This window comes from Streptomyces sp. NPDC034086, from assembly GCF_055575515.1.
This window is the reverse complement of record NZ_JBVISM010000001.1, coordinates 55386-110751: the sequence shown is the minus strand read 5'-3', so window position 1 is coordinate 110751 and position 55366 is coordinate 55386. Positions and strand designations below refer to the sequence as shown.

At 73.2% G+C, this 55366-nt stretch carries 54 protein-coding genes (2 of these 54 only partly in view); 17 read left to right on the top strand and 37 right to left on the bottom strand.

The window, feature by feature from the left end:
• Positions 1–771, bottom strand: the 5' portion of a protein-coding gene (locus ACZ514_RS00525; protein WP_469123720.1) for a DMT family transporter. Its footprint begins 246 nt before the window's first position; 771 of the gene's 1017 nt are visible here — the first part of the coding sequence; the start codon lies at positions 769–771; its stop codon lies off the left edge, out of view.
• Between the two features lie 155 nt (positions 772–926).
• On the opposite strand from ACZ514_RS00525, the gene ACZ514_RS00520 reads away from it, so the two are divergent.
• Complete coding sequence (locus ACZ514_RS00520) at positions 927–1403, top strand: Lrp/AsnC family transcriptional regulator (RefSeq protein WP_468172823.1); 477 nt, start codon at positions 927–929, stop codon at positions 1401–1403.
• A gap of 25 nt (positions 1404–1428) precedes the next feature.
• Here the strand turns inward: ACZ514_RS00520 and ACZ514_RS00515 are convergent, their stop codons facing one another.
• The 3 genes from ACZ514_RS00515 to ACZ514_RS00505 form a co-directional block, all read right to left on the bottom strand.
• Entirely contained in the window at positions 1429–1938 is a 510-nt protein-coding gene (locus tag ACZ514_RS00515; protein WP_469123719.1) for an O-acetyl-ADP-ribose deacetylase, read from the bottom strand.
• Positions 1938–3356 carry a phytoene desaturase family protein gene (locus ACZ514_RS00510; protein WP_468172817.1) on the bottom strand — a complete coding sequence of 473 codons (1419 nt, stop codon included), beginning with the start codon at positions 3354–3356 and terminating at the stop codon, positions 1938–1940. Before ACZ514_RS00510 ends, ACZ514_RS00515 begins: the two co-directional genes overlap by 1 nt.
• A gap of 119 nt (positions 3357–3475) precedes the next feature.
• Positions 3476–4300, bottom strand: coding sequence for an inositol monophosphatase family protein (locus tag ACZ514_RS00505; protein ID WP_469123718.1), 825 nt, complete (start codon positions 4298–4300; stop codon positions 3476–3478).
• Between the two features lie 288 nt (positions 4301–4588).
• Here ACZ514_RS00505 and ACZ514_RS00500 point away from each other — a divergent pair, with 288 nt between their 5' ends.
• Entirely contained in the window at positions 4589–5632 is a 1044-nt protein-coding gene (locus ACZ514_RS00500; protein ID WP_468698223.1) for a M4 family metallopeptidase, read from the top strand.
• A gap of 195 nt (positions 5633–5827) precedes the next feature.
• On the top strand, positions 5828–7402 hold the full coding sequence (locus tag ACZ514_RS00495; protein ID WP_469124169.1) for a M4 family metallopeptidase: 1575 nt from the start codon (positions 5828–5830) through the stop codon (positions 7400–7402).
• 107 nt (positions 7403–7509) lie between these two features.
• Here the strand turns inward: ACZ514_RS00495 and ACZ514_RS00490 are convergent, their stop codons facing one another.
• The 3 genes from ACZ514_RS00490 to wsfD form a co-directional block, all read right to left on the bottom strand.
• A complete protein-coding gene (locus ACZ514_RS00490) occupies positions 7510–8037 on the bottom strand; it encodes a hypothetical protein (RefSeq protein ID WP_468172808.1) in 528 nt (175 codons plus the stop codon).
• 171 nt (positions 8038–8208) lie between these two features.
• A complete protein-coding gene (locus ACZ514_RS00485; protein ID WP_469123717.1) occupies positions 8209–9183 on the bottom strand; it encodes an alpha/beta hydrolase in 975 nt (324 codons plus the stop codon).
• Between the two features lie 347 nt (positions 9184–9530).
• Entirely contained in the window at positions 9531–11102 is a 1572-nt protein-coding gene (wsfD, locus tag ACZ514_RS00480) for a glycan biosynthesis hexose transferase WsfD (protein ID WP_469123716.1), read from the bottom strand.
• A 383-nt stretch (positions 11103–11485) separates the two neighbouring features.
• On the opposite strand from wsfD, the gene ACZ514_RS00475 reads away from it, so the two are divergent.
• Entirely contained in the window at positions 11486–12004 is a 519-nt protein-coding gene (locus ACZ514_RS00475; RefSeq protein WP_468175834.1) for a hypothetical protein, read from the top strand.
• Positions 12005–12068: 64 nt separating this feature from the next.
• Here the strand turns inward: ACZ514_RS00475 and ACZ514_RS00470 are convergent, their stop codons facing one another.
• The 7 genes from ACZ514_RS00470 to ACZ514_RS00440 all read right to left on the bottom strand — a co-directional run bounded on the left by ACZ514_RS00470 (position 12069) and on the right by ACZ514_RS00440 (position 18911).
• Positions 12069–13070 carry a TIGR03842 family LLM class F420-dependent oxidoreductase gene (locus ACZ514_RS00470; protein ID WP_468698230.1) on the bottom strand — a complete coding sequence of 334 codons (1002 nt, stop codon included), beginning with the start codon at positions 13068–13070 and terminating at the stop codon, positions 12069–12071.
• Between the two features lie 11 nt (positions 13071–13081).
• Positions 13082–14482: a dihydropyrimidinase gene (gene hydA / locus ACZ514_RS00465; protein WP_469123715.1), complete on the bottom strand. Its 1401-nt coding sequence runs from the start codon at positions 14480–14482 to the stop codon at positions 13082–13084.
• 10 nt (positions 14483–14492) lie between these two features.
• On the bottom strand, positions 14493–15788 hold the full coding sequence (locus tag ACZ514_RS00460) for an aspartate aminotransferase family protein (protein WP_469123714.1): 1296 nt from the start codon (positions 15786–15788) through the stop codon (positions 14493–14495).
• On the bottom strand, positions 15785–16627 hold the full coding sequence (locus ACZ514_RS00455) for a nitrilase-related carbon-nitrogen hydrolase (RefSeq protein WP_468173898.1): 843 nt from the start codon (positions 16625–16627) through the stop codon (positions 15785–15787). Before ACZ514_RS00455 ends, ACZ514_RS00460 begins: the two co-directional genes overlap by 4 nt.
• 167 nt (positions 16628–16794) lie before the next feature.
• Positions 16795–18333 carry a hypothetical protein gene (locus ACZ514_RS00450; RefSeq protein ID WP_469123713.1) on the bottom strand — a complete coding sequence of 513 codons (1539 nt, stop codon included), beginning with the start codon at positions 18331–18333 and terminating at the stop codon, positions 16795–16797.
• A gap of 23 nt (positions 18334–18356) precedes the next feature.
• Positions 18357–18557: a hypothetical protein gene (locus tag ACZ514_RS00445; RefSeq protein WP_469123712.1), complete on the bottom strand. Its 201-nt coding sequence runs from the start codon at positions 18555–18557 to the stop codon at positions 18357–18359.
• A 102-nt stretch (positions 18558–18659) separates the two neighbouring features.
• Positions 18660–18911: a helix-turn-helix domain-containing protein gene (locus tag ACZ514_RS00440; RefSeq protein WP_361603255.1), complete on the bottom strand. Its 252-nt coding sequence runs from the start codon at positions 18909–18911 to the stop codon at positions 18660–18662.
• Between the two features lie 64 nt (positions 18912–18975).
• Here ACZ514_RS00440 and map point away from each other — a divergent pair, with 64 nt between their 5' ends.
• Positions 18976–19743, top strand: a complete 768-nt coding sequence (gene map, locus ACZ514_RS00435; protein WP_469123711.1) for a type I methionyl aminopeptidase — start codon at positions 18976–18978, stop codon at positions 19741–19743.
• Here map and ggt read toward each other — a convergent pair.
• A complete protein-coding gene (gene ggt, locus ACZ514_RS00430) occupies positions 19730–21577 on the bottom strand; it encodes a gamma-glutamyltransferase (protein WP_469123710.1) in 1848 nt (615 codons plus the stop codon). The genes map and ggt overlap by 14 nt on opposite strands.
• A 154-nt stretch (positions 21578–21731) precedes the next feature.
• On the opposite strand from ggt, the gene ACZ514_RS00425 reads away from it, so the two are divergent.
• The gene (locus ACZ514_RS00425) at positions 21732–22454 is read left to right on the top strand and encodes a hypothetical protein (protein ID WP_469123709.1); all 723 of its coding nucleotides are present in this window, start codon (positions 21732–21734) and stop codon (positions 22452–22454) included.
• Here the strand turns inward: ACZ514_RS00425 and ACZ514_RS00420 are convergent.
• The 3 genes from ACZ514_RS00420 to murJ form a co-directional block, all read right to left on the bottom strand.
• Entirely contained in the window at positions 22414–23682 is a 1269-nt protein-coding gene (locus tag ACZ514_RS00420; protein ID WP_469123708.1) for a cytochrome P450, read from the bottom strand. The genes ACZ514_RS00425 and ACZ514_RS00420 overlap by 41 nt on opposite strands.
• A 138-nt stretch (positions 23683–23820) precedes the next feature.
• A complete protein-coding gene (locus ACZ514_RS00415; protein ID WP_468173913.1) occupies positions 23821–24546 on the bottom strand; it encodes a response regulator in 726 nt (241 codons plus the stop codon).
• A 40-nt stretch (positions 24547–24586) separates the two neighbouring features.
• Positions 24587–26290 carry a murein biosynthesis integral membrane protein MurJ gene (gene murJ, locus ACZ514_RS00410; protein WP_469123707.1) on the bottom strand — a complete coding sequence of 568 codons (1704 nt, stop codon included), beginning with the start codon at positions 26288–26290 and terminating at the stop codon, positions 24587–24589.
• Positions 26291–26673: 383 nt separating this feature from the next.
• On the opposite strand from murJ, the gene ACZ514_RS00405 reads away from it, so the two are divergent.
• Complete coding sequence (locus ACZ514_RS00405; RefSeq protein WP_468698401.1) at positions 26674–27852, top strand: L,D-transpeptidase; 1179 nt, start codon at positions 26674–26676, stop codon at positions 27850–27852.
• 125 nt (positions 27853–27977) lie between these two features.
• On the top strand, positions 27978–29564 hold the full coding sequence (locus tag ACZ514_RS00400; protein ID WP_469123706.1) for a CocE/NonD family hydrolase: 1587 nt from the start codon (positions 27978–27980) through the stop codon (positions 29562–29564).
• A gap of 65 nt (positions 29565–29629) precedes the next feature.
• Here the strand turns inward: ACZ514_RS00400 and ACZ514_RS00395 are convergent, their stop codons facing one another.
• The 12 genes from ACZ514_RS00395 to ACZ514_RS00340 form a co-directional block, all read right to left on the bottom strand.
• Positions 29630–30508, bottom strand: coding sequence for an amino acid ABC transporter permease (locus tag ACZ514_RS00395; RefSeq protein WP_468173919.1), 879 nt, complete (start codon positions 30506–30508; stop codon positions 29630–29632).
• Positions 30505–31149, bottom strand: a complete 645-nt coding sequence (locus tag ACZ514_RS00390) for an amino acid ABC transporter permease (RefSeq protein WP_468173921.1) — start codon at positions 31147–31149, stop codon at positions 30505–30507. Before ACZ514_RS00390 ends, ACZ514_RS00395 begins: the two co-directional genes overlap by 4 nt.
• Positions 31150–31166: 17 nt before the next feature.
• A complete protein-coding gene (locus tag ACZ514_RS00385; protein WP_469123705.1) occupies positions 31167–32072 on the bottom strand; it encodes a glutamate ABC transporter substrate-binding protein in 906 nt (301 codons plus the stop codon).
• 11 nt (positions 32073–32083) lie between these two features.
• A complete protein-coding gene (locus tag ACZ514_RS00380) occupies positions 32084–32827 on the bottom strand; it encodes an amino acid ABC transporter ATP-binding protein (RefSeq protein ID WP_468173925.1) in 744 nt (247 codons plus the stop codon).
• 112 nt (positions 32828–32939) lie between these two features.
• Entirely contained in the window at positions 32940–33380 is a 441-nt protein-coding gene (locus tag ACZ514_RS00375) for a DUF6278 family protein (protein ID WP_468173927.1), read from the bottom strand.
• A gap of 89 nt (positions 33381–33469) precedes the next feature.
• Complete coding sequence (locus ACZ514_RS00370; RefSeq protein ID WP_468173929.1) at positions 33470–34249, bottom strand: exodeoxyribonuclease III; 780 nt, start codon at positions 34247–34249, stop codon at positions 33470–33472.
• Positions 34250–34279: 30 nt separating this feature from the next.
• On the bottom strand, positions 34280–34912 hold the full coding sequence (locus ACZ514_RS00365; RefSeq protein ID WP_469123704.1) for an MBL fold metallo-hydrolase: 633 nt from the start codon (positions 34910–34912) through the stop codon (positions 34280–34282).
• Positions 34913–34943: 31 nt separating this feature from the next.
• Positions 34944–35543: a hypothetical protein gene (locus ACZ514_RS00360; protein ID WP_469123703.1), complete on the bottom strand. Its 600-nt coding sequence runs from the start codon at positions 35541–35543 to the stop codon at positions 34944–34946.
• A complete protein-coding gene (locus ACZ514_RS00355; protein WP_469123702.1) occupies positions 35540–36709 on the bottom strand; it encodes an ROK family glucokinase in 1170 nt (389 codons plus the stop codon). Before ACZ514_RS00355 ends, ACZ514_RS00360 begins: the two co-directional genes overlap by 4 nt.
• Entirely contained in the window at positions 36706–37566 is an 861-nt protein-coding gene (locus ACZ514_RS00350) for an ATP-binding cassette domain-containing protein (RefSeq protein ID WP_468173936.1), read from the bottom strand. The genes ACZ514_RS00355 and ACZ514_RS00350 overlap by 4 nt, the downstream gene beginning before the upstream one ends.
• Positions 37536–38573 (bottom strand): ABC transporter permease, encoded by a 1038-nt coding sequence (locus ACZ514_RS00345; RefSeq protein ID WP_469123701.1) that lies wholly within the window; start codon positions 38571–38573, stop codon positions 37536–37538. Before ACZ514_RS00345 ends, ACZ514_RS00350 begins: the two co-directional genes overlap by 31 nt.
• Positions 38570–39589 carry a sugar ABC transporter substrate-binding protein gene (locus ACZ514_RS00340; RefSeq protein ID WP_469123700.1) on the bottom strand — a complete coding sequence of 340 codons (1020 nt, stop codon included), beginning with the start codon at positions 39587–39589 and terminating at the stop codon, positions 38570–38572. Before ACZ514_RS00340 ends, ACZ514_RS00345 begins: the two co-directional genes overlap by 4 nt.
• Positions 39590–39731: 142 nt before the next feature.
• Between ACZ514_RS00340 and ACZ514_RS00335 the strand changes: the two genes are divergently transcribed.
• On the top strand, positions 39732–40736 hold the full coding sequence (locus tag ACZ514_RS00335) for a Gfo/Idh/MocA family protein (protein WP_468698266.1): 1005 nt from the start codon (positions 39732–39734) through the stop codon (positions 40734–40736).
• Positions 40737–40845: 109 nt separating this feature from the next.
• On the opposite strand, the gene ACZ514_RS00330 is transcribed toward ACZ514_RS00335, so the two are convergent.
• Positions 40846–41784, bottom strand: a complete 939-nt coding sequence (locus ACZ514_RS00330; protein WP_469123699.1) for a DMT family transporter — start codon at positions 41782–41784, stop codon at positions 40846–40848.
• 136 nt (positions 41785–41920) lie between these two features.
• Positions 41921–42538, bottom strand: a complete 618-nt coding sequence (locus ACZ514_RS00325; RefSeq protein ID WP_468698272.1) for a dihydrofolate reductase family protein — start codon at positions 42536–42538, stop codon at positions 41921–41923.
• Positions 42539–42708: 170 nt separating this feature from the next.
• Between ACZ514_RS00325 and ACZ514_RS00320 the strand changes: the two genes are divergently transcribed.
• A complete protein-coding gene (locus ACZ514_RS00320) occupies positions 42709–43443 on the top strand; it encodes an SDR family oxidoreductase (RefSeq protein ID WP_468173948.1) in 735 nt (244 codons plus the stop codon).
• Positions 43444–43564: 121 nt separating this feature from the next.
• On the opposite strand, the gene alc is transcribed toward ACZ514_RS00320, so the two are convergent.
• Both alc and allB read right to left on the bottom strand, forming a co-directional pair.
• On the bottom strand, positions 43565–44692 hold the full coding sequence (gene alc / locus ACZ514_RS00315) for an allantoicase (RefSeq protein ID WP_468698276.1): 1128 nt from the start codon (positions 44690–44692) through the stop codon (positions 43565–43567).
• Positions 44693–44694: 2 nt separating this feature from the next.
• Positions 44695–46038: an allantoinase AllB gene (gene allB, locus ACZ514_RS00310; protein WP_468173952.1), complete on the bottom strand. Its 1344-nt coding sequence runs from the start codon at positions 46036–46038 to the stop codon at positions 44695–44697.
• Between the two features lie 326 nt (positions 46039–46364).
• Here allB and ACZ514_RS00305 point away from each other — a divergent pair, with 326 nt between their 5' ends.
• The gene (locus ACZ514_RS00305) at positions 46365–47168 is read left to right on the top strand and encodes an IclR family transcriptional regulator (protein WP_467887191.1); all 804 of its coding nucleotides are present in this window, start codon (positions 46365–46367) and stop codon (positions 47166–47168) included.
• A gap of 93 nt (positions 47169–47261) precedes the next feature.
• Here ACZ514_RS00305 and ACZ514_RS00300 read toward each other — a convergent pair whose 3' ends face one another.
• On the bottom strand, positions 47262–47972 hold the full coding sequence (locus ACZ514_RS00300; RefSeq protein ID WP_468698281.1) for an ABC transporter ATP-binding protein: 711 nt from the start codon (positions 47970–47972) through the stop codon (positions 47262–47264).
• Entirely contained in the window at positions 47969–49057 is a 1089-nt protein-coding gene (locus ACZ514_RS00295; RefSeq protein ID WP_469123698.1) for an ABC transporter permease, read from the bottom strand. The genes ACZ514_RS00300 and ACZ514_RS00295 overlap by 4 nt, the downstream gene beginning before the upstream one ends.
• A gap of 134 nt (positions 49058–49191) precedes the next feature.
• Here ACZ514_RS00295 and ACZ514_RS00290 point away from each other — a divergent pair, with 134 nt between their 5' ends.
• The 3 genes from ACZ514_RS00290 to ACZ514_RS00280 all read left to right on the top strand — a co-directional run bounded on the left by ACZ514_RS00290 (position 49192) and on the right by ACZ514_RS00280 (position 51469).
• Complete coding sequence (locus tag ACZ514_RS00290) at positions 49192–50376, top strand: sensor histidine kinase (RefSeq protein ID WP_468173958.1); 1185 nt, start codon at positions 49192–49194, stop codon at positions 50374–50376.
• 1 nt (position 50377) lies between these two features.
• Positions 50378–51007 carry a response regulator gene (locus ACZ514_RS00285; RefSeq protein ID WP_469123697.1) on the top strand — a complete coding sequence of 210 codons (630 nt, stop codon included), beginning with the start codon at positions 50378–50380 and terminating at the stop codon, positions 51005–51007.
• A 96-nt stretch (positions 51008–51103) separates the two neighbouring features.
• Entirely contained in the window at positions 51104–51469 is a 366-nt protein-coding gene (locus ACZ514_RS00280; RefSeq protein ID WP_468173962.1) for a peptidoglycan-binding domain-containing protein, read from the top strand.
• A gap of 10 nt (positions 51470–51479) precedes the next feature.
• Here ACZ514_RS00280 and yczR read toward each other — a convergent pair whose 3' ends face one another.
• Positions 51480–52967, bottom strand: a complete 1488-nt coding sequence (gene yczR / locus ACZ514_RS00275) for a MocR-like transcription factor YczR (RefSeq protein WP_469123696.1) — start codon at positions 52965–52967, stop codon at positions 51480–51482.
• Positions 52968–53056: 89 nt separating this feature from the next.
• On the opposite strand from yczR, the gene ACZ514_RS00270 reads away from it, so the two are divergent.
• The 3 genes from ACZ514_RS00270 to aceB form a co-directional block, all read left to right on the top strand.
• A complete protein-coding gene (locus tag ACZ514_RS00270; RefSeq protein WP_468173966.1) occupies positions 53057–53278 on the top strand; it encodes a hypothetical protein in 222 nt (73 codons plus the stop codon).
• Complete coding sequence (locus ACZ514_RS00265) at positions 53221–53922, top strand: nucleotidyltransferase family protein (RefSeq protein WP_468698294.1); 702 nt, start codon at positions 53221–53223, stop codon at positions 53920–53922. The genes ACZ514_RS00270 and ACZ514_RS00265 overlap by 58 nt, the downstream gene beginning before the upstream one ends.
• Positions 53923–54173: 251 nt before the next feature.
• Positions 54174–55366 carry the 5' portion of a malate synthase A gene (gene aceB / locus ACZ514_RS00260; RefSeq protein WP_468173970.1) on the top strand. 436 nt of this gene lie beyond the right edge of the window, so only the first 1193 of its 1629 coding nucleotides appear in the window; its start codon is at positions 54174–54176; its stop codon lies off the right edge, out of view.

The following is a 55366-nucleotide window of genomic DNA, read 5'->3' as shown; positions in this document are numbered from 1 at the left end:
GCCCGCGCACAGCCCGACCCCGAGCCCCTGCACGACGAGGAAGGTGAGGACGTCGCCGCCGGTGGCGTGCGCGAGGCCGGTCGGGAGGACTCCGGTCAGCACCAGCAGCCCGATCACGGCGAAGGAGGGCAGGCACAGCAGCCCGATCGACCCGACGGGGTCGAGGTCGACGTCGCGCAGCCCCACCGTGTACAGCGCCCACAGGCCGCTGGCCACCAGCAGCGTGCCCGCTCCCTCCAGGACGTCGGCGTCGACCGGGACGACGTACCGCCAGACGAGGGCGGCCACCCCGGCCGCGATCAGCGCGAGCCCGGCCACCTGCGTGCCCCGGGGCAGTCCGTGCCCCCGGGCGGCCATCAGCGCGGCGACGAAGAGGGGGACCATGCCGGGGACGATCGAGCCGACGAAGGCGGCCGAGGTCAGGGATCCGCCGTGCATGGCGGCGAGGAAGAACGGCACCCCCGCCCCGCAGACGATCTTGGCGGCGGCGGCCGGCTTCACGGCGGCGATGCGGCGCCTGCGCCGCCACAGGGCCGGCAGCAGGACGAGGAGCGGGACGCCGAAGCGCAGCAGGGCCGCGTCGGCGGGCTCGAGGGTGGAGGCGCTCAGGCCGCGCGCGCTGAGCGCGAAGGCCGCCCAGATCGCCACGGTCACCAGCAGCGCGGCCATCCCCCCGGCCTGCGGTGACGGTCCGCGCCGGCGGGGGTCGCCGGCCGGCGGGACCGCCGCGTCGTGAGGCGCGGCCGCGCCGGTGGTGGGGGTCGCGACCAAGGGATCTTCTCCAGCCTGTGAGAGCGGGCCGGTCCGGCCCGTTCCCGGGCAACGTTAGGGCTTGCGCCGGGGCAGCCGATTGCCAGTTCTGCCGCTCGGACATACGTTTGGGGCAGGATCTGCCAAGAAATGGCGGAGAGGCCCCAGGAGCAGCCGTGGACGCGGTCGATCTGCAGATCATCCGGGAGTTGCAGGCCGACGGCCGCCTCTCGAACCAGGACCTCGCGGACCGCGTCCGCCTCTCCCCCTCCCCCTGCCTGCGCCGGGTCCGCCGGCTGGAGGAGGCGGGCCTGATCCGGGGCTACACGGCGGTGGTGGACCAGGTGTCGTTCGGCCTCCCGATCACCGTCTTCGTACGCATCCGCCTGGAGCGGCACACGGCGGAGGCGGTCGCCCTGTTCGAGGAGCACGTCGCCGTCATCGAGCACATCCAGGACTGCTACCTGATGGCGGGCAGCAGCGACTACCTGCTCCGGGTGGTCATCGAGGACCTCGAGGCGTACGAGTCCCTGGTGCGCCACCGCATCCACGCCATCCCCGGCATCGCGTCGATCGAGTCGAGCTTCGCGTACGGCAGCGTGAAGCGGTCCCGGACCTACCCGCGCCCCACCCCGGGGGGCCGGGCGCGGTGACCCGCGGTTCGCCACCGGAGCCGGATCAGCCGAGCCGGCGCGCGAACACCGCGTAGGCCGCGGCGTCGAAGAGGACGAAGCGGACCTCCTCCACCGAGGTGCGGGCGGTCCGGACGGTGTCGACCGCGATGCGGGCGCCGTCGTCCATCGGCCAGCCGTAGACGCCGGTGGAGATCGCCGGGAAGGCGACCGTGCGGGCGCCCAGCTCGTCGGCGACGCGCAGCGATTCGCGGTAGCAGGAGGCCAGGAGTTCCGAGCGGTCCTCGTCGCGGGACCAGACCGGGCCGACGGTGTGGATGACGTGCCCGGCGGGCAGCCGGCCGGCGGTGGTGGCGACGGCCCGGCCGGCCGGCAGGCCCTTGTCGTAGCGGGACCGGCGCAGGTCCTGGCAGGCGGCCAGGATCTCGGGGCCGCCGCGCCGGTGGACGGCGCCGTCCACTCCCCCGCCGCCGAGCAGCGAGGAGTTGGCCGCGTTGACGATCGCGTCGGCCTCCTCGGCCGTGATGTCGCCCTGGACGAGGGTGATGCGTACCATCAGCCGGCCTTCCGCAGGTGCCGCCAGACCGCCTTGGCGGCGTTGTGGCCGGACATGCCGTGCACGCCCGGGCCCGGCGGGGTCGCCGAGGAGCACAGGAAGACGGCGGGGTGGGCGGTGGTGTAGGGGGACAGGGTGAGCTTGGGCCGGAGCAGGAGCTGGAGGCCCGAGGCGGCGCCGCAGGCGATGTCCCCGCCGACGTAGTTGGGGTTGCGGGCGGCGAGCTGCGGCGGCCCCGCCGTGGCGCGGGCCAGCACCAGGTCGCGGAAGCCGGGGGCGAAGCGCTCCAGTTGCCGTTCGACGGCCTCGGTGAGGTCTCCGTCCCAGCCCTGGGGGACGTGACCGTACGCCCAGAAGACGTGCTTGCCCTCCGGTGCCCGGCCGGGATCCACCAGGCTGGGCTGGGCGGTGATGAGGAAGGGGGCGCGCGGGGCGCGGCCGCCCGTGGCCAGCTGGAGGGCGGCGTCGATGTCGCGGCTGCCGGGGCCGATCTGGACGGTGCCGGCCCTGCGGGCGGCCCCGGCGGTCCAGGGCACGGGGCCGTCGAGGGCGTAGTCGAGCTTGAAGGCCGCCGCGCCGTAGCGGTAGCCGTCGTACGCCCGGCCGAGGCGGGCGATCCGGGCCAGCGCGGTCGGCGAGGTGTCGAAGACGTAGGCGCGGGCCGGGGGCAGGTCGTCGAGCCGCTTGACCTCGAAGCCGGTGTGCAGGGTGCCGCCGAGGTCCGTCAGGTAGCCGGCGAGTGCGTCGGAGAGGGACTGCGAGCCGCCGCGCGGCATCGGCCAGCCGCCGGCGTGCGCGGCGAGGGCGAAGACCAGGCCGACGGCGCTGGTGGCGACCCCGTTCAGCGGGGCCATGACGTGCGCGACGAGTCCGGCGAACAGGGCGCGGGCGCGGTCGTCGTGGAAGCGGCGCAGCAGCCAGGTGGAGGGCGGCAGTCCGGCGAGGCCGAAGCGGGCCAGGGTGAGGGGGTCGCGGGGCAGGGCGGTGCTGGGCAGGGACATGAAGTCCCGGGCGAGGGTGTCCCACCTGCCGAGGAACGGCTCCACCAGCCGCCGGTACGCGCCCGCGTCGCGCGGCCCGAGGGAGGCCGCCGTCTCCGCCACGGAACGGGCGAGCACGGCCGCCGTGCCGTCGTCGAAGGGGTGCGCCATGGGCAGCGGGGCGTGCAGCCACTCCAGCCCGTAGCGCGCCAGCGGCATGGTCGCGAACACCGGGGAGCCGGCGCCGAGCGGGTGCACGGCGGAGCAGGGGTCGTGCCGGAACCCCGGGAGGGTCAGTTCCTCGGTGCGGGCGCCGCCGCCGATCGTCCCGGCGGCCTCGAAGACGGCCACCGAGTGCCCCCGGCGGGCGAGTTCGACCGCGGCCGTCAGGCCGTTGGGCCCCGCCCCCACCACGACTGCGTCGAGAATCGACGGCACTGACAACAGCTCCTTCGTCCGGCGACGGCCACTGCCTCCAGCCTAGGCCCTGCCGTCGGAGCCCTTCCCGCGGCCGGGGCGGGGAGGTGCTCCGCGGACGTCGGCGCCCGGCGCGGCGGCTACGCGCCCCGCAGCAGTTCGCGGACGCGGACGGCGGTGGCCTCGTCACGGCCGACCGCGAACGGGAGGGCGTTGTCCCGGTCCACCCGGAAGGGGACCCCGTCGACGGTGCTCTGCGCACCGCCCGCCTCGGCGACCAGCAGCAGTCCGGCCGCGTGGTCCCAGGCGGAGGGCCAGGTGAAGGCCAGCGCGTCCATCTCCCCGCGCGCCACCTTCAGGTACTCCAGGCCCGCCGAACCGCACGGGCGGGCGGCGACCCCGGGCACGTCGAGCCGGGCCAGGTTCCGCCGGTCCTCCTCGGACGTGTACAGCGGGTGCGCCATCGCCACGCGCAGCTCGGCGCCGGGCTCGGGCGAACCGCTGTGGAGGCGCTCGCCGTTGACGTACGCGCCCTGCCCGCGTACGGCGGTGGCCATCTCGTCCAGGGCCGGGGCGAAGGTCCAGGAGGCCAGGATCTCGCCGCGCAGGGCGAGCGCCACCAGGGTGCAGAAGCCGGGGTCGCCGTTGACGAACTGCCGGGTGCCGTCGACCGGGTCGACGATCCACACGGGGGCGTCGGCGCGCAGTGCCCCGTAGACGTTCGGGTCGGCGTGCACGGCCTCCTCGCCGACCACGGCGGAGCCGGGGAGCAGCCGGGTCAGGGAGGCGGTGAGGTGTTCCTCGGCCTTCCGGTCGGCGACGGTCACGAGGTCGTGCGGGCCGCTCTTCTGGTCCACCTCGTGTGCGGCGAGCTGGCGGAACCGGGGCATGATCTCGACCGCCGCGGCCTTGCGGACGGCTTCGTCGACTGCGGACGGGTCAAGGGCCGGAAATTCATCGATCATGCCCCCAGCAAATCACGTGCGGCCGACGAACCCCCCGCCGTTCCGGGTCGGCGTTCCGTACACGGGGGTGCTGCCCGGTGAACGGCCGCGGACCGGACCGGGACCGCGCCCGTACGGTCCGCCGGTCCGCTCCGCCCGCCCGCTGCGCCGGTCCGCTCCACCGGTCCGCTGCGCCCGTGCGGTCCCGAGGCCTGGTCAAAGGAGCCGCACGTGCGCAAGGATGCCGCGTCCGCACCACGCGGACCGCTCCGTTCTCCGCCATCCCGTACCCCTCACAGGAGGATGTCCATGCCCCGCACACCCCGCGGGTTCGTCGCGACGGCCACCGCCGCCGTCGCACTGCTCGGTCTCGCCGTCCCCGCCTCGGCCACCGCGCCCCGGCCCGCGAACTCCCTGCCGCAGGGCCGCGTGTTCATGGTCAACCCCGTGCAGTCGTCCGGCGACCAGACGCTCGGCGACGCCAAGGACTCCGCCGACGCGATACCCGCCTCCGCGTACGCGACCGCCGCGCTGCGCAACCTCGACGGCAGCGGCGGTCTTTCGGGCAAGTGGGCCGCCGTCCGCTCGGAGACCGGCGCCCCGGCCTCGGTGGCCGACGCCGCGGGCTACGACCGCTCCGACGACCGGTTCGAGCAGGTCATGGCCTACTTCTGGGTCAACGAGGCGCAGGAATACCTCCAGAGCCTCGGCTTCGGCAGCGAGCTGCCCGGCGCCAACGACCGCGTCCAGCCGGTCCGCATCAACCAGTGGGGCGCCGACAACTCCTTCTTCACCGACAAGAAGGCCGAGATCCGCTTCGGCAAGGGCGGTGTGGACGACGCCGAGGACGCCGAGGTCATCGTCCACGAGTACGGGCACGCCGTGCACCACGCGCAGGTCCCCGGCTTCGGCAGTTCCCCGGAGGCGGGGGCGATCGGCGAGGCCTTCGGCGACTACCTGGCCGTGGAGGTCGGCGACCACGCGGCCGCCGCGTACGGCTGGCCGCGGGTGGCGGACCGGGCGTGCGTCGCCGACTGGGACTCGGTCCCGTACAGCGCCGCCCCGCACTGCCTGCGCCGCATCGACGGGACGAAGGTGTACGAGGACCGGGTGGGCGAGGTCCACGCCGACGGCGAGATCTGGTCCCGGGCCCTGTTCGACATCCGCGGGGCCCTCGGTGCCCGGACCGCCGACCGCATCATCGTGAACGCCCAGTTCCGGTTCGCTCCGGACACCGGCTTCCGGGAGGCGGCGCTGGCCACGATCGACACCGCCCGCAGCATGTACGGGCAGAGCGCGGCGGACGCCGTCCGGGCCGCGTTCAAGGACCGCCACATCCCCGGGGTCCAGTAGGACCGGCCGCCCGGCGCCCGCCGCACCGGGGGCGGGCGCCGGAATGCTCCGGTTTCGGTCGTTGAGCGGACATCGATCCCCGCTCTCCGGACAACAGCAGGTCAAATAATTGTTGCGTACCTGTCATTAGGTGGCTCCTCTCTGGCAATCTCCGTGGCGTCCCCCACGACACCAGGAGAGCGAGTGACCCACCCCATGTCCTCTTCCCCCACCTCCCGCACCCGCACCCGTACGCTGCGCACCGCCGCCGTCGTCGCCTCCGCCGCGATGGTCGCGGTCGCGGTCCAGAGCGGCACGGTCAGCGCGGCAGCCGAACGGGAGGCGGGCGCGACCGCCCTCACGCTGTCGTCCAGCGCCCGGGCCCAGGCGATATCCACCGCGCAGAGCGAGGCGGCGACCACCGCCCGCGCCATCGGCCTCTCCGACGAGGAACGCCTCGTGGCGCGGGACGTCATCAAGGACGCCGACGGCACGGTGCACACCCGCTACGAGCGCACGTACGCCGGACTGCCCGTCCTGGGCGGTGACCTGGTGGTCCACCAGAAGAAGGACGGCAGCCGCAAGACGACCAAGGGCACCGAGGCCCGCATCGCCCCGGCGGCCGCACGCGGCCTGAAGCCCGCTCCCGCCGGCGCCCGGCAGGTCGTGTGGGCCGCGACCGGCACACCGGTCTTCGCCTACGAGTCCGTCGTCAACGGCACCGAGGCCGACGGCACTCCCAGCGAGCGCCACGTCATCACGGACGCCGCGACGGGTGCCGAGCTCTACGCGTACGAGGCCATCCACACCGGGACCGGCACCAGCGGCTACTCCGGCACCGTGCCCCTCGGCACCACGCAGAGCGGCTCCGCGTACAGCCTGACCGACGCCGCGCGCGGCGGCCACAAGACCTACGACCTGAACGGCGCGTCCTCGACCGCGACCGGCACCCTCTTCACCGACGCGGACGACGCGTGGGGCGACGGCACCCCCGCCAACCGGCAGACCGCCGCCGTCGACGCCCACTACGGCGCGGCCGTCACCTGGGACTTCTACAAGTCGGAGCTCGGCCGCAACGGCATCGCCGGCGACGGCAAGGCGGCGTACTCCCGCGTCCACTACGGCAACGCCTACGTCAACGCGTTCTGGTCCGACAGCTGCTTCTGCATGACCTACGGCGACGGTGCGAACAACCAGAAGCCCCTCACGTCACTGGACGTCGCGGGCCACGAGATGAGCCACGGCCTGACGGCCGCCACGGCCAAGCTGAACTACAGCCGCGAGTCGGGCGGCCTCAACGAGGCGACCAGCGACATCCTCGGCACCTCGGTGGAGTTCTTCGCCAACAACTCCGCCGACACCGGCGACTACCTCATCGGCGAGAAGATCGACATCCGTGGCAACGGCACGCCGCTGCGCTACATGGACAAGCCGAGCAAGGACGGCGTCTCCGCCGACTACTGGTCCAAGACCGTCGGCCGGCTGGACGTCCACCACTCCTCGGGCGTCGGCAACCACTTCTTCTACCTGCTCTCCGAGGGCAGCGGCGCCACGACGGTCAACGGCGTGTCCTACGACTCCCCGACCTACGACGGTTCCACCGTCACGGGGATCGGCCGCACCAAGGCGTACAAGATCTGGTACAAGGCGCTCTCCACCTACATGACCTCGACCACCAACTACGCGGGCGCGCGCACCGCGACCCTCCAGGCGGCGGCCGACCTCTACGGCGCCTCCGGCCCGGAGTACCAGCAGGTGGCGGCCGCCTGGAAGGCCGTCAACGTCAACTGACCCGCTCGAGGCGCCGGAAGCATGCCCGCTCCCGGCGCCTCGCCCCGCCCTTGGGCCCGCCGGCCCCGGGCCGTGCGCCAGCGCTCCACGTCGGTCGGGGTGGCCCCTCAGCAGAATTCGGCGGCCGCCTTGGCCGCTCCCTCGTTCCAGGCCTTGTTGTAGGTCTCGGTGTGAGGGGCTATTCCCTGCGGCGGCTTGGCCTGGCAGTTCGCCTTGACCGCCTTGTAGCCGTCCGTGAAGCCCTTGGCCTTCTCCTCGGCCTTCTGCGACTGCTCGGTCTTGGCCCTGGCGCACTTGACGACGCTCTCGCCGTCGTCCACCGAGATGTGGTACTGACCGTCCTTGGCGTCGGGCACGACGAACGCACCGTCGGCGTCCACGGTGAAGCCAGATCCGGAATGGCTCGGTCCGATGAACGTGACCTTCTGCCCCTGCTTGAACCCCTCGCCCCGGAGGGAGAAGGTGGCCTGGCCTGCGGCGTCGGTGTTCCGCACCACCGCGCAGACCGCCGCCGGGGCGACCGTGGCGGCCTGGGGAGCCTGTGCACTCATCGCGTGCGCGCCGGCGGCCGTGCCGAGCGCGAGGGACGCGGCGAGGGGTGGTGTCAGGAGGGTGAGACACAGTCTGCGGTTCATGAGGTCCATCCCCTCGGATGGGCGGGCTGACCTTCACAGCCCTGGTACCACCATTGTCGGCGGAGCCCGTGGCCCCCGCACGACAAGCGGGGCGGCGACCCCGCCGACCGGGCGGCGCCCGCCCGACCAGGGCGCACCAGGGCGCACGTACCCCCGGGTAGCCGGGGAAGGTCAGTCGTGGGCGGGGCCCTCCAGGTTCCTGGTGAGCCACTGCAGGGTGTCCGGGATCATCTTCCTGAAGTCCGAGGTGAGGTGCTTGCCGCCGGGCTGCTCGTAGTACTCGATGGACACCGGCGGGACCGCCTTGGCCATCCAGCTCTTGACGACGTTCTTCTCGTAGGCGTCGGCACCGCCTGCCGTGACCAGCATCCTCACGTCGGCCTTGCCCTGGGTGACCAGCTGGTCGGGGCTGTTGGCCGCCTTCTCCGCGCCGTGCCCCTGCCACAGGCGCGAGTCCGGGGTGAAGTAGCCGTCGATCGGCACCGCGGCCTTGTAGACGTCCGGGTACTGCAGAGCGAGCTTGGCGCTGCAGAACCCTCCGGTGGACGCCCCCATGACGCCCCAGCTGTCGCGGCCCTTGAGGGTACGGAAGTTGGCGCGGATCCAGTCCGGGACGTCCTGGGCCATCCAGGTCGCCATCCTGGGCTGGCCGGGGATGTCGGAACAGTCCAGCGCCTTCTTCTCGTCGCCGCTGAAGTTCTGCACCGGCATGACCATGATGAAGGGATGGGCCTTGCCCTCCTTGGCCAGCCGCACGTCCTCCTCCTGGATCGGCAGCTCGCTGCCGGCCCAGGTGTTGTAGCCGTTGCTCTGCCCGCCCGCGTACAGCGTCAGTACCGGAAAGCCCGTCCTGGCGTATTTCGGGTCGTGGTACTCGGGAGGGAGCCAGACCCACACCTGGCCGGTGACACCGGACTTCGGGCCGGCCAGCCTGGTCGTCATGATCGGGCCGACGGCGGTGTCCCGGGCCTTGGTCAGGGCGGCGGCCGGACCGGCCGGCATCTGCACCTTTCCGGCCGCGGAGGGGGAAGGGACCACGGCGGCCGGCGCGCCCGCCACCGCCGAACCCTTCTTCCCCTTCTCCCCCTTGGTACCCCCGCAGCCCGCGAGCGCGACGGCCAGGGCCACGGCGGTGGCGCCGGTCACGACGGCACGGGAACGGGAAGGCTGACCGAACACGGCGAGAACTCTCCAAAGCGCTGGGCGAAACGCCCTGTACGGAAACGCACCGACAGCAGCTCTACGGCAGGGGGCCGCGACGGGCGCGCTGCGCTGCCGTGGAATCCTAACCTGGCCTGTTCGGGTTATCGGACAACCCCCGCAGCTGCTGGGACGCGGTGACCGCAGGAAGTCGCGCACCCAGGTGGCCAGTCGCGGGGGCGGCGACCAGCAGGGTGGTCACCGCCCCGACACCGGGCGGCGGCGCAGGCCGTCCTCCCACGACGGCGGCCCGGGCCCCCGCCGCCGCAGGAGGTGAGGCGCAGTCCTGTGGCTCAGGCCTTCACCAGCGCCGGGAGGGCCGCGCGCCCGCTCCCTGCGGTCGTGTCCTCCTCAGCCTCCTCCTCGGCCGCGGGTCGCACCGAGTCGGGGGTGCACAGCACCGTGGCGGCCGTCAGCACGAAGGCCAGGCCGGTGGCGAAGATGCCGTAGATCAGGTGCTTGGTGTTCTCGATGGCCTCGCCGTACATGGCGGTGACGAACTGGGTCAGCGTCGCTCCGCCCAGGCAGATCATCATGGCCAGGAAGGCACGGCGGCGCGGATGGTCCGGGCTGCGGCGCAGCCACCAGACGCCGGCGGCCGCGAACGCGAACTGGAGGCCGAGCACCCAGCCGCCGCCGAGGGTCCGCAGGAATCCGGTGTAGAGGGCGAGCCGGTGTTCCTGCGCACCGGCCGGCTTGCCCGCGCTGACGGGGTAGGAGCCGAGGTTGTCCGGCCGGGAGGCGGCGAAGTCGTCCAGCCCGCCGTCGGCGATCCGGAGGGCGACGCCCGGGTGCTTGGCCAGATAGGTACCGATGTTGGTGTAGGTGATGCGGTCCCGCACCTCGGGCCAGCGGGGATCCTTCTGGGGCGCCTTCTCCCCCCACCAGTTCAGCCCGGCGTACTGGCCGAAATCGGCGGGCAGCCCGAGCTCGACGGCGTCCTTGCCCGGATCGGGGCTCTTGCCCATGATGCCCACGAAGATCATCTCGGTTCGGTTGATCTCCTTGAACGCCTCCATCTGGAAGAGCAGCGTGTGCGTGCCCGCCGCGCCGATCACCACCGCGGCGGCGAGCGGGAGTACCCGGGCGGAGAACCGCCCGGCGAGCCGGCCCACCGGCACCTTGGACCAGAGCAGGAGCGCCAGGAGGGGTACGGCCATGGTGAGCGCCTGCATCTTGGAGCCCACCAGGGTGACCGACCCGACGGTGAACAGCACCAGCCCGCCGAGTCTCGCCCGGGGCGAACCGCCGAGGTGGACCGCACCCGCGGTGGCGAGCAGCAACCCGGTCAGCCCGGCCAGCTCACTGAAGGGCGAAGCGGCGTACCCCGCCACCACCGAGTCCCCGACCACCAGGAACAGTGCGGCACAGACCAGCAGGCGGACCAGGAGCCGGCCCCGCAGCGCGACGGCGAAGACCGCGAAGGCCACGCCCACCAGGGCGCACCAGAGCAGCGCCTGCGCCCGGAGGTCGATCGCCCCCGGATAGCCGAGCAGGTGACTCAGGGGCCGGGCCAGCATGGGCATCCACTTGCCGCTGCCCGGGTAGGTGTTCGCGGACGTGCACGCTTCCGGCCTGGCCTGGTCATACCGGAAATTGGCGTAGTGGAACCACCACGCGGACCCCTTGTCGAGGTGGACGGACGTATCGAGCGCGCACATCCGGGACGGACCGTCACCGTTGTCCGCCATCCCGATCGGGCCGTTGTGGAAGATCCGGACGGCCATCGCCACGGCGGCGGCCAGGCCGATCAGCGGGCCGAACACCCACCAGCGGCCGAAAAATCCCGCCAGGCGCGCGGAGACGCCCGCCGCACGGCGCTCCGACACCCCCGGTATTCGCATATGCGTACTCTGGTCACTCACCCGGGCATATTAGTCCACTTGTTCGACATGCCCTCCACGGCGGCAGCGATGCGAACCACCATGAGCGGGACGAGGCCCGGGGCGCTGGTCCAAGGGGGTCGCCGGCCGTCGGTCCGGCGGACCTGGGACAGCCGCCGCGCCACAGCCTACCTCCGCCGGCGCGAAGGCCTTGGGCCCGTAACGCGGCCCTCGAGGCGGGCGTCCCGCCGTGGACGAGCGCTTCGCGGCCCCCGGCCAGGTCCCGGATGACACCGATGGCCTCGCCGACGCGGGCCGGTACCCTTGCCGGAACCCGGGCCCGGGGCCCGGGTTCACGGTCTCCGGCCGGCCGGGGCCCTCGGCGAGCCGGGTCCGATCCGGCGAATCCTCAGAACGGGAAAGACGTGGAACCGACACCCCGCGACGAAGGATTCACCGCTTGGCTGCGCAGGCTCTCCGAAGGGCTCGACGTGGAGCTGGAAGCCGGGCTGCACTCGGCAGACACAGGCGCGTTCCTGTGGGATGTTTTCACCCGCAATGGCGCCATGCCCGCGTCGTACTTCGCCCCGCTGCTGGTCGAGCGGCGGCTCACGCTCGCACGGCGGGCCGTGGCCGCGCTGCTGGCGGATCTGGAGCGGGACACGGGGCGCGTGGTCGGCGTCGCCGTCGACTCCGAGCCGCCATCCCCGCTGGAACCGGCCGGCCGGGTGTCGGTGGGGGGCGAACCCGTGCAGGGGATCACGCCCGACGACATCCTGGTCGAGACGGCGGAGGGCCTCCAGTGTCTCCTGGCCGATCGGGACTGGCTGATCTGGCCGACATGCCCCGAACATCGCGTGGGGACCCGTGCGAGGCGCGCCGGGACCGGCGCGGTGTGGGTGTGCTCCGTCACGGCGCACGAGGTCGCGCCGATCACGGCGTGAGGGTGCGGATCCGGACGGGTCATGGCCCGCGTCCGGCCCCCTCGGGGGCCGGGCCGGCGAGGGGTCAGCCGGCCAGGGCCGGGATGACGTGCTGTCCGTACGCGTCGATGGTGGCCTCCCGCGCGTCGTGCATGTCGTACACGGCGAACTGGTCGACGCCGAGGTCGCGCAGGGCCCGTAGCTTCTCGATGTGCGCCTCCACCGGGCCCAGCAGGCAGAAGCGGTCGACGATCTCGTCGGGAACGAAGTCGGTGGACGGGTTTCCGGCGCGGCCGTGGTGGCTGTAGTCGTAGCCCTGGCGGGACTTGATGTACTCGGTGAGGGCGTCCGGGACCAGGCCCGAGTGCTCCCCGTAGCGGGAGACCAGGTCCGCGACGTGGTTGCCGACCATGCCGCCGAACCAGCGGCACTGGTCGCGGGCGTGTGCCAGGTCCGCGCTCACGTACGCCGGTGCCGCCACGCAGATGGTGAGGGCGGACGGGTCGCGGCCGGCCCCTGCCGCGGCGTCCCGCACCGACTTCACCATCCACTCGGTGAGGTAGGGGTCGGCGAGCTGGAGGATGAACCCGTCCGCCTTCTGCCCGGCCAGGGCCAGGGCCTTGGGCCCGTACGCGGCCATCCAGACGGGGAGTTCGCCGTCCCGGATCCACGGGATGCGGACCGGGTTCCCGTCGACGACGGCCTCGCGGCCCTCGGCCAGGTCACGGATGACGTCGATGGCCTCGCCGAGCCGGGCCAGGGTGTTGGGGGCGCGGCCGGCGACGCGCATCGCGGAGTCCCCGCGGCCGATCCCGCAGACCGTACGGTTGCCGTACATGTCGTTGAGGGTGGCGAAGGTGGAGGCGGTGACCTCCCAGGTGCGGGTGCCCGGGTTGGTGACCATGGGGCCGACGCGCAGCTTCCGCGTGTGGGCGAGGATCTGGCTGTAGATGACGAACGGTTCCTGCCAGAGCACGGCCGAGTCGAAGGTCCAGCCGTAGCGGAAGCCGTTGCGTTCGGCCCGCTTCATGAGGCTGATCACCTGGGAGGCCGGCGGGTCGGTCTGGAGGACGAGGCCGAAGTCCATGGGGACTCTCCTTACAGGTACTGGCAGGTGGAGCGGTGGACGAAGGTCCCGTGGCCGGCGCGGCCGGTGTACTCGCGCCCGTCGATGACCAGTTCGCCGCGGGAGAGGACCGTGTCGACGCGTCCGGTGATCCGCCTGCCCTCGTACGCCGAGTAGTCCACGTTCATGTGGTGGGTCTCGGCGGAGATGACCTGCTCGGCGTGCGGATCGTAGAGGACGATGTCGGCGTCGGAACCCGGCGCGATGGTGCCCTTCTGCGGGTAGAGGCCGAACATCCGGGCCGGGGTCGCGCAGGCGATCTCGATCCAGCGGCGGCGGCTGATGTGCCCGTCCAGGACCGCCTGGTGGAGGAGGTCCATGCGGTTCTCCACCCCCGGCAGCCCGTTCGGGATCTTGGAGAAGTCGCCCCGGCCCAGCTCCTTCTGGCCCCGGAAGCAGAACGGACAGTGGTCGGTGGAGACCACCTGGAGGTCGTTGGTGCGCAGCCCCCGCCACAGGGCCGCCTGGTGCCCGCGCGGGCGCAGCGGTGTGGAGCAGACGTACTTGGCGCCCTGGAAGTCGGGCTCGGCGAGGTTGTCGGTGGACAGGAACAGGTATTGCGGGCAGGTCTCGCCGAAGACCGGCAGGCCCTTGTCGCGGGCGGCGGCCAGCTCCGCGACCGCCTCCTCCGCCGAGACGTGGACCACGTACAGCGGGGCGCCCGCGACGCGGGCGAGCTGGATGGCGCGGTGGGTGGCCTCGGCCTCCAGCAGCACCTTGCGGACCTCGCCATGGTGGCGGGGGTCGGTCTCCCCGCGCGCCAGGGCCTGTTCGATGAGCACGTCGATCGCGATGCCGTTCTCGGCGTGCATCATGATCAGCCCGCCGTTGGCGGAAGCGCGCTGCATGGCCCGCAGGATCTGCCCGTCGTCCGAGTAGAAGACCCCCGGATACGCCATGAACAGTTTGAACGAACTCACGCCTTCCTCGACGAGTCCGTCCATTTCCTTCAGCGTGTGCTCGTTCACGTCCGACACGATCATGTGGAACGCGTAGTCGACCGCGCATTTCCCGTCGGCCTTCTCGTACCAGGTGTCGAGCCCCTCGCGCAGCGAGCGGCCCACGCTCTGCACGGCGAAGTCGACGATGGTGGTGGTGCCTCCCCAGGCGGCGGCGCGGGTGCCGGTCTCGAAGGTGTCCGAGGCCGCGGTGCCGCCGAAGGGGAGTTCCATGTGGGTGTGCGCGTCGACCCCGCCGGGGATGACGTACTTCCCGCTCGCGTCGATCGTACGGTCGGCCGTCCAGGCCGCGGCGGCCGCCGAGCCGTGTGCGGCGAGGGCCGCCACCCGGCCGTCCTCGACCAGGACGTCCGCGTGGAGCTCGTCGGCGGCGGTGACGACCAGGCCGCCGCTGATCAGCGTACGGATGCTCATGTGCGTCCCCCTACTGGATGCTGCGCAGCGCCTGTTCGAGGATCCCGGCGCCCTCTTCCGCCTCGGCGACGGTGAGGGAGAGCGGCGGCGCGACGCGCAGCACGCTGGTGTCGTGCCCGCCGCCCTTGCCGAGGAGCAGCCCGCCCGCGCGGGCGGCCTCCAGGACGGCGGCGGCGGCCTGCGGGTCGGCCCGGTCGGTGCCGGGCACGGTCAGTTCCACTCCGGCCATCAGGCCCCGGCCGCGGACCTCCCGTACGGCGGGTACGTGGGCGGCGATGGCGCGGAGCCGCTCCAGGAGCAGACCGCCGACGCGGCGGGCGTTGCCCTGGAGGTCGTGGTCCAGGAGGTACGCGAGGTTGGCGAGCCCGGCCGCCATGGTGACGGGGGAGCCGCCGAAGGTGGAGATGGAGTGGGAGTCGAGGCAGTTCATCACCTCGGCCCGTGCCACCACCCCGCCGATCGACATGCCGTTGCCGATGCCCTTGGCGAAGGTGAGGATGTCGGGCGGGCCGTTCTGGGCGTGGGCCTGCCAGCCCCAGAAGTGGTCGCCGGTGCGGCCCCATCCGGTCTGCACCTCGTCGCTGATCCACAGGATGCCGTGCCGGTCGAGGACCTCGCGGAAGGCTCCGTAGAGCCCGTCGGGCGGGGAGGTGAACCCGCCGACGCCCTGGACCGGCTCGGCGATCAGCGCGGCCACTCCCCCGCGCGCCTGGCCGAGTACGTCTTCCAGGTCGGCGACGGCCGCGGCGGTGAAGGCCCTGTCGTCGAGGCCGGCGAAGGGACCGCGGGTGCGGACCGCGCCGTGGACGTAGTAGGTCTGGAGCGGCGAGAGGCTGGTCGGGGACCAGCCCCGGTTGCCGGTGACGGAGACGGTGGAGAAGGACCTGCCGTGGTAGCTGTTGCGCATCGCCAGGATCTGGTTGGAGCGGCGGTACGTGGTGGCGAGCAGCAGGGCGGTGTCGTTGGCCTCGGTGCCGGAGGTGGTGAAGAAGACCCGGGCGTCGGGGATGCCGGACAGCGCGGCGACCCGTTCGGCCAGCTCGATCATGGGCCGGTTGAGGTACAGGGTGGAGGAGTGGATGATCCGCCCGGCCTGTTCGGCGACGGCCTTGGTGACCTCGGGCAGGGCGTGGGCGGTCATGGTGGTGAGGATGCCGCCGAAGAAGTCGAGGTAGCGGTTGCCGTCGGCGTCCCAGACGTGACGGCCCTCGCCGTGCGTGAGCTCGATGGGGCGGTCGTAGTAGAGCGCGAGCCAGTCGGGCAGGACGGTGTGGTGGCGGCTGTGCAGCGGGATGGGGTTGGTCACGGCTGTACGAGTCCTCCGTAGGCGTCGGGTCGGCGGTCGCGGTAGAAGGCCCACTGGTCGCGGACCTCCTTGATCAGGTCGAAGTCCAGGTCGCGGACGAGGAGTTCCTCCTCCTTGTCGCTGGCGACCTCGCCGACGAACTGGCCGCGCGGGTCGACGAAGTAGCTGGTTCCGTAGAAGTCGTTGTCCCCGTACTCCTCCTGGCCGACGCGGTTGATGGCGGCGATGAAGTACTCGTTGGCGACGGCGGAGGCGGGCTGTTCCAGCTGCCACAGGTAGGCCGACAGGCCGCGGGAGGTGGCGGACGGGTTGTAGACCAGCTGGGCGCCGCCGAGGCCGAGTTGGCGCCAGCCCTCGGGGAAGTGGCGGTCGTAGCAGATGTAGACGCCGACCTTGCCGACGGCGGTGTCGAAGACGGGCCAGCCGAGGTTGCCGGGGCGGAAGTAGAACTTCTCCCAGAAGCCCTTGACCTGGGGGATGTGGTGTTTGCGGTACTTGCCGAGGTAGCTTCCGTCCGCGTCGATGACGGCGGCGGTGTTGTAGTAGAACCCCTCGCCCTCCCGCTCGAAGACCGGGACGACGATCACCATGCCGGTCTCGCGTGCCAGGTCCCGCATCCGGCGGACGGTGGGGCCGTCGGGAACGGGCTCGGCCCAGCGGTAGTGCTCGGGATCCTGGACCTGGCAGAAGTAGGGGGCGTTGAACACCTCCTGGAAGCCGATGATCCGAGCGCCCTGGGCGGCCGCCCGGCGGGCGTGCGCCTCGTGCTTGGCGATCATCGACTCGGTGTCTCCGGTCCAGGTGGCCTGGACGAGTGCGGCGCGGACGACTTGGGCCATGAGCTGCTCCTCGCGACGGGAACGCCGGCTTCTACGCACGTAGACGGTGTCCGTAGGGAGTCGAAGGTAGGCCTCGTCACAGCCTGGGGCAAGACCACCTTGCGCGGTTGGAGTAGTCGATCACGTTACGACGCCACGCGGTCGTTTGCGGTCAGCGGACGGGCGGTTCAGGGCACCGCGATTCCCGCCACCCGCAGCGCGTGCGCCAGGTCGCGGTGCCGGGTCCCGGACAGGGCCCGGGCCGCCCGCAGCAGCCGGGGGGCGAACCAGTGCGGGTCCCGGCGGGCGAGGCCGGCCGCCTCCTCCGCGGTGCGCAGCCGGACGAAGGCACCCAGCAGGGCCTGGGCCTCCCGGTCCCGGCCGGACGTGCCGAGGACGAGGGCCGCCTCGGCCACCTCGGCGGCCGGACGGGCCGCGCCCTGGCGCAGCAGGCCGTCGCAGTCGGCTTCCCGGCCCGCCTCGCCGAGGGCGGCGGCGGCCGCGGCGAGCCGGTCGGGCGGGAGCGAGGCCGCCTCCCACAGGAGGGTGGCCCAGTCGGCCGCCAGGCCCGCGCGGCCCAGTTCGGCGGCGAGGGCGGGGAGTTCGGCGGCGGGCCAGGCGGCGGCCTCGCACAGCAGGGCGTGGGCCTCGCCGCCGCGGCCCTGCGCGCGCAGCGCGAGCAGCTCGGTGGTGAATCCGCCGCGCGGCCCGGGCACCGGGGCCCCGGCCGGGGTGTCCGGTACGGGGGACACGTCGGGGGCGGGACCGGGGCCGGCGGAGGCCGGTGCAGGGTGCGGGCCGGGGTGTGCCGCCGGGGTGACGCCGGTCGCGGCCGGTGCGGACTCCGCCGCCGGGGAGGCGCCGCCGCGCGGCGGCGGGGTCCGGTCGGCGGCCGGGCGGACGTAGCGGGCGCCGCGCGGGGCCGGGACGGGGAGGTCCGGGACGGTCCCGGCCGGGGCGGGCTCCCCGGGCGCGGGCACCGCCGCCGGCGGCGCGCCCGCGTACCGGGCCCCTGCGACGCGCCGGGCGCCGCGCGGCCACCGGCCCTCCCGCAGCGCCGGAACCGCCGGCCGCGGCGCCGGCTGCGGTCCGGGCGACGGCTGCGACTCCGACAGCGGCCGAGGCCGCGGCGCCGGCGCCCCCGGCTGCGACAGTCGCGCCCCCGGCCGCCGCCGGGGCAGCTGCGGCGGCCGGGGCCCGGACACGGACTGCGGCCCCGGCGGCCCCGCTTCCGCCGGCAGGGCCGCCAGCCGGGCCGCCAGGTCCGCGTGCCGCGCGGCCGCGCGGGCCGCGTCGTCCCGGGCCCAGGCCAGTTCCCGGTCCAGGGCGGCCGCCTCCGCCGGGTCCCCGGCACCGGCGCGCCGGCCGGTCAGCCCGCGCAGCGCCTCCTCCAGGGCGGCCCGCTGCGCCACGGCCGCGTCGAGCAGGGTCCGCAACTCGGCCGCCCCGCCCGGCACCGCGTCCCACGCGGCGACGGCCGCCGCCCGCAGCGCGGCCGCGTACGCGGCTTCGCCCGCCGCGTCGCCCGCCTCCCCCGGCAGGTCGCCGAGCAGCGATTCCAGTACGTCCCACGGCGGCACGGCCACCCCGTCGAGGCAGGCGCGCATGCCCTCCGGGTCCCGCCGCAGGAATTCCCCGTACCAGCCGGCGCCGGGATCCAGTCTCCGCGTCAGGGCCCGGAGGTAGTCCGTGAGTTGCCCGATCACCAGCGCAGTCGGCGTCTCCATGCACGCATTGCATCCCACCCGCGTTACGGGCGGGCTACGGACATCTCAAACCTGGACGGCGAAGGCGCGTCCGCGGCGCTCCCGCCGGCTGTGAGGAAGCCGCCGTCCGGGGCCGGGGGCAGGGCGCCGGCCCGCCCCGCGGGGGTGGAGCAGGCGGCGGCCAGGAGGCCGGCCGCGAGGAGGGCGCCGAGGAGTGCGAGGCCGAGGCGTTTCGTCGCGTTCATCACTGACACGCCTGCACCACTGCCCCCGGCCCCGCCGCTTCCACCGCCCATTGGGCCGTCCGGCGGCCGGACACGCCCCCGTGAGGGGTCCGGCGCGGTCCGTCAGGCGGGCACGAGCGCGCAGCGCCGTACGACCTCGTCCAGGGAGAGCCCGAGCACGCCGGCCAGGGCGGCGACCGTGAAGAAGGCGGGGGTGGGCGCCCGGCCGGTCTCGATCTTGCGGAGGGTCTCGGCGGAGAGCCCGGCGCCGGCCGCGACCTCGACCATGCTGCGGCCTGCCCGGGCTTCGCGCAGCAGCGCGCCCAGACGCTCGCCGCGCTCGCGCTCTTCGGGTGTCAGGGGGGTACGGACCATGGCGCCATCCTACCCCGGCACCCCATTACTATCCCGGTAAACTTATACCGGTATAGTTATTGGCATGGTTCAACTCAAGACGGATCGGGCGATCGACGAGATGCGCGCCGCCGGCCGGGTGGTCGCCCACGCCCTGGCAGCCGTGCGCGGGGCGGCCCGGGTCGGGGTCTCCCTGCTGGAGCTGGACGCGGTGGCCCGCGCGGTCCTGCGCGAGGCCCGCGCCACCTCCCCCTTCCTCGGCTACCGGCCGCACTTCGCGCCGGTGCCCTTCCCCGGGGTGGTGTGCGCCTCGGTCAACGACGCGATCGTCCACGGGATCCCCGACGGCTACCGGCTGGGTGACGGTGACCTGGTCAGCATCGACTGCGGCGCCCGGCTGCGCGGCTGGGTCGGGGACGCCGCCGTCAGCTTCACCGTCGGCCGCCCCCGCGCCGCCGACCTGCGCCTGGTCGAGACCGCCGAACGGGCCCTGGCGGCCGGCATCGCCGCCGCCGTGCCCGGCAACCGGATCGGCGACATCGCCCACGCCATCGGCACCGTCTGCCGCTCCGCCGGCTACGGCATCCCCGAGGGCTTCGGCGGCCACGGCGTGGGCCGCAGTATGCACGAGGATCCGGGCGTTCCCAACGAGGGACCGCCGGGGCACGGCATGAAGCTGCGCCCCGGCATGGTCATCGCGATCGAGCCGATGCTGATCGCGGGCGGCACGGACGACTACACCCGCGACGCCGACGGCTGGACCCTGCGCACCACCGACGGCTCGCGCGCCGCCCACGCCGAGCACACGGTCGCCGTCACCGCCGCCGGTCCGAGGATCCTCACGGCGCTGTAGGAACCCGGGCCGGACGCCCCCGCCAGGGCGCCCCGGATGCCGGGCCGTGCGGGCGCACCACCATCGCCGAGCCGCCGCCCCGGCGGGTCGTCTCGGCCGCCGCCAGCCAGCGGCCGTCCGGCAGCCGCTGGACGCCGGTGGCGGCGCCGATCTCCGGGTTCTGCCGGAAGGCCTGCCCCAGCCCCTCCAGTTCGGTGCGCAGCGGGCTGTTCCACAGGCCCGGCTCCAGCTCGGTGGTGGTCTGGTTGCGCTGGCTGGCGCGCGGGGCCGCGATGGCGTCCACCAGGGGCAGGCCCCGGTCCAGGTGGCCGGTCAGGGTCTGCAGCACGGTGGTGATGATCGTGGCGCCGCCCGGGGAGCCGACCGCGAGGAGCGGACGGCCGTGCTCCAGGACGATGGTCGGGGACATGGAGGAGCGCGGGCGCTTGCCCGGCCCGGGCAGGTTCGGATCGGGCACCCCGGGGGCCGCCGGGGCGAAGGAGAAGTCGGTCAGCTCGTTGTTGAGCAGGAAGCCCCGCCCGGGGACGGTGATGGCGCTGCCGCCGGTCGACTCGATGGTCAGGGTGTAGGAGACCACGTTGCCCCAGCGGTCGGCGACCGTCAGGTGGGTGGTGTTCTCCCCCTCGTAGGTGGTCGGGGCGGCCTCGCCCGTGGTGGCGCACGGGACGGGGTCGCGAGGGTCTCCGGGGGCCAGCGGGCTGGTCAGCGTCCGGTCGGGCCTGATGAGGCAGGCGCGCGAGTCCGCGTACCGCTGCGAGAGCAGCTCGCGCGTGGGGACGGGCCCGGCGGCCGGGTCGCCGACCCAGCGGCCCCGGTCGGCGAAGGCGATCCGGGACGCCTCGATGTACCGGTGCAGGTACTGCGCCGGGGACAGCTTCGACAGGTCGGTGCCCTCCAGGATGTTCAGGGCCTCCCCGACGGTGGTGCCGCCGGAGGAGGAGGGGGCCATGCTGTAGACGTCCAGGCCCCGGTAGGACACCTGGGTGGGGGCCTGCCGCTTGGTCTCGTACGCGCGCAGGTCGGCGGTGGTCAGGTCGCCGGGGCGGACGTTGCGGGTGGCGGCCGGGTCGACGGGGGGTTTGCGGACGGTGTTGACGATGTCCTGGGCGATCGGGCCCCGGTAGAGCGCGCCGGTGCCCTTGCGGGCGAGTTCGGCGTAGGTGGCGGCCAGGTCCGGGTTCTTGAAGGTGGATCCGACGACGGGCAGCCGCCCGCCGGGCAGGAACAGCTCCCGGGTGGCGGGGAAGTCCTTGAAGCGGTCCTGGTTGGCCTCGGTCTGGGCGCGGAAGGTGCTGTCGACCTCGAAGCCGTCGCGGGCCAGTTTCTCGGCGGGGCGCAGGAGCTGGGCGAGCGGGCGGCTGCCCCAGGCGTCGAGGGCGCTCTTCCAGGTGGCGGGGGTGCCGGGAACGCCGACCGAGCGGCCGCTGGTCTGGCCCTCGGCGAAGGGGATGGGGGCGCCGTTCTCCTGGAACAGGGTTTCGGTGGCCGTGGCCGGGGCGGTTTCGCGGCCGTCGATGGTGTGCACCCGGCGCGAGGAGGCGTCGTAGTAGACGAAGTAGCCGCCCCCGCCGATCCCCGCCGAGTACGGTTCGGTGACCCCGAGCGCGGCGGCGGTGGCGATCGCCGCGTCCACGGCGTTGCCCCCGGCGCGCAGCACGGCGATGCCGGCGGCCGAGGCGTCGCGGTCGACGCTGGCGACGGCCCCGCCGTAACCGGCGGCGACGGGCACCTTGGGCGGGACGGGGACCTGTGCGGGCGGGGCGGCGGCCCCGGTGGAGACGAGCGCCCCGGCGAGGGCTGCGAACGCTAACTGACGTGCGGCACGAACGCGCATCCGGTTCCTCCAGTCGACGGCCGGTCAGGCCGGGACCGGTCGTCGCGGCGGCGCCCGGCCCGGTGCTGCTCCGACGACAGGTCCCAGGCCCGGCAGCCTAGTGCCGCCCCGCCCCCCGCGTCAGGAAGGCGGCGCGGCGGCTACCATCCGCCGCATGAACGACGACGTCCGCAACATCGTGCTCGGAGTGGTGGCCACCGCCCTCAGCGGTGGTTTCGGCTGGTTCACGCGGACGTACGTGTGGCGCCGCGCGCTCCGCCGCAAGCAGGCCTTCTTCGGGCTCCCGGCCGGCTCCGACTGCCTGTTCGTGGTGAACCGGCAGATGGGCGGCAAGGAATCCTCACTGCACCGCAACGACGCCTTCGCGCTGCTGGAGATATCGTCCCTGATCAAGGACTGCGGGGCGACGGTGCAGATCGTCACCCACGAGGCGCGGCAGGGTTTCGGCGAGCGCACCGAGTTCTGCGTCGGCGGTCCCGCGTCCAACTCCCGTACGGTGGCCCACCTGCATTCCCTGCTCCCCGGGGTCCGGGTCGAGATGTCCTCCGAACGCGGCCCGGACCGGGGGATGATCAGCGTCGGCGCGGAGGCGTACCGCTGGGAACCGGGTCTGGTCGAGTACGTGCTGCTGGCGCGGCTGACGACGGGGCAGGGGTCCCGGCCGGTGTTCCTGCTGTCCGGGCAGACCGCCAACAGCAACCAGGCAGCGGCCCGTTACCTCGCCCGCAACCACCGGCAGCTGGCGCGCGAGCACCGCGGGAAGTCCTTCTGCCTCGTGCTGAAGGTGGTCAACTCCGACGCCTACGGGCCGGACGTGACCGAACTGGTCGCCGATGTCACCGCCGCGGCCCGGACACCCGCAGCGGCAGGCGCGTGATGCCGTTGATGAAGTTGGAGACCAGCCGGCGGGGCGGGCCGGCGAGTTCCGGAGCGGGCATGGAGCCGCACCACTCCTCGTAGAGGGTGCGCAGCTGGAGCCGGGCGAAGTGGGCGCCGAGGCAGACGTGCGGACCGTCGCCGAAGGAGACGTGGGGGTTGGGGGCGCGGTCCGGGTCGAGCCGGTGCGGGTCGGCGAAGACCCGTTCGTCGTGGTTGGCGGAGGCGTGGAAGACCACCACCTTGTCCCCGGCCCGGATCGGGGTGCCGGCGAGTTCGGTGTCGCGGGCGGCGGTGCGGCGGAAGCTGAGCACGGGCGGGTGGACGCGCAGCAGTTCCTCGACGGCCCGGCCGGCCGGGGCGGTGCCGTCGGCGAGGCGCCGGTAGGCGTCGGGGTCGCGGGCCAGGGCCAGCAGGCCGCCCGGCGCCGCGCTGCGTACGGTGTCGTTGCCGGCGACGGTCAGCAGGAAGAAGAACATCTCCAGTTCGGCGGGCTCCAGTCCGCCCTGCGCGAGGGCGGTCATGACGTCGTCCCCGGGACGGGCGCGCTTGTACGCGGCCAGTTCTCGGGCGTACCCGAACATCTCGCCGAGCAGCGCCGGGGAGCGCGGGTTGAGCGGCTTGCCGTCGGGGCCGAGGAGGGGCGCGGGCGCGTCCTCGGGGTCCTGGTAGCCGATGATCCGTACGGTCCACTCCAGCAGCAGGCCCCGGTCGGCGGGCGGGACGCCCAGCAGGTCGGTGAGGTTGAGCAGGGCGTACTCGTCGGTGACGGCGCGCACCACGTCGGCGCTGCCGTCCTCGGCGCCGTCCCGCGCGGCGGCGAGGAGGGTACGGGCGCGGTCCCGGACCCGGTCCGCGAAGGCGTCGACGCGCGCGGGGGTGAAGGCGCGGGAGACCAGGCGGCGCAGCCGCCCGTGGTCCGGCGGGTCCTGGTTGAGCATGGTGCTGCGCAGGAACGGCAGGTCGGCGGGGTCCGGGTCGCGGATCTGGGTGGCGCCGAGCGAGGAGGAGTACGCGGCGTGGTCGCGCAGGACGCGGACGACGTCGGCGTGCCGGGTGACGGCCCAGAAGCCGGGTCCGGCGGGCCAGCCCTGGACCTCGCGCTCCTCCTGCCAGGCCACGGGGTGGCGGTCGCGGAGCAGGCGGTAGCGCTCGTGCGGGACGCCCTCGGCGTAGAGGCGGGGGTCGAAGACGTCGGGGATGGCGGGGGGCCGGGCGGCGCGTTCCATGGGCCACACGGTGGCGGGACACCGGGGGCCGACGCAAGGGGCCGCCGCAAGGGGCCGCCGGGGGCGCGGGCGAAGGGGCCGCCCGGGCCGCCACGGCCTCCCCGGCGCAGACCGCGGCGGCCGGCGGGAACGCGGCGATCAGCCGGGGGCGCGGTCCGCGGGGTGCGGGGCGGCCGCGCACGTGAGGAGCGGGCCGAAGCGGTAGCCGGCGCCCCGCACGGTCTGGATGTAGCGGGGATGGCCGCCGGGGTCCTCGATCTTGCCGCGCAGCCGGCGCACGCAGGCGTCGACGAGCCGGGCGTCGGCGTGGTGGCTGTGCTCCCAGACGTGCTCCAGCAGCTGCTGCCGGGAGAAGACCTGCCCGGGTGAGGCCGCCAGGTGGAACAGGAGCTTGATCTCGCCGGGCGCGAGGGCGACGCGCTCGCCGTTCCTGGCGACGGTCAGCCCGGCGCGGTCGATGGCGAGCCCGCCGTGGTGTTCGACGCCGGGCCGGCCGCCCGGGTCCTCGAGGCGGCGCAGTACGGCCTTGACGCGGGCTTCGATGATCTCGGTACGGGCGGGTTTGACGATGTAGTCGTCGGCTCCGGCTTCCAGGCCCGCGACGATGTCGGAGTCGCCGCCGCGCGCGGTGAGCATGATGACCGGGACCCGGCTGGTCTCGCGGATCCGGCGGCAGACCTGGACGCCGTCGATCCCGGGCAGCACCAGGTCCAGGAGCACCAGTTCGGGGCGCAGGCCGCCGATGAGGGCCAGTCCTTCCTCGCCGGTCGCCGCGGTGCTCACCTCGTGGCCGCGGCGGCGCAGGCCGAGGCCGACTCCCTCCCGGATGGACGGGTCGTCCTCGATCAGCAGGAGGCGCGGCATCCGGCCCGTGCTCCAGGGTGTTCCATGTGCTGTCCTCCCGCTACCGTCCGACCTTCCGGCGCAGGGAGTCCAGCAGGTCGGTGATCTCCGCCAGGCGCAGCGGCCGGGCGAGGAGTACGACGACCAGGGCCAGCGCGGCGGTTCCCGCCGCCGCGGCGGCGAAGGCACCGAGGCCGTCGGCGGCCCGGGCGGCCCCGTACGCGGCGGCGGCCGCGGGCAGGCCGGCGGCCGCCAGCCTCAGGTGGGTGCCCAGCGCCGTGGCGGCGGGGCCGCCCGTGCGCGGTCCGAGCCTGCGGGAGAGGGCGTACGCGGTGACCGCGGCGCCCGCCGTGAAGGCGAGGGAGGTGGCGGCGGCCATGCCGGTGACCGCCCAGCGCGCCGGCAGCAGGAGGTAGGCGGCGTACGACAGTCCGGCGTTGCAGGTGACGATGACCAGGTTGAGGAGGAAGGGGGTCCGGGTGTCGGAGAGCGCGTAGAAGCCGCGCGCCAGCACGTACTGGGCGGAGAAGGCGACCAGGCCGGGGGCGAACGCGGTGAGCATGCCCGCCATGGCGGCGACCTCGGCGGCGGTGACCTTCCCGTACCCGGAGACGCAGTCCATCACCCAGGGGGCCAGCGCGGCGAGGAGCGCGGCGGCCGGCACCACGAGGGCGGCGCTGGAGCGCAGCGCGTACGAGACGTCCTCACGGACGGCGCCGAGGTCACCGTCGGCCGCGGCCGCGCTCATCCGGGGCATGAGGGCGGTGACCAGGGAGACGGTGATGATGCCCTGGGGGACGATCCACAGCTGGTAGGCGCTGGTGTAGGCGGCGTAGCCGAAGCCGGCCGCCCGGTGGCCGACGGTGGTGGAGAGGACGGTGACCACCCAGTAGGCGATCTGGTTGGTGAGGACGAGCAGGACCAGCCAGCCCGCGTTGCGCAGCGGCCGGGTGAGGCCGTTGCCGCGCCAGTCGAAGCGGGGGCGCCAGCGGAAGCGGGCGGCGCGCAGCGAGGGGACGAGGGCGAGGGCCTGGACGACGATGCCGGCGGTGGTGCCGATGCCCAGCAGCCGGGTGTCCGCGGCGCCGAGGGTGTCGCGGCCGCCGTGGGAGGTGTACAGGAAGAGGCCGAAGACGCCGATGATGACGAGGTTGTTGAGGACCGGGGTCCACATCATGGCGCCGAACCGGCCGCGGGCGCCCAGCACTTGGCCGAGCACGGTGAAGAGCCCGTAGAAGAGGATCTGCGGCAGGCAGAAGCGGGCCAGGGCGACGACGGTGCTCCGCTGGGCCGGGGTGTACGCCTCGGGGGTGTACGCGTCGACGATCAGCGGTGCGGCGAGGACGGCGGTGGCGGTGAGCGCGAGGAGCGCCACGGTGCAGGCGGTCAGCAGCCGGTCGGTGTACGCGGCCCCGCCGTCGCGGTGCTCCTTGGCGGCGCGCACCAGCTCGGGGACGAAGACGGCGTTGAGGGCGCCGCCGACCAGCAGCATGTAGATGATGTTCGGGAGGGTGTTGGCGACGGTGTAGCCGTCGCCGAGGAACCCGGCGCCCAGCGCGGCGAGGACCACGGCCGAGCGGACGAAGCCGGTGGCGCGGGAGACGACGGAGCCTGCGGCCATCAGCGCTCCGCTGCGCAGCACCGAGGCCTTCGCCGCGGCCGGTGCGCCCACGGGCGCGGCCACGGGCGCCGCCACCCGGGCGTCGTCGGCCTCCGGTCGCGGTGGGGCCTGCTGCCGCGCCGCGCTGCTGGTGGATCCGTACATCGGGGTGTCTCTCCTTCGCCGGGCCGAAGGGGGAGGGTATCCCGGCCGCCGGAGCGGCCCGGTGCCGGGCCGCGGTGGTGAATGCGCGAGACCGGTGGGGACTTTCGGCCCCCGCCGGGTGCGGAAGGTCCTTTTCCGGTTTCCGGTCCATCGGTTGGCGAATTCCGGACGGCCGGTTTCCGGATCGGGCTTCCGCAGGCGACCGCGGGGCAGCTGTTCCGCTGCGGCCCGTGTCACAACCGCCTGAGGGAGATTTTCCGGGGAATGCGCAACCCGAAGTGGCCGCTTTCGCTCCTCCTAGGAGGACGACCGTTATTCCGGAGGGGTTTTCGTTGAGCCGTACACGCCGCACCGCACTTCCGCGCCGCCGCACCCGTCACGCGATGCTGGCGGGCACCGCGCTCCTCACGCTGGCACTGAGCGCCTGCGGGGGCGGTGGCTCCGGGAACGGGGGCGGTGACGGCAAGGGGTCGGACCCGGAGAAGCGCCCGGACATGGCGATCTCGGTGAACCTCACGGGCGAGCAGGTCAAGGCGGGGGAGCCGGTCAGGGTGACCCTGGCCGACGGGAAGTTCTCGCTGGTGAAGGTGACGGACGGCAAGGGCGGGGAGCTGCCCGGGCAGATATCCGCCGACGGCCGGACCTGGGCCTCGGAGCGCAACGCCTCCCCCGGCACCGACTACCGGGTCGAGGCGCAGAACACCACCGGTCAGAGCGCGAGCACCCGGTTCAGGACCTCGCCCGCGGACAAGGTGAACAAGGTCTCGATCAACATCCCGAAGGGCAGCACGGTGGGCGTCGCGATGCCCGTCTCGCTCGTCTTCGACAATCCGGTGAAGAACAAGGCCGAGGTCGAGAAGCAGCTGAAGGTCACCAGCTCGAACGGCACCGAGGGTTCCTGGGGCTGGTTCAAGGACTATTCCGGGAAGGACCGGGTGGACTGGCGTCCGAAGGAGTACTGGAAGTCCGGCACCGACGTGAAGGTCGACATGAACCTGAACGGCGTGGACTCGGGCCCCGGCGGCGGTCTCTTCGCCCGCGATTACACCACCGAGTTCACGATAGGCAAGGACCGCCGGATGGAGGTCAGCCTCGACACCAAGAAGATGACGGTGACCGAGGACGGCCAGGCGGTCAGGACGATCCCGGTCTCGGCGGGCACGCCCGGCGGCCAGAAGGCCTCCTGGTCCGGGAAGATGGTGCTGATGTCGAAGGAGGGCACCATCCGGATGGACTCCCAGACGGTGGGTCTGGGCGACTCCTACGACAAGATGGTCGACTACTCGATGCGGCTGACCTGGTCCGGCATGTACGCGCACGCCGCTCCGTGGAACGCCGCCAACTTCGGCCGGGCCAACAGCAGTTCGGGCTGCGTGGGCATGAGCGACGCCGACGCCAGGACCTTCTACGAGCGGGTCCAGGTCGGCGACCCCTTCGAGGTCGTGGGCAGCGGCTCCAAGGGCAACGCCGACCTGGGCAACGGCTACGGCGAGTGGAACCTGTCGTGGGACCAGTGGCGGGCGAAGAGCGCCCTGGCCGGCGGCGGCTCGCAGCAGGGCTGACCCGGGGAACGGCCTCCCTCCCGCAATTGTTACCGCTACGTAACTTACCCATGGGTTACCCCGGGTAAGCCCCTCCCGTTACCGTCGGGTCACTTTCGGACACCGGCGCACGCGAGGAGCCACCGATGAGAACCCGCCCCACCACCGCGACGGCGGTGGCCGCGCTGCTCGCGGCAGCCGTCCTGGGCCTGGCCCCCCATCAGGCCCAGGCGGCCCCCGCCGCCACCGCGTCCCGCTCGGACGCCCCCTCACAGGTGCGCTTCCACGACATCCCCGGCTCCGGCGGCATCACCCTCAAGGGCAACGTCTTCACCCCGGCCGGCGCCGAACCCGGCCGGACGTACCCGCTGATCGTGCTCCCCACCAGCTGGGGCATGCCGCAGATCGAGTACCTCGCCCAGGCCAAGCAGCTCGCCGACTCCGGCTACGTCGTGGTCGGCTACACCTCCCGCGGCTTCTGGCTCTCCGGCGGACAGATCGAGACGGCCGGGCCGGCCGACATCGCCGACGTCTCCGCCGTGATCGACTGGGCCCTGGCCCACTCCCCCGCCGACCCCGGACGCATCGGCCTCGGCGGGGTCTCGTACGGCGCGGGCATCAGCCTGCTGGCCTCCGCGCACGACCCCCGGATCAAGGCCGTGGTCGCCCTCAGCGGATGGGCGGACCTCATCGAGTCCATCTACTCCGGCCGCACGCAGCACCTCCAGGCCGCCGGGATGCTGGGCGCCGCCGGCTACCTGACCGGGCGGCCCGGGCCGGAACTCCAGGCGATCCTCGGCGACTTCCTGGGATCGAAGCTGGAGAACGAGCAGGCGATGATCGAATGGGGCAGGAAGCGCTCCGCCTCCGAGCAGGTGGACCGGATCAACGCCAACGGCGCCGCCGTCATGCTGGGCAACGCGTGGGGCGACACCGTCTTCCCGCCCAACCAGTACGCCAAGTTCTTCGAGAGGCTCACCGGCCCCAAGCGCCTGGAGTTCCGCCCCGGGGACCACGCCACCGCCGAGGCCAGCGGCCTGCTCGGGCTGCCCAACGACACCTGGACCAACGCCCACCGCTGGTTCGACCGCTACCTCAAGGGCGAACGCAACGGGGTCGACACCGAGGCCCCGGTACAGATCAAGTCCCGCACCGCCGAAGGCTACGAGGGCTACGCCGACTGGGCGTCGGTCGGCTCCGGCGGCACCGAGAAGCTCCCGCTCGCCGACAGCGAGCACGTCTGGGCCAACGTCGACTCCGGCGCCAACGGCGGGATCCTCTTCCTCTCCAGCGTCCTCGACCAGTTCGCGAAGGCACCGCCGACCGCGTCGGTCCCGCTCCTCAACCGCGCCTTCGCCGCCGTCTGGCAGTCACCGCGCTACGAGGAGGAGCGCCGGATCCGCGGCACCGTCCGCCTGCACACCACCGTCACGCCCACCAAGGGCGACGGCACCTTCGTCGCCTACCTCTACGACGTCGGCCCGCTCGGCGTCGGCAAGCTCGTCAGCAACGCCCCGTACACCTTCCACGGGAAGACCCCCGGCCAGTCCTTCGGGGTCGACCTGGACCTCTTCTCCACCGCCTACGACGTGCCCCGGGGCCACCGGCTCGCGCTCGTCGTCGACACGGTCGACCCCCTCTACATCGAGCACAACCCCACCGGCGCGCAGCTGACCTTCTCCTCGCCGCGCACCGATCCCTCGTACGTCTCGGTACCGCTGCGCGAGCAGTGATCCGCGGCTGCCGCCGGTGGGGTCCCCCCACGCCCCCGGGCGTGGGGGGAAGGAGGGCTCCGCGCCTACCTCCCCGGCAGCACCGTGCCCGGTTCGGCGGGGGCGACCTCGACGGCCCGGGTCTTCGGGTTGCGCCGCTCCCGCCGCGCGACCCACGTGGCGAACCAGGACAGCAGCATGCACATCCCGATGTACACCGGCGAGATGATCAGCACGACGGGGATGAACGGCAGGTCGTAGTCCAGGTTCGAGGCGATCAGCTTGCCCGCGTGCAGGAACTCCTCGTAGGTGATCAGGAAGCCGAGCGAGGTGTCCTTCAGGGCCACCACCAGCTGGCTGATGATGGTGGGCAGCATCGCGCGGACCGCCTGCGGGGCGAGGACGAAGGTCATCACTTGCGTCTTGCGCATCCCCAGCGCGTACGCCGCCTCCCGCTGGCCCTTCTCCACGGAGTTGACGCCCGAGCGGAAGACCTCGGCGAGCACCGATCCGTTGTAGAGGGTCAGCCCGGCCACCAGCGCGGGCAGGGGCTGGACCTTCAGCGCCACGAAGATGAAGAAGATCATCACCAGGACCGGCATCGCGCGGAAGAACTCCACGCACAGCGTCGCCAGCCAGCGCACCGGCCGGTGCTCCGAGAGACGGCCGGTGGCGAGCACGGCGCCGAGGGCGAGCGAGAGCACCGAGGCGTACGCGAAGGCCTTCAGGGTGTTCCCGAGCCCCTCCAGCAGCAGCTCCTGGATGCCCTCGTAGGCGAAGGGCCGCCACTTGCCGGTGGTGAACTGGCCGGTGTCGAAGAGCAGGAGGAGGACCCAGGCCAGCAGGGCGAGGATCACCGCCGTCGAGGCGATCCCGTAGAGGAGGTGGCGGCGCCGGGCCCGGGGCCCGGGCACGTCGTAGAGGGCGGTGGACCCCAGGTCCCCGTGCAGCGCGTGCGCGGTCATCGGGCGACTCCGTAGCGCTTCTCCAGCACGTTGAAGAGCGCGCTGATGGACAGGGTGATGATCAGGTAGCCGGCCGCGATCCAGACGAAGGTCCAGATGATGCTGTAGCCCAGCTCGTTGAGGTTCTTGTACGTGCCGAGCAGCTCGGTGACGCTGAAGGCGCCGGCGATCGCGGAGTTCTTCGCGAGCGCGATCAGGGTCGAGCCGATGGGCGGGATGACGGAGCGGAAGGCCTGCGGGAGCACGACCGTGCCCAGGGTCTGCCCGAAGGACATGCCCAGGCTGCGGGCCGCCTCCCCCTGCCCTTGGGGAACGGTGTTGATGCCGGAGCGCAGGGCCTCGCAGATGAAGGCCGAGGTGTAGCAGCCGAGCGCGAGGACGGCGAAGAGCTGGAAGGGCAGGACCAGCCCGAACCGCGGCAGTCCCAGGAGCACGGCGAAGAAGAGCAGGGTGAGCGGGGTGTTGCGCAGCACCGTCACCCAGACCGTGCCGAAGACGCGGAAGGAGCCGACGGGCGCGACGCGGAAGGAGGCCATCAGGAAGCCGAGGACCAGGGCGAGGAGCGAGGCGTAGACGGTCAGCTCGACCGTGCCGAGGAAGCCCTTGCCGTAGAGCGCGAAGTTCTCGGTGAGTACGTCCATGGAGGTGTGCTCTCCCCTCAGGCCGCCGGGTAGCGGTCGATGGCGGGCGGCTCGGGGGCGGGCCGGCCGGAGAGGCCGAGCGTGGCCTCGTAGGCCTTCTTCCAGGAGCCGTTCTTCTCGTACGCGGCCAGCGCGTCGTCGAGGGCGAGGCGCAGGGCGTCATCACCGCGGGGGACGCCGATACCGTAGGGCTCCTCGGAGAAGGGCTTGCCGACGACCTTGAGCTCCTCGGGGACCTTCGCGGCGTAGCCGAGGAGGATGGAGTCGTCGGTCGAGACGGCGTCGACCTGGTAGGTCAGCAGGTTGTCCACGCAGACCGAGTAGGTGTCGTAGGCGACGAGGACGGCCTTGGGGAACTCCCGCTGGAGCCGCTGGTAGGGGGTGGAGCCGGCGGCCGAGCAGACCTTCTTGCCGTCGAGGTCCCCGGGGCCCTTGATGTCCTTCTCCTTCCTGCGGACGAGCAGGGACTGGCCGGCCATGAAGTAGGGCCCGGCGAAGCCGACCTGCTTCTTGCGGTTGGCGTTGATCGTGTAGGTGCCCACGTAGTAGTCGATCTGGCCGTTCTGCAGGGCGGTCTCGCGGTTGGCGGAGGCGATCGTCCTGAACTCGATGGTCTTGGGGTCGAAGCCGAGCGAGGCCGCCATCATCTTGGCGATCTCGATGTCGAAGCCGGAGTAGCGGCCGGTCGCCGGGTCCTTCTCCCCCATGTAGGGCTGGTCCTCCTTGACGCCGACCACGAGGCGGCCGCGCTTCCTCGCCCTCTCCCAGGTGCGGGACCCGGGCAGCGAGAAGGCGGTGTCCACCTGGTAGACGGGCAGGTCCTCGGGCTGGGGACCCTTGACCGGGGGGCTGCCGGACTTGCCGCAGGCGACGGTGGCGAGGAGGAGGGCGGCCAGGGCGAGCGCGCGCAGGGTGTGCTTCATCGGGCCGCCCGTCAGTGCTTGAGGATCTTGGAGAGGAAGTCCCGGGCCCGGTCGCTCTCGGGGGCGGTGAAGAAGGCCTCCGGGGTGCGGTCCTCGACGATCCGGCCGTCGGCCATGAAGACGACGCGGTTCGCGGCGGAGCGGGCGAAGCCCATCTCGTGGGTGACCACGACCATGGTCATCCCGTCGCGGGCGAGCTGCTGCATGACCTCCAGCACCTCGTTGATCATCTCCGGGTCGAGGGCGGAGGTCGGCTCGTCGAAGAGCAGGGCCTTGGGGTTCATGGCGAGCGCCCGGGCGATGGCCACGCGCTGCTGCTGGCCGCCGGAGAGCTGGGCGGGGTACTTGTCCGCCTGACTGGCGAGGCCCACCCGGTCCAGGAGTTCCCGGGAGCGCTTGTCGGCCTCCTCCTTCCCGCGTTTCCTGACCTTGACCTGGGCGAGCGAGACGTTGGCCAGGACGGTCTTGTGCGCGAAGAGGTTGAACGACTGGAAGACCATGCCGACCTCGGCCCGCAGGGCCGCCAGCTCCTTGCCCTCGTCGGGCAGCGGCCGCCCGTCGAGGGTGATGGTGCCGGACTCGATGGTCTCCAGCCGGTTGATGGTGCGGCAGAGGGTGGACTTGCCGGACCCGGAGGGCCCGATGATCACCACCACCTCGCCGCGGCCGACGGTGAGGTCGATGTCCTGGAGGACGTGCAGCTTCCCGTAGTACTTGTTGACGTCCCGCAGCTCGATCAACGGATCGACGGCCATACGCTGCCCTGCCCACTTGTCGGTGTGTCGAGGTCAGCGCAAACTATCCAGCCGTCGAAGGGGACTTCATCTCGACACGCCTAAAAGGCACATAAAGTACATTGGCCTTTATTCAGCCTTCGGAGGCCTCGGCATAGGCCTGGCTGAGCTCGGGGGAACCGGTCACCGCCCAGGACAGCCCGGACTCGATGACGTTGAGCTCCCGCCCCGAGGCCAGCCGGATCACCGGCTGGCCGTTGGGCCAGACCTGCCAGCCGGCACCCGGCAGACTGCGCACGATCACGGTCCCGAGGTAGAACCCGGCGTCGTTGCCCAGCCAGGGCACCGCCTCCGGATCCCGCCGCCAGCGCGGCATCAGCTGGTCCAGGGCCGCCAACGAGGCCGGGGTCTGATCGAGTTCCAGCCCGGCCGCCCTGGCCTGGGACCGCAGCATCTCGCACTCCGCGAACAGCTCCGCGACGCCTTCGGGATCATCCCCGAGGGCGGCGGCGAGCCCCGCACCCTGTTCCGTTTCGTGCCGGTTCCGCCAGTTGGCCAGGAAAGGGATGTTCATACCGACCACCCTGACACCCGGATCCCCGACTGGCCACAGGGCGCGCCTTGATCCCTCCGCCTTCCGGACGTCCGGACGTCCGGGCCGGCCTACACCTCCAGGTCGACCACGACCGGGGCGTGGTCGGAGGCGCCCTTGCCCTTGCGCTCCTCGCGGTCGACGTAGGCGTCCTTGACCGCCTTCGCGAAGGGCTCGTTCCCGTACACCAGGTCGATGCGCATGCCCCGGTTCTTGGGGAAGGCGAGCTGGCGGTAGTCCCAGAAGGTGTACGGACGGTCGTACTTCAGGGCGCGCGGCATGACGTCGGAGAGCCCGGCGACCCGCAGCGCCTCCAGGGCGGCCCGCTCGGCGGGGGTGACGTGGGTGAGGCCCGCGAAGACCGCGGGGTCGTACACGTCCTCGTCGGTCGGCGCCACGTTGAAGTCGCCGAGCACCGCGAAGGGGCGGACGCCCGCCGCGTCCTCGGCGATGGCGGTGGTCAGGGCACCGAACCACTTCAGCTTGTAGCCGTAGTGGTCGTGCTCGACCTCGCGGCCGTTGGGCACGTACACCGACCAGACGCGCACCCCGCCGCAGGTGGCGGAGATGGCGCGGGGCTCCTGCACGCCCTCGTAGTCGGGGCCGCCGGGCAGCCCCATGACCACGTCCTCCAGCCCGACGCGGGAGAGCAGGGCGACGCCGTTCCACCGGCCGGTGGCGTTGACGGCCGACTCGTACCCCAGCTCGCGCAGCTCGGCGGCGGGGAACTGCTCCACGGAGCACTTGGTCTCCTGGACGCAGAGCACGTCCGTGCCGGAGCTCTCCAGCCAGGCCAGCAGGCGGGGCAGCCGGGCGGTGATCGAGTTGACGTTGTACGTGGCGATACGCATGTACACCAACCTACCGCCCGGCACCGACAGTCAGAGTTCGGCGCTCTCACCTGCGCCGAGACGGCCGTGCGGGGCCCCGCCGAAGGTGTCCAGGGCCATGTCGTAGACCGGCCGGGCGATGTCCGCGAGGTAGGCGTCGTGGATGTCGATCGCCCGGGCGGGCTTGACCTCACGGACGTAGTCGATCACCTCGGCGACCTTGTTCCAGGGCGCGTGCACCGGCAGCATCAGCGTCTCCACGGGGGCGTCCGGCACGGTCAGCGCGTCCCCCGGGTGGAAGAGGGAGCCCTCGACGAGGTAGCCGACGTTCGTGACGCGCGGCATGTCGGGGTGGATCACGGCGTGCAGTTCGCCGTGGACCTGGACCTCGAACCCGGCGGCGGTGAAGGCGTCACCGTGGCCCACGGTGTGCACCCGGCCGGGGTAGGCGGCGGCCATCCGGTCAGCGACGCTGCGCAGGGTCCACAGGGCGGCGGCCGGGTTCGCGTCGAGCGCCGCGCGCAGCCGGCCCTCGTCGAAGTGGTCGGGGTGCTCGTGGGTGACCAGCAGGGCGTCCGCCCCGAGGCCCGCGTCCGGTTCGCTGAACGCGCCCGGGTCGATGACGAGCACGCGCCCGTCCTTCTCCAACTGGACGCAGGAGTGCAGCCGTTTGGTGAGCTTCATGATCCCACCATAGGCCGTGTCCGGAGGGCGTTTACGGAACGGCGGTGGAGACCACGTACACGCGGGGGGCGGACGGGTTGGTGGAGTCGACCGTGATGTCCCGGGTGGGGCGCGGGTCCTCCGCCTCCAGGGTCACTCCGGACCAGGTGTGCCGCGGGCTCCAGCTCCAGCCGGCCACCGCGGCGTCGCGGTCGGAGACGGACACGCCGGGGGTGAGCGCCTCCCTGCTGGTCCCGGCGTCGGCCAGGAAGGCGTCGAGCTGCCCGGGGGTCACCTGGAACTGGACGTACAGCCGGCTGGTGCGCCAGTTGTTGGTCTCCAGGTAGCCGACGTGGGAGGCCATCAGCGGGATCGGCACCTCGTAGATGCTGCGCTGCACCCGGGAGGGCCAGTCGGTGCGCACCTTGACCGCGCCGACCCGGGCGGCCTTGTCCCGGCCGCTCTGGCGGCTCTGCTGGGCGGAGACGAACAGGTAGCCCGCGGGGACGCCGATGAGCAGCAGGATGATGATCGCGGTGACCCAGCGGCGCCGTACGGTGCGGCGGCGGTCCTCGCGCTCCTCGGGGGTGGGCGGCGGGGTGCCCCCCGCTTCGGGGGAGGAGGCCTGGCGGGGCAGGGAGGGCGGTGTCACTGCGGTTCCTGATCCTTGGGGTCCGTGGGGCCCTCGGCGCCGCGCCGGCCGAGCTGCGCGTAGCGCTCGTGCCGCTCGACGCGCCGGCGCGTGGCGCGGCGGAAGCGGCGGGCGACGAGCCGGGCGAGGTCGGCGGCGCCGACCATGCCGGCCTCGGGACCGAGCTGGGCCTTGGCGATGCGGGCCTCGGGGCGGTAGCCGCGGCCGGTGAGGTGGCGGCGGAAGGCGTCCCGGGCGGGGCCGATGAGCAGGTCGTCGGCGGCGCTGACACCGCCGCCGACGACGAAGCAGGAGGGGTCCAGGGCGGCCGCGAGGTTGGCGATGCCCACGCCGAGCCACTGGCCGATGTCCTGGAACAGCTCGACGCACATGGCGTCACCCTCGCGCGCCAGCTCGGTGATCAGGGGACCGGTGATCTCGTGGACGTTCCCGCCGACCCGGGCGATGATGTTGTACGCGACCGGGGAGTCGGCGGCGGCCAGCTCGCGGGCCTCGCGGACCAGGGCGTTGCCGGAGCTGTACTGCTCCCAGCAGCCGCGGTTGCCGCAGGGGCAGCGGTGTCCGCCGGGGACGACCTGCATGTGTCCGAACTCGCCGGCCACGCCGTAGCGGCCGCGTTTGACCTGGCCGCCCTCCAGGATGGCCCCGCCGATGCCGGTACCCAGGGTGATCATGACGAGGTGGTCCTCGCCGCGGCCCGCGCCGAAGCGCCATTCGGCCCAGGCGGCGGTGTTGGCGTCGTTGTCCACCATGACCGGGACCGCGAGCCGGGACTGGAGGGCGTCGCGCAGCGGTTCGTCCCGCCAGGCGAGGTGGGGGGCGAACAGGACGCGGGAGCGGTCGGCGTCGACCCAGCCGGCGGCCCCGATGCCGACGGCGTGCACGTCGTGCCGGTCGGAGAGGTCGAGGACCAGCTCGACGATGGTGTCCTCGACGACCTTGGGACTCTTGGACTTGTCCGGCGTCTCGGTGCGGACCTTCTCCAGGATGACCCCGTCGGCGTCGACCACTCCGGCCATCACCTTGGTGCCGCCGATGTCGATGCCGACGGTCGGGACGCGCGGGGCGGTGCGCAGCGAGCGGCGCTCACGGGTCCCGACGGTCCGCAGGACGGTGCCCCGCGCCGCCCCCCGGTGGGCGAGCGTGAAGTCCCGGTACGTGCTCATCGAGTCGTTTCGTCCCTGTCGGTGGCCGGAGCGGAAGGGGTCGTCGCCCCCGATTCTGCCACCCGCTCCAGCTCGTGGCTCAGCTCCTCCAGCTCCGAGCCTCCGGCCATCTGCCGGGTGAGCTCGTCCAGGGTGATCGAGTCGCGGTCGTGGCTGCCCGCCATGGCGCCCCGCTTGAGGAGGACGAAGCGGTCGCCGACCAGGTGGGCGTGGTGCGGGTTGTGGGTGATCAGGACCACCCCGAGGCCCGCGTCGCGGGCGGCGGCGACGTACTTGAGGACCACGCCGGACTGCTTCACGCCGAGGGCGGCCGTGGGCTCGTCCAGGACGAGGACCTTGGCGCCGAAGTACACGGCGCGGGCGATGGCCACGCACTGCCGCTCGCCGCCGGACAGGGTGCCGATCGGCTGGTCGACGTCGCGCAGGTCGATGCCCATGCGCAGCAGCTCGGTGCGGGTGGTCCCGCGCATGAACTCCACGTCGAGGCGGCGGAAGGGGCCGCGGCCCCTGGTGGGCTCGGAGCCGAGGAAGAAGTTGCGCCACACCGGCATGAGGGGGACGACGGCCAGGTCCTGGTAGACGGTGGCGATGCCGCGGTCGAGGGCGGCGCGGGGGTTGGCGAGCTCCGTTTCCTCGCCCTCGATCGCGAAGCTGCCGGCGTCGTGCCGGTGCAGCCCCGAGATGATCTTGATGAGGGTGGACTTGCCGGCCCCGTTGTCGCCGAGCACGCAGGTGATCTCGCCGGCCGACACCTCCAGGGAGACGCCCTGGAGGGCACGGATGTTGCCGTAGTACTTGCTGACGTCCGTCAGCTTCACCAGCGCGGTCACTTCGCCTCCGCCCGCTTGCGGACCCATGCGTTCAGCAGCGTGGCGAGCAGCAGCATGGCGCCCAGGAAGAACTTGAACCAGTCCGGGTTCCACTGCGCGTAGACGATGCCGTTGCTGGTCATGCCGAAAATGAAGGCGCCGACGGCCGATCCGATCGCGGAACCGTAGCCGCCGGTCATCAGACAGCCGCCGATGACGGCCGCGATGATGTAGAGGAACTCGTTGCCGACGCCCTCGCCCGACTGGACGACGTCGAAGGAGAAGAGGATGTGCTGCCCGGAGATCCAGGCGCACAGGGCGACGCCCATGTAGAGGCCGATGCGGGTCTTGACGACCGGGACCCCGGTCGCGCGGGCCGCGTCGGCCCCGCCGCCCACCGCGAAGATCCAGTTCCCGGCGCGGGTGCGCAGCAGGATCCAGGTGGCGACGGCGACCAGGGCCAGCCACCACAGGATGGTGACCTTGAGGGTGACCGAGCCGATGTTCCACTGCGAGGCGAACAGGGCCCGGGCGGAGGAGAAGCCCTCCATGTCGGCGATCGTCTTGGTGGAGACCGAGCCGCTGATCAGCTTGGTGAAGCCGAGGTTCAGCCCGGTGAGCATCAGGAAGGTGCCGAGCGTGATGATGAAGCTGGGCAGGCGGGTACGGGTCAGCATGAACCCGTTGAAGAAGCCGATGGCCAGCGTGACCAGCAGGGAGACGAGGACGCCGACCCACGCGTTGGCGGTCATCTGGTAGCTGAACATCGAGCTGACCAGCGCCGACGTGGTGACCATGACGCCCGCGGACAGGTCGAACTCGCCGCCGATCATCAGGAGGGCGACGGGGACCGCCATGATCCCGATGGTGGAGGCCGAGTACAGGACCGTACTGAGGCTGGACGGCTTCAGGAAGCTGTCCGCGGCGAAGCAGAAGAAGACGAAGACCGCGGCGGCGCCGACGACCGCGCCCAGCTCGGGGCGGCCCAGCAGCCGGCGTACGTACGAGGCGGGCGCGAGGCGTTCGTCCACGGCCGGGGCGGCGGGGGCGCTCATCGGCTGCCCCGCTTGATGTACTCCTCCAGCTCGGCGGCCTCGGCCCCGGTGACGATCTGCGGGCCGGTCAGGACGGGGCGGCCGCCGCCGAGGACGTCCGCGTTGTAGCGGTGGAGCCACAGCAGGTCCACGGCCTCGTAGCCCTGGAGGTAGGGCTGCTGGTCCACCGCGAAGCCGAGGGTGCCGGACTTCAGGTCGCGGGCGACGGACTCGTTGAGGTCGAAGGTGTCCACCTCGGCCTTGCTGCCCGCGGCGTTCTTCGCCTTGACGGCGGTGGGGGCGAAGGGCGCGCCGAGGGTGACGATGGAGTCGACGGTGGGGTCCGCCTGGAGCTTGGCCTGGACGGCGGCCTGGACGGACGGCATGTTGGTGCCTTCGACGTACAGGTTCTCCATGACCCCGCCGGACCCGGCGAAGGTCTTCTTCGCCCCGGCGCAGCGCTGCTCGTGGCCGACGTTGCCCTGCTCGTGCAGGACGCAGACGGCCTTCTTCCGGCCCCGCGCGGCCAGCTCGGTGCCCACGGCCTCGCCCGCGATCTGCTCGTCCTGCCCGATGTGGGTGAGCGCCCCGTACTCGGCCGACTGGGAGGAGCCGGAGTTGACCGTGATCACCGGGATGCCGGCCTTGACGGCCTTGCCGACGACGTCCTTGAGGGCCTCGGGCTTGGCGAGGCTGACGATGATCCCGTCGACCTTCTGGTCGATGGCGTTCTGCACGAACTGGGCCTGCTGCTGCGCCTGGTCGTCGTGCGAGTAGACGAAGTTGATGTTGTCCTTCGCCGCGGCCTCCTTGGCGCCCTTCTGGACGATGTCCCAGAAGGTGTCGCCGTCGCCCGCGTGGGTGATCATCGCGAAGGTCCAGCGCGGCGTGGACACGGCGGGCCGGCCCGCCTCCGCGGCCTTCGCCCGTTCCTCGGCGCGCTTGCCGCCCGTGCTGCTGCAGCCGGCGAGGGAGGCCCCCAGTACCGCCGCGAGCACGGCGCCGACGACGCGTACCCCTGTCCGAACCCTAGCCACGTCCCCGTGCCCTTCCCTCGTCCGTCATCAATCGGTCATTCCGGTTTCAGCCGCCCAGTATCCGCCACAGTGGACCATGGAGGGTCATCGGGGCATGCGCGGGCAGATTGACAGGTCCCCCGTACGGGGTCACGTTGAGTGCATGCGCATCGGGCTCATCGGAACGGGCCGGATCGGTTCCTTCCACGCGGCCGCCCTGGCCCGCCACCCGGACGCCGGCTCGCTGCTGCTCGCGGACGCGGACCCGGGGCGGGCGTCGCGGCTCGCGGACCGGCTGGGGGCCACCGCCGCTCCGACGGTCGACCAGGTCTTCACCTGGGGCGTGGACGCCGTCGTGGTGGCCTGCTCCACGGAGGGCCACGCCGACCTGGTGGTCCGGGCGGCCCGCGGCGGGCTGCCGGTGTTCTGCGAGAAGCCGCTGGCCCCGGACCTGGCCCGCACCCTGGCGGTGCTGCGCGAGGTGGGGGCCGCCGGCGGGGTGCTCCAGGTCGGTTTCATGCGCCGTTTCGACGCGGGCTACCGGACCGCGCGCGAGCTGGTCCGCTCGGGCGCGCTGGGGCGGCTGCACACGGTGCGCACGATGACCGCCGATCCGGCTCCGCCGCCGGCCGGGTACCTGGCGGTCTCCGGGGGCCTGTACCGGGACTGCCTGGTGCACGACTTCGACATCGTCCGCTGGGTGACCGGGCACGAAGTGGCGGAGGTGTACGCGGCCGGCTCCGACCGGGGTCCGGCCCGGTTCCGCGAGACGGGGGACGTCGACACCGCGGCGGCGGTCCTGACCCTGGACGACGGGACCCTGGTCACCAGCACCGGCACCCGCTGCAACGGCGCCGGGTACGACGTGCGGATGGAGCTGGCCGGGGAGCTGGACCAGGTCTCCTCCGGGCTGGACGACCGCACGCCGATCGCCTCGACGGAGCCGCACGGCCCGCCCCCGGCGAGCAAGCCGTGGACCGGCTTCCTCGAGCGGTTCGGGCCCGCGTACGAGGCCGAGCTGGCGGCCTTCGTCCGGCTGGTGCGCGGCGAGGGGGGCAATCCCTGCGACGGCCTCCAGGCGCTCGCCGCGTTCCGCGTGGCCGAGGCGTGCGAGCGCTCCCGGCGCGAGCGCCGCCCCGTACGGCTGGAGGAGCTGCCGGACCTGTAGGGCGGACGCGCTGGCGGGCATGCGGGCCACAGTAGGGCCCGTGATCAAGCCCGCAGGAGCCGTTTACCGGCCATTCGGCGCGCCGCCGGTCCGGGTGCGGAGCGGGCCGTCAGCCCGCCGCGCGGCGTCCCCAGGCGGTGCCGGCGAGGACGAGCGCCGCGCCGGCGAGTCCCGTGGCCCCGAGGTGTTCGCCGCCGATGGCGGTGCCCGCGGCGGCCGCCCACAGCGGTTCGGTGCCGAGGAGCAGGCTGACGCGGGAGGGCGAGGTGCGGCGTACGGCCCACATCTGCACGAAGAAGGCGAAGAGGGTGCAGAAGACGGAGAGGAAGACGAGCCCGGCCCACTCGGCGGGGCCGAAACCGGCGGCGGTCGCCCGGGGGCCGTCACCGGTGCCGGGCACGAGCGCCAGCAGGGCGAAGACCAGGACGGCTCCGCCGAGCTGGACGGTGGTCAGGGACAGCGGGTCGGCGTCCTGGACGGCCTTGGTCCGCGCCATCAGCAGGACGTGCGCGGTGCGGGCCAGGGCGGCGCCGAGGATCAGCAGGTCGCCGGTGCCCGGCACGGTGAACCCGGCGCCCTGCGTGAGCAGCACGACCCCGGCGACCGAGACGGCGGCGGCCCCGAGGAAGCCGGCCGAGGGCGCCCGGCGGCGTACGGCGGACTCCGCCAGCGGGGTGAAGATCATGGTCAGGCTGATGATGAGACCGGCGTTGGTGGCGGAGGTGTGCACCACCCCGTAGGTCTCCAGCAGGAAGATCCCGCCGAGTACGAGTCCCAGCACCGCGCCGCCGCGCAGCTGGGCGGGGGTCAGGGCGCGCAGCCGGCGGTGGCCGGCGAGGACGAGGACGGGCAGCACCAGCGCGAAGCGCAGCACCAGGACCGCGATCACGGTGTGCGTGGCGGTGATGCCCTTGGCGGCGAGGTAGCTGCCGCCCCAGACGACGGCGACGAGCAGCACGGGCAGGTCCGCGAGCCAGGCGCGGCGGGGGGCGGGGGCGGGCGCGGGGGCGGGCGCGGGGGCGGGCGCGGGGGCGGCGAGGGTGGACACCGGGGCGGCTCCGACGGCGGGAAGGGCGTGGAGACGGCGGCGGCTCGCACGGGTGCGGGCCCACCGTAACCGTCCGTATCCCGCCGGTCGACCGGATATCCCGGTGGCCGGGCGCTCCCGCCGCCCGCGCCCGTGCTCAGTCCTCGAAGGTGCCGAACGAGGCGCGCCCCGTGGGGCGGTAGGTGTGGATGGCGGTGCCGCTGCCGGTGGTGCGGGAGGCGGTCAGCTCGAAGGCCGTGGGCAGCCCGCCGGTGGGGAACAGGCGGCGGCCCGCGCCGAGGAAGACGGGGAAGACCAGCAGGTTCAGCTCGTCGACGAGGTCGCGCGCGAGCAGCCACTGGGCGAGCCGGCCGCTGCCGTGCACCTGGAGCTCCCCGTCCAGGGCGTCCTTGACGCGGACGATCTCCGACTGGAGCTGTTCCCCGTCGATCACGGTGGCGGGGCCCCAGGCCGGGTCCTCGAGGGTGGTCGAGGCGACGTACTTCGGCAGCCGGTTGAGCTTGTTCGGGACCGGGTCGGCCGGGTCGTCGTGCTGCGGCCAGTAGGAGGCGAAGATCTCGTAGGTCCGGCGCCCGAGGAGGAACGCCCCGGCCCGGCCGAAGAGTTCGGTGACGAACTCCCCCATGCCCTCGTCGGCGAAGGGCACGAGCCAGCCGCCGTACTCGAATCCCCCGCTGCGGTCCTCGTCGGGCCCGCCGGGGGCCTGCATCACTCCGTCGAGGGTCAGGAAGGTGGTGAGGGTCAGCTTGCCCATGGCTCGGCGCTCCTTGTGTCGGTGGCTGGTCCGTTGTCGGTTCAGACTCCCGCCGGCGCCTCGGCTCATCGGTGCGGCGCGCGTGAACGCCAGGGCGGATTCCCGCCAGCGCCGTCCGCCTCCCCCAGATTTCATTGAACCCGCAACCAAATGGACCGGGGAGGACCCACATGAACGGCAACACGGTGGCACTGGTGACGGGCGGCAGCCGGGGCATCGGGGCGGCGACCGCGCTGCGGCTGGCCGAGGACGGCTTCGACGTGGCGCTCACGTACGTCAGCGGCGCCGCGGCCGCGGCCGAGGTCGTCGGCGGCATCGAGGCGCTCGGCCGCAGGGGGCTGGCGGTCCGCGCCGACGCGGGCACCGCCGACGGCCCGCGGGCCGCGGTGGAGGAGACCGTACGGACGCTGGGGCGGCTCGACGTCCTGGTCAACAACGCCGGCGTCGGCGTGCTCGGCCCGATCGGCACGCTCGCCCCCGCCGACGTGGACCGGGTCCTCGGGGTCAACGTCCGGGGCGCCTTCCTGGCGGCGCAGGCCGCGGCCGGGCACATGGGCCCCGGCGGGCGGATCGTCACCATCGGCAGCTGCGTGGTGCTGCGGGTCCCCGGCGCGGGCTGCACGCTGTACGGGATGAGCAAGGCGGCCATGTCGGGCCTGACGAAGTCCCTCGCCCGGGAGCTCGGCGAGCGCGGCATCACCGCGAACCTGGTGCACCCGGGCCCGACGGACACCGACATGAACCCGGCCGGCGGCCCGTACGCGGACCCGCAGCGGTCGATGACGGCCCTCGGGCGCTACGGCACCGCGCGGGAGGTCGCCGCCATGGTGTCCTTCCTCGCCGGGCCGGACGCCGCGTACGTCACCGGGGCGGAGTTCTCGGTGGACGGCGGCCACGCCGCCTGACGGACGGCGGGAGGGGGAACCCCCGGGAACGCCCGTGGGGCGCACCGCGTGCGGTGCGCCCCACGGACCCGTGCCCGTGCCCCGGGGGTGTCGGCCCCCGGAGCGGCCGGCCGGGGCGGGATCAGCCGCCCAGCTCCTGGTGGCGGGCGGCGTGCGCGGCCGCGCCGGCCTCCGTCAGCGAACCGAAGAGGCGCAGGCGGGAGAAGCCGCCGTCCGGGAAGATGTCGATCCGCACGTGGGTGCCGACCGCCGGGGCGTCCAGCACGAACCGGTGGTTGGTGTCGGGCTGCAGGCGGGTGCGCGGCAGGAACTCCTGCCACTCGCCGTCCTCGCCCGTCTTGACGGACAGCGAGGCCCAGCCGGCCGAGTTGCCCTTGAGGTAGGCGGTGTCGATCTCCACGGCGCGGATCTCGGACTCGGCGACGAGGCGGTAGCGGATCCAGTCGTTGCCGTTGTCGCGGCGGCGGGCCGTCTCCCAGCCGTCGTCCATCTTGCGGGAGCGGCCCGGGTTGATGGTGTTGGTGGGCGGGGAGTAGAAGCGGTTGGACGCGTCCTCGACCGAGCCGCCGTTCTCCAGGGCGACGACGTCGAAGGTGCCCAGGGCGGCGAGCCACCGCGGGTCGGGGCGGACCTCGCCGTAGACGCGCAGACGGGCGATGCCGCCGTCCGGGTGCTGGTTCAGGCGCAGGTGCGTGAAGCGCTGCTCGGCGTCGACCGCGAAGCCGTTGGCCGCGTGGCCGCCGACGGGGGTGCGCTCGACGAGGGTCGTCCACTTGACGTCCTCGGAGAGCAGTTCCTCCGCGGTCGGGGAGCCCTGCACCGAGGCGCCCTCGACCGATACGGCCTGGGGCATGTTGCCGCGGAAGTGGGCGGTGTCGACGACGATGCCGCGGATGACGCCGGGGGCGCCGAGCCGGATGAGGGCGTAGTCGTGGTCCTCGGCGGTCGGCCAGGGCTGCTCGGCGGACACGCCGCGGCGCCGGCGGGTCTCCCAGCCGTCCATGACCTTGCCCTTGTGCCCGAAGTGCTCCGGGTCGAAGTGCGGGGCCTCGCTGATGAGCAGGTTCTCCCGCTCGGCGAAGAACTCGTCGTTGGCGGCGATGACGCCGGCGCCCAGCTCGCGGGCCGCGAGGTTCGCGTACTGGGTGAAGGGGAACTCCGCGGTGCGGTAGTCCGCGAACGGGTCGCCGCCCCCGTACGGGTTCGCGTTGCCGGTGAAGGACGTGAGTCCAGTCGAACGCTGTGCCACTGTCAGTTCTGCCTTTCGAGGAGGAGGCCCGTGGGCTCGGTCGGGGTGCCGTGGTCGGCGATCTGCCTGCCGCGCAGCCAGGTGGACTTCACGACGCCGTGCAGGGTCCTGCCCGCGTACGCCGTGACCTGGTTGCGGTGGTGCAGCTCGGCCGGGTCCACGGTGAAGGTCTCTTCGGGGGCCAGGACCGCGAAGTCGGCGTCGCGGCCGGCCTCGATGGCGCCCTTTGCCGCCAGGCCGGCCAGCGCGGCCGGGGCGGTGGACATCCAGCGCGCGACCTCTTCGAGGGTGCGGCCGCGCTTGCGCGCCTCGGTCCAGATGGCGGGCAGGCCCAGCTGGAGGGAGGAGATGCCGCCCCACGCGGTGGCGAAGTCGCCGGTCTTCAGGTCCGCGGTGGAGGGCGAGTGGTCGGAGACGACGCAGTCGATGGTGCCGTCGGCGAGCGCGTCCCACAGGAGGTCCTGGTTGGCGGCCTCACGGATGGGCGGGCAGCACTTGAACTCGGTGGCGCCGTCCGGGACTTCCTCGGCGGTGAGGGTGAGGAAGTGCGGGCAGGACTCGACGGTGATCCGCACGCCCTCGGCCTTGGCGGCGGCGATCAGGGGCAGCGCGTCGGAGGACGACAGGTGCAGGACGTGCACGCGGGCGTTGAGCCGCTTGGCCTGGGCGATGAGGTTCTCGATCGCGGTGTTCTCGGCGTCCCTGGGGCGCGAGGCCAGGAAGTCGGCGTACTTGGGGCCCGGATTCTGGGGGGCGGACTCCAGGTGGTGCGGGTCCTCGGCGTGCACGATCATCAGGCCGCCGAAGCCGGTGATCTCGGCGAGGGAGGTGGCCAGCTGCTCCTGGTCCAGCTGGGGGAACTCGTCCACGCCGGAGGGCGACAGGAAGCACTTGAAGCCGTAGACGCCGGCGTCGTGCAGCGGGCGCAGGTCCTTGACGTTGTCCGGAAGGGCGCCGCCCCAGAAGCCGACGTCCACGTGCGCCTTGGTCCGGGCGACCTCCTGCTTGACTCGGAGGTTCTCCACGGTGGTGGTCGGCGGCAGGGAGTTGAGCGGCATGTCCAGGATGGTGGTGATACCACCGGCCGCGGCGGCGCGGGTGGCCGTCCAGAAGCCCTCCCACTCGGTGCGGCCGGGGTCGTTCACGTGGACGTGCGTGTCCACCAGGCCGGGGAGCAGCACGTCGTCACCGAAGTCCTCGAGCCGGGCCCCGGCCGGTACCTCCGCGTCGTGCGCCAGCACGGCCGTGATCTTCCCCGCGGCGACGGCCACCGAGGCGGCACGCGTCCCCTCGGGGGTGATGACGCGCGTCGAGCGCAGTACCAGTTCCACTGCGGCGTCGGCCACCGGAACCTCCCCATCTACTTCCACAGAGCGAAATTCAACGTTCTGTTGACGGAGTCTTCACCCCGATCGGGGGCCAGTCAAGAGCGTCCGGACGGACCGCCCGCCCGCGCGCACGCCGATTGGAGGTTTCCACAGGATGGAATTAATATTTCACCATCCAGAATGTAGCTATCGCCACGGGCCTCCGGCGGGTAACTTCCGGAGGACGTCCACCACCGGGACAAAACCACTTCTGACCGGCGAGGACGGCACGGCCCGGCTCTAGGGCCGAAGCCGGCCGACCGGTAGGCTGCTCCCTTGCCTGCCAGCACCGAAAGGACCGCGCCGTGCCGACGTCCAGCGCCAGCACCACCGACGCTTCCGCCAAGCCCACCGCCGGCGGCGGTGGCGTCCAGTCCCTTGAGCGCGCCTTCGATCTGCTCGAACGCATGGCCGATGCCGGCGGCGAAGTCGGTCTCAGCGAACTCTCGGCCGCCAGCGGCCTGCCGCTGCCCACCATCCACCGCCTGATGCGGACCCTCGTCGCCTGCGGGTACGTCCGCCAGCAGCCCAACCGGCGGTACTCCCTGGGGCCCCGCCTGATCCGCCTCGGCGAGTCCGCGTCGCGGCTGCTCGGCACCTGGGCCCGCCCGTACCTCGCCCGGCTGGTCGAGGAGACCGGCGAGACGGCGAACATGGCCCTGCTCGACGGCGACGAGATCGTCTACGTGGCGCAGGTGCCGTCCAAGCACTCCATGCGCATGTTCACCGAGGTCGGCCGCCGGGTGCTGCCGCACTCCACCGGCGTGGGCAAGGCCCTGCTCGCCCACACCCCGGCAGACGAGGTCCGCGCCCTGCTGGCACGCACGGGGATGCCCGCCGCGACCGAGAAGACCATCACCACCCCCGAGGGCTTCCTGGAGGCCCTGGAGCAGGTCCGCCGGGTCGGCTACGCGGTCGACGACAACGAGCAGGAAATAGGGGTCCGCTGCCTCGCCGTGTCGGTGCCCGACTCGCCGACCGCCGCCGCGATCTCCATCTCCGGTCCGGCGGGCCGGGTGACCCAGGCCGTGGCCGAGTCCTTCGTACCGATCCTCCAGGGCGTCGCCGCCGAGCTGTCGGTGGCCCTGCAGAGCCAGGCCCCCGCGTAGGAGCCCGCGCACGGACGAGAGCCCCGGCACCCTCCCCCTCGGGGGGTGCCGGGGCTCTCGCGCGTGCGGGCCCGCGGGGACGCGTACGCGTACTCAGGCCGCCGGGACGGGCGCGGACGGCGGGGCGGCGGGGGCGGCGAGGGTGAGGCGGCCGTCGGCCATCGTCGCCGTACGGTCCATCCGGTCCAGGTGGGCCCGGTCGTGCGTGACCAGCACCGTGGCGGTCGCGCGTTCGCGCGTCAGGGCGACCAGCAGTTCGAGGACCGCCGCGCCGCGCTCGTGGTCGAGGGCGCTGGTCGGCTCGTCCACCAGCAGGACGGCCGGCTCGTTCATCAGGGCCCGGGCGATGTTCACGCGCTGGCGCTGGCCGCCGGACAGCTGGTGCGGGCGCTTGCCGGCCTTGTCGGCCAGGCCCACCGCGTCCAGCAGCTCCAGGGCGCGGCGGCGCACCTGCCGGGAGGGGCGCCCCGAGAGGTGGGCCATCACCTGGAGCTGCTCGGCGGCGGTCAGCGAGGCCAGCAGGTTGGGCTGCTGGAAGACGATCCCGATCCGGTCCCGGCGCAGCGCCGACTTCTCGGCGGGGCCGAGCCGGGTGGTGTCCCGGCCGGCGACCACGACCCGGCCCGAGTCCGGGGTGACCAGGGTGGCCGCCACGGCCAGCAGGCTGGACTTCCCCGAGCCCGAGGGCCCCACGACCGCGGTGAGGGAGCCGGCGGGCACCTCCAGGGACACCGCGTCGAGCGCGGTGAGACGGCCGTCCCCGTCGGGGTAGGTCAGCGTGACGTCGTCGACGAGCAGGGTCATCGGGCGCTCCCCAGGGCGGTCAGCGGGTCGACGGCGGTGATCCGCCGGATGGACAGGGCCGCGCCGAGCGCGCCGATCAGGATCATGATCGCGGCGGGCACCAGCACGGTGGCCGCGTCGAGGACGAAGGGCACGTCGCCGCCGCTGATCAGGACTCCGGCGCCGGCCGCGAGCCCCGTACCGGCGCCGGTGCCGATGGCCAGCATCACCACGGCCTGGCCGAGGGCGTCCCGGAGCAGGTAGGGGGTGGAGGCGCCGAGGGCCTTCAGCACCGCGACGTCACCGCTGCGCTGGATCGTCCAGACGGTGAAGAAAGCCCCTATGACCAGGGCCGAGATGACGAAGAGGAAGGCGCGCATCAGCTGGAGCGAACCGTTCTCCGCCTGGTACGACCCCATGGCGCCCAGGGCTTCGTCGACCGTCAGGGCCTTCGTGCCCGCCGCCCGGTCACCGGCGGCCCAGTCCATGCCCCCCGGACCGTCGAGGGCGACGACGGTGGCGACGGTGTCCGGGGAGGCGCCCGGGTTGCCGACGCGCTGCCAGTCGTCCAGGTCCGCCCAGACGACCGGGGTGTGGCTGTAGGCGGCCGTGCCCGAGACGGCGGCGACGGTCAGCTCCAGCGGACCCACCGTGAGGCGGGCACCGGCGGTGAGGCCGCCCAGTTCCTTCGCCGCCTTCTCGGTGAGCACCGCCCGGCCCCGGCCGAGCCCCGCCCCGGCCGGCGCGAGCGGACCGGCCGGCTCGACGCCGAAGACGGACACGGCGGCGGTGCGCCCGCCCGCGACGGCGTTGGTGGTGCGGATGCCGAGCGGCTGCGCCGTCGTCACCCCGGCCCGCTCCCGCCAGGTCCGCCAGGCGCCCTCGGGCAGCTGGGACTGGGTGAAGGAGACCTCCTGGTCCCCGGCGGGCGCCGCGAAGGCCAGCCGCGAGACGGGCAGCCCGGTCAGGGCCGAGACGTTCTCCCGGGCCAGGCCGGAGGTCAGCCCCGACAGCAGGCCGACCAGCAACGTGATCAGCAGTACGACCGCCCCCATGAGGGCGAAGCGGCCCTTGGCGAACCGTAGATCTCTCCATGCGACGAACATGTCCCCCACTTTGGTCGCGCGGGCGGGCCCGGGGCATCGCGCCACGGGAGGCGTCCTTCTATCGAAGGTGGCATCCGGACATCGAACTTTCGGTTGACCGGGGCCCGGGACCGCCCGCTTACGCTGGTCGGACGATGTCCGACGCCCCGCCCTCCCGCCCCCTGCTCCCCGTCTCCCGCGTCCTGCGGCTGTGCCTGCACGCGCTGCTCCTCGGGCTGCTCGCGCTGGCCTCCGCCCGCGCCGTCGCCGGCTCCGCGCCGCACGCCGGGTGGGTGACGGGGCTCTGCGTCCTGCTGGCCGCCGTGTACGCGGCGGGCGTACGGGCCCCCGCCGTGCGGCGCTCGGCCCGGGCCGCCGCGCTGTGGCTGGCCGGGGTGGGCGCGGTCTGGGCCGCGCTGCTGGCCGTTTCCCCCGACGGGCTGTGGATCGCCTTCCCGCTGTACTTCCTGGAACTGCACCTGCTGCGGCCGCGCTGGGGCCTGATGGCCGTCGCCGTGACCGCCTGCGCCGCCATCGGCGCCTTCTTCGGGCACAGCGGCGGCTCCGTCAGCCCCGGGGCCTTCCTCGGACCGCTGCTGGGCGGGGCGGTGGCCGTCGCCACGGTGCTCGGCTACCAGGCGCTGTACCGCGAGAGCGAACGCCGCCGCCGGCTGATCGAGGAGCTCATCACCACCCGGGCCGAGCTCGCGGCGGCCGAGCGGAACGCGGGGGTCCTCGCGGAGCGGGAACGGCTCGCCCGGGAGATCCACGACACCCTGGCCCAGGGCCTGTCCTCCATCCAGCTGCTGCTGCGGGCCGCCGAGCGGACACTGCCCGAGGACGCGCCGGCCGCCGAGCACATCGCCCGGGCCCGAGGGGCCGCGCAGGAGAACCTCGCCGAGGCGCGTCGCTTCGTACGGGCCCTGACTCCCCCGGACCTGGAGCACGGCTCGCTGGCCGGTGCCCTGGAGCGGCTGTGCTCGGCCGCCCCCGGCCCGCGCGTGCGGTTCTCGGTCAGCGGCACGCCGAGGGCGCTGCCCACCCCGTACGAGGTGGCCCTGCTGCGGATCGCGCAGTCGGCGCTGGCCAACGTGGTGCGGCACGCGGCGGCGGGCCGGGCGGAGATCACCCTGACCTTCATGGACAGCTCGGTCACCCTGGACGTGGTCGACGACGGCCGGGGCTTCGACCGGGCCGGCGCCGCCTCGGGCGGGGGCGGTTTCGGCCTGCCCGCGATGCGGGCGCGGGCCGAGTCGCTGGGCGGACTGTTCACCGTGGAGTCGGATCCGGGCCAGGGCACCGCCGTGGCCGTCACCCTGCCGCTGCCCCTGGAGGCCTGACATGACCATCCGGCTCCTGCTCGCCGACGACCACCCCGTGGTGCGCGCCGGGCTGCGCGCGGTGCTGGACACCGAACCGGACTTCGCGGTGGTCGCGGAGGCGGCGACGGCGGAGCGGGCGGTGGAACTGGCCGCCTCCGCGCTGGTGGACGTCGTCCTGATGGACCTCCAGTTCGGGGCCGGGATGCACGGTGCGGAGGCCACGGCGGCGATCACGGCCCGTCCGGGCGCGCCCCGGGTGCTGGTCCTGACCACGTACGACACGGACGCCGACATCCTGGCGGCGGTGGAGGCGGGCGCCTCCGGCTACCTGCTGAAGGACGCCCCGCCGGAGGAGCTGGCGGCGGCGGTCCGCACTGCGGCGGCCGGCCAGTCGGCGCTGGCCCCGGCGGTGGCGCTGCGGCTGATGGACCGGATGCGCACCCCGGCGGAGGCACTGACCAAGCGCGAGCTGGAGGTGCTCCAGCTGGTCGCGGACGGGCTGTCCAACCAGCAGATCTCCAAGCGGCTCTTCCTCAGCCAGGCCACGGTCAAGTCCCATCTGGTGCACGTCTACGCCAAGCTCGGCGTCGACTCGCGCACCTCCGCCGTCGCGGCGGCTGCCACCCGCCGGCTGATCCGGACGCGGTGAGGGGGCCGGGGACCGGCGGCGACCCGCCCGCCGTCTGATTCCGGACACCCCCGATATCGCTTTCGCCGGACGCTCGTGATCATTAAGGTCTGGACCATGAATCGCTTACTGACACGCGCCGCGGCCGCGCCCGCGCTGATCTGTTCCCTCCTCGTCGGCGGTACCGCGCTGACGGCCGGTTCCGCCGCCGCGGCCGACGGGCCCGAGCCCACCGGGCTGAGCTGCGGCTACGACAACCGCACCCCGCCGCCCACCGTGGCGGCCGGGGCCAGGGGCCGGACGGTGCTCGAGGCGCGCTGCCTGCTGAACTTCTGGACGGGCCTGCAGACGACCGGGGAGGAGCCCGTGGACGTCTTCGGGCCCGACGCCGCCTCGGCCACGCGGTACTTCCAGGGCCTGCGGGGCCTTCCCGTCACCGGTGCGGTCGACGCCGCGACCTGGGCCGAACTCCGGCACGGCTGAGCCGCCCGGCTCACGCCACCCAGTACGGCCGCTCGACCGCCGGTGCCAGCGGGACGCCGTCGTGGAAGGCCTCGGCGAGGCGGCGTACGCCCTCCTCCAGACGGTCGGGCGGCAGGGTGTACGGGAGGCGCAGGCGGTGCTCGAAGGTGCCCGGGTCCACGCCGAAGCGGGCCCCGCGGCCGATGTGCACCCCGGCCGCGGCCGCGCGCTCGGCGAGGGCGGAGCTGACCGGCTCGCCGAGGTCCACCCAGAGCGAGAGACCGCCGGGCGGCAGCTGCCAGGACCACTCGGGGGTGTGCCGCTGGAGCGCCGACACGAGGGCCGACCGGTGGGTGCGCAGCTGCGCGAGCCGCTCGGGCAGGGACCGGTCGAGGTCCTCCAGCAGCGGGAGCGCCACCAGCTGGTCGAGCACCGAGCCGGTCATGTCGGCCGAGACCCGTACGGCGGTCAGCTCGGCTATGAGCTTGGCGGTGGCCCGGATCCAGCCCACCCGGAGCCCGCCCCAGTGCGTCTTGCTGAGCGAGCCGATGGTGATCACGTGGTCGGCGCCCGACCGCGGGGCGAGGGAGGCGAGCGGCGCGGGGGCGGGGACGTCCAGCGCGATGTCGGCGATGGTCTCGTCGACCACCAGCCAGGTGCCGGTGGCCCGGGTCACCGCGAGCAGCCGCTGCCGCTGTTCCTCCGGCATCAGGGCGCCCGTCGGATTCTGGAAGTCGGGGATCGCGTACGCGAGCCTGGGCACGGTCTGGCGCAGCGTCGACTCGGCGATCTCCATGTCCCAGCCGGTGTCGGAGACGGCGATGGACCCGGTGCGCAGGCGGGCGTGGCGCAGGGCGTCGAGGGCGTTGGCGTAGGTGGGGCTCTCGGTGACGACCCGGTCCCCGGGCCGGCAGAGCAGGCCGATCACCAGGGCGAAGGCCTGCTGGGCCCCGGCGGTGACCAGGATCTGCTCGGAGCGGGTGGGCAGCCCGCGCCGGGTGAAGCGGTCCGCGACGGCGGCGCGCAGGTCGGGCAGCCCGAAGGGGTGGTAGCCGGGGGTGCGGGTGAGGGCGGGCAGGCGCGGGGCGACCCGGGCCAGGGCCTCGGCGAGGCTGCCGTCCGGGGCTCCCATCGCGGCGATGGCGAGGTCGATGCCGGGGTCGCCGCCGGCGCTGTGGCCGCCCGCTCCGAGGAGGGCGTGGGCGCCGACCGGCGCGTGCCCGTCGGGGAGCTCGGTCCAGGTGCCGGAGCCGCGCCGGCTGCGGACGTAGCCGCTCTCCCGGAGCAGGTCGTACGCGCCGGTGACGGTGGCGCGGCTGGCGCCGACGGCCTCGGCCAGCTCGCGTTCTGCGGGCAGCCGGACGTGCAGGGCGATCCGGCCGTCCAGGATCAGGGTGCGGACGGCGTCGGCGAGGGCGCGGTAGCCGGGGCGGGCCAGCACCCCGGGCGGGAGCAGGGCGGCGAGCTGCCTGCTCCCCAGCGTCCTGTCCGCCGTGTGGACCACTCGTCCGTTCGCCATGCCAACCTCCCCCGATTGGCTCTGCCGGCCGGGCCAATCGGGGTCCAGACTCGCGGTATTGGCCCCCGATTGGCAAGGAGCGCTCCCCGATGCCGCACGACGTGTTCACCGACCGTGACGAGCGGGCCCTGGTGGCCGCCGCCGAGAACCGGATCTCCGAGCCGCTGCGGATCGGGGCGGCGCTGGCCTCCGTACGGCGGCTGCTGGCGGGATTGCCACCCGTCCGGGGGAAGGGGCGGCGAGAATCGCTGTCATGTCAGCAGTCGAACACTCCCGCGAAGCCGGCTCCGGTCTCCCCGCTGCCGCTGTGACCCCTTCGGCCGCCCCCGCCCCCGGCGGAGCTCCCGGCGGGCCGGCCGGGCAGGACCCGCCGCTCGTCGCCGGCCTGCTCCTGGCCGCCGGCGGGGGACGCCGGCTGGGCGGCCGCCCCAAGGCCCTGCTCCCCTACCGGGGGCGGCCGCTCGTCGAGAACGCCGTGCGCGTCCTGCGGGAGGCCGGCTGCGGGCCGGTGCACGTGGTGCTCGGCGCCTCGGCCGCCGAGGTGCGCGAGCGCGCCGACCTGGCGGGGTGCGTGGTGGTGGACAACCCGGACTGGGCCGAGGGCATGGGCTCCTCGCTGCGGGCCGGCCTCGCCTCGCTGGCCGGTACGGGGGCCCGCGCGGCCCTGGTGTCCCTGGTGGACCAGCCGGGCATCGGGCCCGAAGCGGTGGCCCGGGTGCGGGAGGCGTACCGGTCGCCGTCGAGCCTGGTGGCGGCGGCCTACGACGGGGAACGGGGGCACCCGGTGCTGTTCGGGGCGGACCGCTGGGCGGACGTGGCGGCGACCGCGACCGGGGACCAGGGTGCGCGCGCCCACCTGAGGAAACACGCCGCCGAGGTCATGCTGGTGGAGTGCGGGGACGTCGCGGCCGCCTTCGACATCGACACCCCGCCCGATCTGGCGCGCCTCGTCTGAGCGCGGCGTGATCGCGGTGGCACTGAGGGCCACCGTGGATCGGAATCTGTCGACCCAGAGAATCTCGACATCAACAAACCATTGAACTTCCACCATGAGGAAATTACTATCCACTGGTCAGAAGCGCCCTGAACCCCCAGACGGCGCCCGCGACCGTTACACGGAACTCTCCACACCCGGCGGCACCGCGTGCCGTCCCGCGCGAGCATTCCCCGCGGCCGCAAGGCACCGCCGCTGAAGGAGTGACAGATATGTCCGCACCAGCGCCGTCCCCGCTGGCCATCGTCGACGCCGAGCCCCTGCCCCGGCAGGACGAAGTCCTCACCGATGCGGCCCTCGCGTTCGTGGCCGAGCTCCACCGGCGGTTCGCACCCCGCCGCGCGGAGCTCCTCGCCCGGCGCGGCGAGCGGCGCGCCGAGATCGCCCGCACCTCCACGCTCGACTTCCTCCCGGACACCGCACAGGTCCGCGAGGGCGACTGGAAGGTCGCGCCGGCCCCGGCCGCCCTGAACGACCGCCGCGTGGAGATCACCGGTCCGACCGACCGCAAGATGACCATCAACGCCCTCAACTCGGGCGCCAAGGTCTGGCTCGCCGACTTCGAGGACGCCTCGGCTCCCACCTGGGAGAACGTCGTCCTCGGCCAGCTCAACCTCATCGACGCCTACGAGCGCCGCATCGACTTCACCGACCCGCGCACCGGCAAGGCCTACGCCCTCAAGCCCGCCGACCAGCTCGCGACCGTCGTCATGCGCCCGCGCGGCTGGCACCTCCAAGAGCGCCATCTGCGCTTCGAGGGCGGCCCGGCCTCCGGCTCCCTCGTGGACTTCGGCCTCTACTTCTTCCACAACGCCCAGCGTCTGATCGACCTCGGCAAGGGCCCGTACTTCTACCTCCCGAAGACCGAGTCGCACCTCGAGGCCCGCCTCTGGAACGACATCTTCGTCTTCGCCCAGGACTACGTCGGCATCCCCCAGGGCACCGTCCGCGCGACCGTCCTCATCGAGACCATCACCGCGGCCTACGAGATGGAAGAGATCCTCTTCGAGCTCAAGGACCACGCGGCGGGCCTGAACGCGGGCCGCTGGGACTACCTGTTCTCCATCGTCAAGAACTTCCGGGACGGCGGCGAGAAGTTCGTCCTGCCGGACCGCAACGCGGTGACGATGACCGCCCCCTTCATGCGCGCCTACACCGAGCTGCTCGTCCGCACCTGCCACAAGCGCGGCGCGCACGCCATCGGCGGCATGGCGGCCTTCATCCCGTCCCGCAAGGACGCCGAGGCCAACCGGGTCGCCTTCGAGAAGGTCAAGGCCGACAAGGACCGCGAGGCGAACGACGGCTTCGACGGCTCCTGGGTCGCCCACCCCGACCTGGTCCCGATCGCGATGGCCTCCTTCGACGCCGTCCTGGGCGACAGGCCCCACCAGAAGGACCGCCTCCG

Coding starts and splice junctions, on each gene's coding strand:
- map (WP_469123711.1), top strand. CDS start 18,976: ATGGTTCAACTCAAGACGGATCGGGCGATCGACGAGATGCGCGCCGCC.
- ACZ514_RS00445 (WP_469123712.1), bottom strand. CDS start 18,557: ATGAACGCGACGAAACGCCTCGGCCTCGCACTCCTCGGCGCCCTCCTC.
- ACZ514_RS00500 (WP_468698223.1), top strand. CDS start 4,589: ATGCCCCGCACACCCCGCGGGTTCGTCGCGACGGCCACCGCCGCCGTC.
- ACZ514_RS00450 (WP_469123713.1), bottom strand. CDS start 18,333: ATGGAGACGCCGACTGCGCTGGTGATCGGGCAACTCACGGACTACCTC.
- ACZ514_RS00295 (WP_469123698.1), bottom strand. CDS start 49,057: ATGTTCGTCGCATGGAGAGATCTACGGTTCGCCAAGGGCCGCTTCGCC.
- ACZ514_RS00345 (WP_469123701.1), bottom strand. CDS start 38,573: ATGAGCGCCCCCGCCGCCCCGGCCGTGGACGAACGCCTCGCGCCCGCC.
- ACZ514_RS00265 (WP_468698294.1), top strand. CDS start 53,221: ATGTCAGCAGTCGAACACTCCCGCGAAGCCGGCTCCGGTCTCCCCGCT.
- ACZ514_RS00400 (WP_469123706.1), top strand. CDS start 27,978: ATGAGAACCCGCCCCACCACCGCGACGGCGGTGGCCGCGCTGCTCGCG.
- ACZ514_RS00385 (WP_469123705.1), bottom strand. CDS start 32,072: ATGAAGCACACCCTGCGCGCGCTCGCCCTGGCCGCCCTCCTCCTCGCC.
- ACZ514_RS00490 (WP_468172808.1), bottom strand. CDS start 8,037: ATGAACCGCAGACTGTGTCTCACCCTCCTGACACCACCCCTCGCCGCG.
- ACZ514_RS00390 (WP_468173921.1), bottom strand. CDS start 31,149: ATGGACGTACTCACCGAGAACTTCGCGCTCTACGGCAAGGGCTTCCTC.
- ACZ514_RS00355 (WP_469123702.1), bottom strand. CDS start 36,709: ATGAGCACGTACCGGGACTTCACGCTCGCCCACCGGGGGGCGGCGCGG.
- ACZ514_RS00280 (WP_468173962.1), top strand. CDS start 51,104: ATGAATCGCTTACTGACACGCGCCGCGGCCGCGCCCGCGCTGATCTGT.
- ggt (WP_469123710.1), bottom strand. CDS start 21,577: ATGCGCGTTCGTGCCGCACGTCAGTTAGCGTTCGCAGCCCTCGCCGGG.
- ACZ514_RS00325 (WP_468698272.1), bottom strand. CDS start 42,538: ATGGGCAAGCTGACCCTCACCACCTTCCTGACCCTCGACGGAGTGATG.
- ACZ514_RS00395 (WP_468173919.1), bottom strand. CDS start 30,508: ATGACCGCGCACGCGCTGCACGGGGACCTGGGGTCCACCGCCCTCTAC.
- ACZ514_RS00320 (WP_468173948.1), top strand. CDS start 42,709: ATGAACGGCAACACGGTGGCACTGGTGACGGGCGGCAGCCGGGGCATC.
- ACZ514_RS00350 (WP_468173936.1), bottom strand. CDS start 37,566: ATGGGTCCGCAAGCGGGCGGAGGCGAAGTGACCGCGCTGGTGAAGCTG.
- ACZ514_RS00380 (WP_468173925.1), bottom strand. CDS start 32,827: ATGGCCGTCGATCCGTTGATCGAGCTGCGGGACGTCAACAAGTACTAC.
- ACZ514_RS00270 (WP_468173966.1), top strand. CDS start 53,057: ATGCCGCACGACGTGTTCACCGACCGTGACGAGCGGGCCCTGGTGGCC.
- ACZ514_RS00405 (WP_468698401.1), top strand. CDS start 26,674: ATGCTGGCGGGCACCGCGCTCCTCACGCTGGCACTGAGCGCCTGCGGG.
- ACZ514_RS00470 (WP_468698230.1), bottom strand. CDS start 13,070: ATGGACTTCGGCCTCGTCCTCCAGACCGACCCGCCGGCCTCCCAGGTG.
- ACZ514_RS00455 (WP_468173898.1), bottom strand. CDS start 16,627: ATGGCCCAAGTCGTCCGCGCCGCACTCGTCCAGGCCACCTGGACCGGA.
- ACZ514_RS00365 (WP_469123704.1), bottom strand. CDS start 34,912: ATGAAGCTCACCAAACGGCTGCACTCCTGCGTCCAGTTGGAGAAGGAC.
- ACZ514_RS00440 (WP_361603255.1), bottom strand. CDS start 18,911: ATGGTCCGTACCCCCCTGACACCCGAAGAGCGCGAGCGCGGCGAGCGT.
- ACZ514_RS00375 (WP_468173927.1), bottom strand. CDS start 33,380: ATGAACATCCCTTTCCTGGCCAACTGGCGGAACCGGCACGAAACGGAA.
- ACZ514_RS00290 (WP_468173958.1), top strand. CDS start 49,192: ATGTCCGACGCCCCGCCCTCCCGCCCCCTGCTCCCCGTCTCCCGCGTC.
- ACZ514_RS00420 (WP_469123708.1), bottom strand. CDS start 23,682: ATGGAACGCGCCGCCCGGCCCCCCGCCATCCCCGACGTCTTCGACCCC.
- ACZ514_RS00505 (WP_469123718.1), bottom strand. CDS start 4,300: ATGATCGATGAATTTCCGGCCCTTGACCCGTCCGCAGTCGACGAAGCC.
- murJ (WP_469123707.1), bottom strand. CDS start 26,290: ATGTACGGATCCACCAGCAGCGCGGCGCGGCAGCAGGCCCCACCGCGA.
- ACZ514_RS00425 (WP_469123709.1), top strand. CDS start 21,732: ATGAACGACGACGTCCGCAACATCGTGCTCGGAGTGGTGGCCACCGCC.
- ACZ514_RS00285 (WP_469123697.1), top strand. CDS start 50,378: ATGACCATCCGGCTCCTGCTCGCCGACGACCACCCCGTGGTGCGCGCC.
- yczR (WP_469123696.1), bottom strand. CDS start 52,967: ATGGCGAACGGACGAGTGGTCCACACGGCGGACAGGACGCTGGGGAGC.
- hydA (WP_469123715.1), bottom strand. CDS start 14,482: ATGAGCATCCGTACGCTGATCAGCGGCGGCCTGGTCGTCACCGCCGCC.
- ACZ514_RS00415 (WP_468173913.1), bottom strand. CDS start 24,546: ATGCCGCGCCTCCTGCTGATCGAGGACGACCCGTCCATCCGGGAGGGA.
- ACZ514_RS00335 (WP_468698266.1), top strand. CDS start 39,732: ATGCGCATCGGGCTCATCGGAACGGGCCGGATCGGTTCCTTCCACGCG.
- ACZ514_RS00300 (WP_468698281.1), bottom strand. CDS start 47,972: ATGACCCTGCTCGTCGACGACGTCACGCTGACCTACCCCGACGGGGAC.
- ACZ514_RS00370 (WP_468173929.1), bottom strand. CDS start 34,249: ATGCGTATCGCCACGTACAACGTCAACTCGATCACCGCCCGGCTGCCC.
- ACZ514_RS00495 (WP_469124169.1), top strand. CDS start 5,828: ATGTCCTCTTCCCCCACCTCCCGCACCCGCACCCGTACGCTGCGCACC.
- ACZ514_RS00515 (WP_469123719.1), bottom strand. CDS start 1,938: ATGGTACGCATCACCCTCGTCCAGGGCGACATCACGGCCGAGGAGGCC.